Source organism: Vibrio sp. 11986-1-5 (genome assembly GCF_963878025.1).
GTDB lineage: Bacteria > Pseudomonadota > Gammaproteobacteria > Enterobacterales > Vibrionaceae > Vibrio > Vibrio injensis.
Genome location: NZ_CAWNVW010000022.1, coordinates 1 through 57,671, shown reverse-complemented (window position 1 = coordinate 57,671; position 57,671 = coordinate 1). Strand labels below are relative to the sequence as shown.

Sequence of the window (57,671 nt, the reverse complement as noted above, 5' to 3'; positions counted from 1 at the left end):
CAGCAAGACTATCCATTTTTTCATTTTATTTTTACTCCTAACAACCTGACCTAAAGATAAACTCGGAATAATTAACCGTGTCGATCTATTCACCCATAAGGTATAACGGCTTTCTTTGCTTTATATGTCAATATTCGGTAGAAAAAGTTCGAGCCTAAGTGCACGTATGACTAAAGCCGTGTGTTCTCGTCTGGCTACTGACCACAGCAGTGCTTGAATTTTTTACCACTCGAACATGGACAACTATCATTACGTCCCACTTGTTTATAAGGATTGATGTTTTGTGCTTTAGCGCCAAGCATCACTTCATCGGCAGCTAACGCCACCTCATGAACCATTAAATCCACTTGTTCAATCATATGCGCTAACGTGGGCAATGATTGATAACCCGCTGCTTGCATCTGCTGGTGAGTCCCCGCTTCATCAATCGCTAACATCAAGGTCGTCAATAGCGCTTGCAGCATACGTAATGCACCATCGGAATGATTCATCGTCTGCCATTGAGGTTCAATCATCGGCCATAAATTCATAAACCCTTGAGCAAAGTCGGCTAAGCCTTGTTCACGAGTCTTGGCGTGTTGCGATAAAAGGTTCAACAACGCATATTGATTCGCTTTTAACTGCTGATATTGTGCATTGATCTGGGCGGTAATCAAAGGTTCCAGCTCATCAACATGGTCTGGAAACAACTCACTTAACCACTGCTTAGGGTCTAGTGGCTGAGTAGCAAAATTCGCCGCTAATATAACGCCCTCGATAAACAAAGGAGATACTGAGCAGAAGGTTTTAGGAAGCATTATCAGTGGGTAGTTCATAAATTATCGGTATTGGTCAATAAAGATTAACGCAGTATAAACGTAAACCGTTGTCATTTGCAGCCATGATCCGAGGATCACTTGCTACAATCGACAATTAAGAGGACAAAAGAGGATGACTCATCGCCCGTCAACCACTACAATCTCGCGTCTTTATTATTGGCGGTACCAATCTTTATTATGCGTGTTGTTTTAGGCCCAATGGAGGGCGTTCTGGACCATTTGATGCGTCAAATGCTCACCGAAATCAATGATTACGATTTCTGCGTCACGGAGTTTGTTCGCGTAGTCAATTTATTATTACCGGATCATGTCTTCTATCGTCTTTGTCCTGAGCTTAAACACGCTTCACGCACTCAATCCGGCACCCCCATTAAAGTCCAACTTTTAGGCCAAGAGCCACAATGGATGGCAGAAAATGCCGTGCGCGCCGCTGAATTGGGCGCCTATGGCGTTGATCTCAATTTTGGTTGTCCAGCGAAAATGGTCAATAAAAGCAAAGGCGGTGCTGCACTGCTGCAACACCCTGAATTGATCTATCAAGTGATTAAAGCCTGCCGTGACGCGGTGCCCAAACACATTCCGGTTAGTGCCAAAATTCGCTTAGGATGGGAAGATCCTAATGACTGTTTTGACATTGTCGATGCGGTAACTCAGGCAGGGGCCGATGAGCTGACCGTGCATGCCCGTACCAAAGCGGGTGGCTACAAAGCCAGCGAAATTCAATGGGATTATATCGAGCAAATCCGCCAGAAAACGACTATCCCGCTCATCGCTAATGGTGAGATTTGGAATCATGCAGATGCACAAGCCTGCATGAATACCACAGGCGTTGATTCTTTGATGGTTTGTCGCGGCGCGCTAAATATACCGAATCTAGGCAACATGGTTAAATATAACCACCCACCAATGGTTTGGGCGGATGTCGTCGATTTATTATTAGCATACTCAGCGTATGAAGTACGCGGAGATAAGGGACGTTATTACCCCAACCGAGTTAAACAGTGGTTTTCCTACTTACGTCAAGCGTATCCAGAAGCGTCAGAGCTATTTAGAGAGATACGCACGCTGACTGACGTCAACGCCATCGTAAGCCACTTTCAACGCTATCGCGATCAACTGCGCTAATCGGCTCCCCAAAACAAAACACCGCGCGGCTCAATCAGCGGCGCGGTGTTATTCGTGTATATGGTCATATGACCGTCGATATCCTATTTAAAACCAGCGCTCTAACGCCCCTTTATCTAACTGACGAAAAGCGCGGTTAAGCACTAAAGCCAGTTCTTTATAACGGGGTTTCGCTTTGAGTGGCTCCAGCGCAAAACCCGTCTCAAGGATCTTTTGATGCAATTCACGATACCAACCAGCCAATGAAGGGGGTAATTGGGTATTCGCACGACTGCCCAACCACCAAATACCTTGTAAAGGCAAGCTGATCGCAAATAAAGCGATGACAATAGTTTGCGGCATAGCTTGGAGATTGTGAAAACTCATTTGAGTCAGAACACTAATCGCCGCAATGGCTGGCATCACTTTAATGCCAAAACGAGTCGCTTTGATAATACGTGCTTCGGGAAACAGTAAATTGAGCTCTTTACGCATTGGCCAGGTATCCATGTACTTTTGGCCATCTTTTAAACTATGGATGATTCCTGCTCTGTTGGCCATACCCTTTCTCCTTCACTGTTGATGAACCTTAGACTAAAAAATAGTTTAATGATTCAACAAATGGCGTAAAAAATTGACGAAAGCTAATATTGTTTCAAATTTTTTTTGTTATACTGAGCCATTATCGCTATCCTCTGCGGACTCTCAATCTTATTGTTGCTGTTATTTACAATTTAGGCAACCGTAAGACGAAATCAGCATGGAATGCGTCGACGATTATACTGATTCAGTCACGTCCCTATTATACGGATATTCACCGTGTTATTGATCAAGATTAGTTCTCACTTTTTACGGGTTCAGCTATTCTTGTGGTTAAATTTTATCCTAACTGATTATACAGGTAGTTATACATGTCCAAGCTAGTTTTAGTTTTAAACTGCGGTAGTTCTTCGCTAAAGTTTGCGGTTGTTGATGCAGAAAACGGTAATGAGCATCTCTCCGGTCTTGCAGAATGTCTGCACCTTCCTGAAGCGCGCATCAAGTGGAAACTTGATGGTAAACATGAAGCCCAATTAGGTCATGGCGCAGCTCACGAAGAAGCGCTCGCATTTATGGTTGATACCATTCTTGCTTCAAAACCTGAACTAGCTGAAAACCTTGCAGCTATTGGACACCGAGTGGTACACGGTGGTGAGCAATTCACTCAATCTGCTTTAATCGATGATTCGGTATTAAAAGGGATTGAAGATGCTGCAACTTTCGCTCCTTTGCATAACCCTGCACATATCATTGGTATCAATGCGGCTAAAAAAGCTTTTCCAGCGCTGAAAAATGTTGCTGTATTTGACACTGCATTCCACCAAACCATGCCTGAAGAAGCTTACCTATACGCACTACCTTACCATCTTTATAAAGAGCACGGTATCCGTCGCTATGGTATGCATGGAACTTCTCACCTATTTATTGCTCGTGAAGCCGCTGAGCGTTTAGGTAAACCTGAAAATGAACTAAACATCATTAACTGCCATCTAGGTAATGGTGCTTCAGTTTGTGCAATTAAAAACGGTCAATCGATTGATACTTCAATGGGCTTAACACCACTTGAAGGTCTAGTCATGGGTACTCGTTGTGGTGATATCGATCCTGCGATCATTTTCCATCTACACGACGCATTAGGTTACTCGGTTGAGCAAATCAACACGATGCTAACCAAAGAGTCTGGCCTACAAGGCTTAACTCAAGTAACTTCAGACTGCCGTTTTGTTGAAGATAACTACGGTGAAAAAGAAGAAGCGACTCGCGCAATGGACGTATTCTGCCATCGCCTAGCGAAATATGTTGCTGGTTACACTGCAAGCCTTGATGGCCGTTTAGACGCTATCGTCTTTACTGGTGGTATCGGTGAAAACTCGGGTCCAATCCGCGAAATGGTTCTAAATCGTTTAGCGATTTTTGGTATTGAAGTCGATAGCGCCGCTAACCTCAAAGCTCGCTTTGGCGGTGAAGGTGTGATCACCACAGCAAACAGCCGCATCCCTGCAATGGTTATCTCAACCAACGAAGAGCTGGTGATTGCTGAAGATACTGCGCGCTTAGCAGGCATCTAATTGTCCTTGTAGGCGACTCTTCCTTCCTTGCCGATAGTGTTACTTATCGGCAAGGTTTATCTAGCGTCTCAAGATGTAGCCTATTTTTTAGGGGCTCAAGACCTATTCTTACGGAATACGGCGTTGGGCTTTGTTCCTTTCAATCTAACTCATTTAGATTGTATCGATAGTGTTGAGGTACTTTACGTATGTCCCGTACTATTATGCTTGTCCCAATCAGTGCCGGTGTTGGTTTAACCAGCGTGAGCATGGGCCTTTTACGCGCCATGGAGCGTAAAGGTGTAAGCGTTTCTTTTTACAAACCAATTTCACAGCCACGTAGCGGTGGCGATCAGCCAGATTTAACATCAACCATTATTCGTCATAGTAGCGATATCAAAATTGCAGAACCAATGGCCATGTCAGCGGCAGAAGCGCTGATTGGCGGCGAAAAAATGGATGTACTACTGGAAACGGTTGTTGAGCGCTATAACCAAATTATTGTTGATGCCGAAGTCACGTTAATCGAAGGTTTAGTTCCGACACGTAAGCATCCTTTTGCCAACCAAGTTAATGCAGAGATTGCTAAAACGTTAGGCGCTGAAATTGTTTTCGTTGCCACGCCTGGGACTGATAATCCAACTCAGCTCAAAGAGCGTATTGAAGTCGCTTGCTCTAACTTTGGCGGCACTAAGAATAAAAACATCTCTGGTGTGATTATTAACAAACTCAATGCGCCAGTCGATGATGCGGGTCGTACTCGTCCCGATTTGTCAGAGATTTTTGACGATGCCGATGGTGCAAAACAGGCCAACCTTGAAGTGATGCAAATCTTCAACAGTAGCCCAATTCGTGTACTCGGCTGCGTGCCATGGAGCATTGACCTTATCGCGACTCGTGCGATTGATATGGCGAAGCACTTAAATGCTGAAATCATTAATGCCGGTGAGATCAACAGCCGTCGTATTAAGAGCATTACTTTCTGCGCTCGCTCTATTCCAAATATGATCGAGCATTTCAAGCCTGGTTCACTGTTAGTAACATCAGCAGACCGTCCAGATGTCATTGTTGCTGCTGCACTTGCTGCAATGAATGGGGTAGAAATTGGTGCGGTATTGCTAACCGGTGGTTATGATATTCCTCAAGAACTCGTATCACTCTGCAAGCCAGCTTTTGACACTGGCCTACCGATTTTCAAAGCGCAAGGCAATACTTGGCAAACCTCATTGAACCTACAAAGCTTTAGCCTTGAAGTTCCAGCGGATGATAAAGAACGCGTTGAGTTTGTCAGTGAACATGTTGCTAGCCACATTGATGGCCCATGGATTGATTCGCTTACTGAAGGTACACAAGCAACACGTCGCTTAAGTCCACCAGCGTTCCGTTACCAGCTAACTGAATTTGCTCGTCGTGCTAACAAACGTATTGTGCTACCCGAAGGTGATGAGCCACGTACCGTTAAAGCCGCTGCGATCTGTGCAGAACGCGGTATTGCAAAATGCGTACTGCTTGGCAACCCAGAAGAGATCAAACGCGTTGCTGCTCTACAAGGCGTTGAGCTTGGTGCTGGTGTGGAAATTATTGACGCCGAAGCCGTTCGTGAAAATTACGTTGCCCGTTTGGTTGAGCTGCGCGGCGCGAAAGGCATGACAGAAGTCGTCGCCCGTGAAAAACTGGAAGATTCGGTATTCCTCGGCACCATGATGCTTGAAGCGAATGAAGTCGATGGTCTTGTTTCTGGTGCGGTTCACACTACAGCCAATACTATTGTTCCACCATTCCAGATCATCAAAACAGCACCGAACGCTTCGATCGTCTCTTCCGTGTTTTTCATGCTGCTGCCTGACCAAGTTTTGGTTTACGGTGACTGTGCGATTAACCCAGATCCAACCGCTGAACAATTGGCGGAGATCGCGATTCAATCGGCAGACTCTGCGGCTGCATTCGGTATTGAGCCTCGCGTCGCGATGATCTCTTACTCAACAGGTACATCGGGTAAAGGCGCGGATGTGGATAAGGTGCGCGAAGCAACACGTATCGCACAAGAAAAACGTCCTGATTTAATCATTGACGGACCTCTGCAATACGACGCTGCCATCATGGAAAATGTCGCGGCTTCTAAAGCACCGAATTCTCCAGTTGCAGGTAAAGCAACGGTGTTTATCTTCCCAGATCTGAACACGGGTAACACCACTTATAAAGCAGTACAGCGTTCAGCGGATCTGGTTTCTATCGGTCCAATGCTGCAAGGCATGCGTAAGCCAGTGAACGACTTATCACGTGGTGCTTTAGTTGACGATATCGTCTACACCATCGCGTTGACCGCGATTCAAGCAGACCAAGAGCAAAAATAATTGAGATAATGATTGCTCAAGGTTAATGAAAACAAAAAGCCCTCGATGTAATTCGAGGGCTTTTTTAATCATGACGACCAAATGTCGATTAACTTAACTGTTCACGACCATGAGCACTATCAAGATCAAGTTCTGGACCTATTGGCACCACTTGCGTTGGGTTAATCATGCTATGGCTAAAATAATAATGCCGCTTAATATGATAAAAATCCGTCGTTTCACGCACTCCCGGATGCTGATACAACTCTTTAAGATAACCATTAAGATGAGGATAATCAGCAATCCGTCGCTTATTGCATTTAAAATGACCCACATACACTGCATCAAAACGAATCAAGGTCGTGAATAACCGCCAATCCGCTTCAGTTAGCACTTTTCCAGCTAAATAGCGATGCGTTGCCAAATGTTGTTCGACCTTATCTAAAGCAGCAAAGAGTGCTTCATACGCTTCTTCATATGCTTGCTGGGTAGTAGCAAAACCACAGCGATAAACGCCATTATTAATATTGGGATAAATAAAAGCATTCCAATCATCAATGACTTCTTGCAATGCCAATGGGTAATAGTCGGTATCATTGCCAGTTAATGAATTAAACGCCGAGTTAAACATTCGGATAATATCCGCAGATTCATTACTGACGATGGTTTGGGTTTGTTTATCCCATAATACTGGCACAGTAACTCGTCCGGTATAATCTGCTTTGGCTTGGGTATAGAGTTGATGCAAGAAACGATGGCCAAATAAAGGTTCGGGGATCCCAAACTGCCAACCATGGCTAAGCATATCAGGGCACACGACCGTTACGTCAATGTGGTCAGTCAGCTGTTTTAACTCTCGAAAGATCAACGTGCGGTGCGCCCATGGACAGGCTAAAGAAACATACAGATGATAACGACCTGAATCGGGAGTGAATCGAGCATTCGGTGTGTTTTCTATCCAATGGCGAAAGCCTGCGTCTTCACGCACAAATTGCCCATCACTCTGTTTCGTATCGTACCAAACGTCCTGCCATTGGCCTGCTACTAGTCTACCCATGCCTGACCTCTCTCTTTATGTATTTCGCCACTCAGTATTGATACGCTAGTATAAAATGAAGCCGTAAGAAGAGAACCGTAGGGAATTGGCCTAGATGTTCAAAATTTTTGATGGGGAAGCAAATAAAACCATTTGAATATCACCCCGAAAGACGATCTATCTTTCGGGGTGATGTGGTAGAGGTGGACCTTGAGGCTATATTTCGACGTGTAGGCACGACACTGCGTGAATATCATTACCTTTTATTTGCGGTTTGGTTTGCGCACATTCTGCCGTGGCTTGTGGGCAACGGGTGCGGAATACACAACCAGATGGAGGATTGATCGGCGAAGGCAGATCCCCTTCTAACATCTGAATGGTTTTGCTGCGCTCTTTCTTAGGATCAGGGATCGGTACTGCCGACATCAAGGCTTTAGTATAAGGATGGAGCGGATTGGAGAATAGAGCTTCCGAAGTACCCAGCTCAACCGCATTACCTAAATACATCACCAATACCCGATCGGAAATATGCTTTACTACCGACAAATCATGAGCAATGAACACCAGAGACAAGCCCAGCTCTTTTTGCAACTGCTGCAATAAGTTAACCACCTGAGCCTGAATCGACACATCCAGCGCTGAGACAGGTTCATCACAGATGATCATTTTCGGATTTAAGATCAACGCACGGGCAATACCAATACGCTGACATTGACCACCGGAAAACTCATGAGGATAACGATTAATCACGTTCGGCAGCAAACCGACTTTGGCCATCATCTCTTTAACGCGATCTTTCACTTCTTGCTTGGATAGCTCAGGGTAAAAGGTTTGTAGTGGCTCAGCGATAATATCCCCTACCGTCATCCGCGGGTTGAGTGATGCTAATGGATCTTGGAAAATCATCTGAATATCTTTACGAGTATTGCGTCGCTTAACGGCATTCAGACGGGTTAAGTCTTGCCCTAACCAAACCACTTGCCCTTCAGTCGCTTCGACTAGACCAATGATTGCCCGCGCAAAGGTCGATTTACCGCATCCTGACTCACCGACCACGCCTAGGGTTTCCCCTTCGTACAAACGCACATTCACGCCATCGACCGCTTTCAGTGTGAATGGTTTTGCCCATGGCCTCGGTGATTTAGCTGGAATGCTAAAATGTACTTTGAGATCTTGCACATCCAACAATAGGTTGTTTGCTACTTTCATTTATTCCATCCCTCCCAATCCGAAAAACAGGCGCGCTGACGATTATCGGCAAAAGTCAGCAGCGATGGTGCCTCACGTTTACAACGGTCGATCACCCGATGACACCGCTCTTGGTAAGGACAACCGGGTGGTAGACGTAATAAATTCGGTGGGTTACCCGGAATGGTCGGTAAAATATCCCCTTCTGTATCCAAACGAGGAATGGCTTTTAATAACCCTTCTGAATACGGATGACTTGGATTATAAAAAATATCGTCCACTTCAGCGTATTCCATGGTCCGTCCGGCGTACATGACCAGCACTTTGTCACATGAGCCAGCGACAACACCCAAGTCATGAGTAATCATAATGATCGCGGTATTAAACTCTTTTTTCAGCTCATTAAGTAAATCCATGATTTGTGCTTGGACAGTCACATCCAGTGCGGTCGTTGGCTCATCGGCAATCAGTAGTTTTGGACGGCACAACAGCGCCATCGCAATCATCACTCGCTGACGCATACCACCAGAAAACTCATGGGGATACATGGTAATCCGATTACGGGCTTCGGGGATTTTTACTGCATCGAGCATACGCACAGACTCTTCAAAGGCTTGAGCCTTACTCATGCCTTTATGCAGCATTAACACTTCCATCAACTGATCGCTGACTTTCATGTATGGGTTGAGCGACGTCATGGGATCTTGGAAAATCATCGCAATTTGTTCTGCGCGAACTTTGTTCAATTCACGCTCGGGCAAGTTTAAAATTTCTCGCCCTTCAAATTTAGCACTGCCACTGATCTTTCCATTTTTGGCCAGCAAGCCCATTAAAGCAAACACAGTTTGCGATTTGCCAGAACCAGACTCACCGACAATGCCTAAGGTCTCACCTTGTCGCAAAGAGAAAGTCAAATCATTGACCGCAGTGACCACGCCATCCCGAGTCGAGAACTCAACTCGCAGGTCTTGAACATCTAATAAGTTCATTATCTATTCCTTAGCTAAGTTGGGTTATCGGTCTTTAGGATCGAGCGCATCACGCAGCCCATCACCGACGTAGTTAAAACAAAACAGAGTGACGATCATAAAAGTAGCCGGGAAGATAAGTTGCCAGATCGCGACTTCCATCGTGTTAGCCCCTTCTTGCAATAATGCCCCCCAACTGGTCATCGGCTCTTGAACCCCTAAACCAAGGAAAGAAAGAAATGACTCGGTTAAAATCATACTCGGGATGAGTAGCGTAGAGTAAACCGCAACAATACCCAGTACATTCGGCACAATGTGACGAGTAATGATTCGCCATTGACTGACACCACAAACATGTGCGGCTTCAATAAACTCTTTACTACGCAAACTTAACGTTTGCCCGCGAACAATCCGTGCCATATCCAGCCAAGCAATCGCACCAATAGCAACAAAGATCAGCACAATGTTACGACCAAAAAAGGTGACGAGAACGATAACCAGAAACATAAAAGGAATCGCGTATAAAATTTCCAAAACACGCATCATCACTCGGTCGGTACGACCACCAATAAAACCAGAAGCCGCGCCATATAAAGTACCAATCAGTACCGCAACAAACGCGCCCATAATGCCGACCATTAAGGAGATCCGGCCACCAATTAAGGTCCGGACAAACAGATCTCGCCCTAAGGCATCAGTGCCAAACCAGTGAGTTGCCGAAGGGGCAGCATGCATGGCATACCAATCCGTTTCATCGTAACTAAAATTAGCCAGCATCGGCCCAAACACCACCAGTAAGGTGATGAAGCATAAAACGCACAGACTCGCCATTGCTGCTTTGTTGCGCATAAAACGCACACGAGCGTCTTGCCATAAACTACGACCTTCAATCTCAAGATTTTCGGTAAATTTCTCTATGGCTTGTAAATGTTCTTGTTTCTTTAACATGCTTTCGCCCTCAAACTAGTAGCGAATTTTCGGGTCGATATAAGCCAGAAGAATATCGACAATCGCGTTAAATAAGATAAATAAGAAACCAATCAAAATGGTGATTCCCATCACTAAGGAATAATCTCGGTTAAATGCCGCGTTAACAAACAAACGACCAATCCCGGGTAAACCAAAAATAGTTTCAATGACCACCGAACCGGTGATGATGCCAACGAAAGCAGGCCCCATATAAGAGACAACCGGCAGTAAAGCGGGTTTTAACGCATGTTTAAACACGATATAGCGATAACTTAATCCTTTAGCTCGAGCGGTACGAATAAAATTACTGTTTAGGGTTTCAATCATCGAACCACGGGTGATACGAGCAAAAGTCGCCACGTACAACAGCGACATACCAATCACTGGTAACGCCATATATTTAAAGGATCCATCGAGCCAGCCACCAGCCGGAAACCAACCTAATTTGATGGAAAAGACATAAATTAATACCGGCGCTAATACAAAGGAAGGCATGACGACCCCCAGCATCGCGGTCGACATAATCGTATAGTCTATCCAAGTATTGTGCTTTAACGCCGCAATCGTACCAATGGAGACACCGATAATAATGGTGAAGATAAACGCCGCGGCACCAATTTTTGCCGACACGGGCAGTGAACTCGCGACCAACTCATTCACGGTATAATCTTTATATTTAAACGAGGGACCTAAGTCACCACGCAAAATATTACCGAGATAAGTGATGTACTGCACCGAAACAGGCTTATCTAGACCATATTTAGCATTGATATTGGCCATAACTTCTGGTGGTAAGGGGCGCTCACTAGAAAACGGATTTCCCGGTGCAAAACGCATGAGAAAGAAAGACAGGGTGATCAATACCAACATGGTTGGTATCGCCTCAAATATCCTTTTTACGATGAATTTAAACATAAACTCACTCTTTCCAATCTGTGATAATAAAAAATACAAACGACACTGCATGCACTATTACGTACATGCAGAGTCGAACAACAGGTGGTTTAACCACTCAATTATTATTTCGCTATGAGGTAAAGATCTTTAGTGTAGATTTTTTCTTCAGCGTTATTACTCGGGAAGCCACCGACCTGCGGTGATAACAAACGAGATTTAACATATTGATAGATAGGGGCAATCGGCATATCACGTGCAAGCAGTTTTTCTGCCTGAGCATAAATCGCCTGACGCTCTTTTTCTGAGGTTGTCGCCATGGCTTTGGCCATTAACGCATCGTACTCTTCGTTATGGTATCTTGGGTCATTCGAGCTGTTGCTTGACTTCATCAAGGTCAAGAAAGATGACGCTTCGTTGTAGTCACCACACCAACCAGCACGAGTTACGTCAAAGTTACCTTCACGGCGTGAATCAAGATAGGTTTTCCACTCTTGGTTCTCTAAAGTGACATTAACGCCAAGACCTGAACGCCACATCGATTGAATTGCAGTGGCAACTTTACGGTGGTTTTCTGAAGTGTTGTACAGCAAGTTAAAGCGCAGTGGATTGCTGCGATTATAACCCGCTTCTTCTAGTAATTTTTTCGCTTCGGCCAAACGTTGCTGTTGAGTCATTTTGCCGTACGCTGGCATCTCTGGTTGGAATCCAGCGGTAATTTCTGGCGTTAAGAAATAAGCTGGCTTTTCACCTTGCCCCATAATCGCATTGGCGATGACATCACGATCAATAGCAAAAGAGAGTGCTTTACGAACTCGCACATCATCCAAAGGCGGTTTTTGGTTATTGAAACCATAGTAGTAAGTGCATAAGCTTCCCACGACTGAAACCGAGTCAGCGTGATCACGTTGTAGGCGGCGGAAATGTTCAATCGGCACTTCGTTGGTAATGTGAATCTCGCCAGATAAGAAGCGATTCATCTCTGCGACTTGGTTTTCAATCGGTAAAAACGTGACTTTGTTAATCACTGTTTTTGCATCATCCCAGTAATTGGGATTGCGTTTTAGCTCTAAACGCTCATTGACCACCCAGCGGTCCAACATATAAGCGCCATTGCTGACATAATTACCTGCGCGAGTCCACTCATCACCATGTTTCTCTACCGTCCCTTTGTGGACAGGTTTCATTGTGGTATGGCCAGTCATCATCACAAAATAAGGCAGTGGCGTATCCAATTCAACCACCAAAGTATGATCGTCTAATGCTTTAACGCCTAGTGTAGAGCTGGCTTTTTCTCCGGCAATGATCTCTTTCGCGTTTTTCATCTTGGTGTATTCCATATACCAAGAATAAGGCGACGCGGTAGCAGGGTCGACCGCTCGCTGCCAGCTGTAAACGAAATCTTGCGCAGTGACAGGGTCGCCATTCGACCATTTCGCATCTTTGCGTAGATAAAACGTATAAGTTTGGTTATCGGAGGTTTCCCAACGCTCGGCAACACCAGGAATAGTATTACCATCAGCATCTTGGTTAACTAAACCTTCGAGCAAGTCACGAATCACGTGCGATTCTGGTACGCCTTCGGTTTTATGCGGATCGAGAGAAGCAACTTCAGTGCCATTACCACGGATAAGCTCTTGAACAGGAGCAAGTTTAGTCCCTGCTGGAACATCAGCAGCGAGCGCAGAGAAAGAGGCCGTAGCGACAGTTAAACCTGCGCCAAGTAACAAGGCTTGTGTGATTTTATTTTTGTACATGCATAAACTCCAAGTTTTTATTTTGCATCCATGACTCTTTATTAAGCCTTCAGAACGGCCTGAATGAGGTGGCTTAGCGCAAAAACCAAGCAATATAACCTAGACCTAATAAAGAATTTCGCACATTAGCAATCATCGAAGTAATTTGCCAATAAAATGTAAAGCTAACCAATGATATCCTTAACCCACATCAATTATTAGGCAATTACTCCAATATAACGCCGTACCGCTGCGCGTTTGCGGTTACGCCCCAGTGACTAATAAACGACCACTTACTTAACCGGACGCTTTTTAATCGACAAGGGAAACAATCTTTAGATAAGTCGGGCATAAGCACTGCTTGAAACCCGATTAGCAGTATCTTTCGCCGTCAATTTAGCAAAAAATTAACATTTAAACAGTAGAACGTCTAACTTATTGTAATAATCCCCTGTTAAAGCCCTGCGTTCTGTGAAGAGGGTCACTACCTTGCACTAAGCTGATCATATTGCCCCATCACATTGCATTCACGGCAAGAATTATTACTACAAAATCGATTGGTTGGAACCACTGTGGCGATACTCAGATCACAAGCAGTTAACCCATCGTACGGGTTAGTATTTCAAGTATTTGGGGGCGAAAAATAAAAAATACCGCGCCAAGTAAGCACAGTCCTGCCCAGACAAAATCCAAGCGGAAAGGCTCTTTCATATAAATCAGCGCAAAAGGCACAAACACCGATAAGGTAATCACCTCTTGTAATATCTTCAGCTGGCCTAAATTCATCACCGTGTAACCAATACGATTGGCGGGTACTTGAAACATATATTCAAATAGGGCGATTCCCCAACTGATCAATGCAGCAATGATCCAAGGTTTATGGGCTAAATCTTTTAGGTGGGCATACCAAGCGAAGGTCATAAAAACATTACTGATCAATAACAGACCAATAGTGACCAGCATCGGTGGTAGAGCAAACATGATGAACTCTCCGGATCAAGTAGAAAAACCAGCGCAGTTTGCGCTGAGATTTTATTCTCGTCAATCTGTTCAAGCGTAATTTCGAACAAACTGGGAACGATACCGAAATGTAAACTAAAAATCTTAACTTTACCTCGTATATTTATAGATGATCACATTTCAAGAAGCGAAATATTCTACTATTCAGTTGCCTCTTTTTACTCCCTGGCCCATCAGCTAAACTGGAACAAACCATTATCTGGAGAAATAACAATGAATAAAATTTGGGTTACAGGGGATGCTGTCGTTGATTTAATTCCCGAAGGCGACAAGCATTACTTAAAATGCCCCGGAGGAGCCCCTGCCAATGTTGCCGTGGCTATTGCAAGATTAGGTGGCCAAAGCGCCTTTTTTGGTCGAGTCGGGAACGATCCCTTTGGTCGATTTATCCAACAAACGTTAACAACGGAACAAGTCGATTGCCAACATCTTATTCTCGATGAGCAGCAACGAACCTCAACCGTGGTGGTTGATCTGGACGACTCTGGTGAGCGTAGTTTCACTTTTATGGTCAAACCGAGTGCCGATCAGTTCCTACAGCCAACCGATATCCCAAACTTTAAACAAGGTGACTGGTTACACGCTTGCTCTATTGCTCTGGCTAACGAACCAAGTCGCAGTAGCACATTTGCAGCTATAGAACGAATTAAACAAGCTGGCGGTTATGTCAGTTTTGACCCTAATTTGCGCGAAGAAGTCTGGCAGAATCCGGATCAAATTATCGAGGTCGTGATGCAAGCGGTCAGTAAGGCTGACGTGGTGAAATTTTCTGAAGAAGAGCTGACTTTTTTAACTCAAACCAACACCATTGAACAAGGATTAACTGTCTTAGCTCCCCTATCCCTACCGTTAGTCGTTATCACTCAAGGAGCCAAAGGCGCTCTCGTGGTAAGAAACCAACAGCAAGAGCTCGTGACTGGTAAAGTCGTACAACCTATCGACACCACAGGAGCAGGCGATGCATTTGTCGGTGGTTTGTTATACCAATTCGCCACAAGCCATCACTGGCAAGAGAATATTACCCAAGCCATTCAATGGGCACATGGCTGCGGGGCATTAGCCACCACTCAAAAAGGAGCGATGACGGCTTTGCCTAACCAACAAGCGTTACTTGAGTTTATTAACTGCTAGTACCAGCTGACTTTTGCCGCCATCACCGAGCCTAAGATAACGGCTGTTGAATCAACAGCCGTTAAATTTAGTGGGCAAAAGGACTAATGGTTGCCTGAAGAGGAAAGTAATCCGCTTCAACCTCAGCACCGAATAAAGCGATTTGCGTAGCATCCGGCGCGGTAAACACACGGCTACTCATCACTTGCGCTCCTTGATTGATAAAGATTTCAATCGACGAATGATCAACCAGAATTTGTAGCTCAACCTGCTGAGTGGTCAGACTGATTTCTCGTATCGTATCCCCTTGACGAATCTCAGTGTGACTGCGATCTAAGCGTAAAGTGTGGCTCTGTTCATCTAGGGATAACACAACTTGCTGGTGACGATTTTTCATCAGATGTAGCTCACTCCCCCAAGGTAAAGTAACCTGTAACTCATAACTTTTACCGCCAATGTCGATACCCTGCTCGGTCAAATGTAGTGAGCGTTTTTCGCCACGTAACTGAGTGAGTTCACGAATCGGGCTCTGTATCACGCGACCATTTATCCACCGTAACTCACGTAACGCGGTTAATTGATGGATCCAACCATCAGCACAACTAGGATGATCGACCTCGTCCGGTAGCCCCATCCAACCACAAAGTACACGGCGTCCATCTGGCGTCAGTGCCGTTTGCGGCGCATAAAAATCAAAACCGCTATCCAGCTCCCAACCCTGTAAAAACTGTAACTGTCCTTGCTGATTGTCGGCAACGGTGAAAATTCGATTGTGGTGTTCAATGGTGTGATGAGGATTAGGCGAGCGGATGCCTTGTGGACCAAAAACAACCAAGCTTTGGCCATCCAGTTCAAACATATCTGGGCATTCCCACATATAACCATAAGGCGCTAATTCTTGACCATACAATCCATCAAATTGCCAATCGTGTAAGTTATCCGAATGATAAACGGCCAAACAACCCGATAATTGCTGAGTTTGCGCGCCGAGCAGCATCTGCCAGCGACCCTGTTTATACACCACTTTAGGATCGCGAATATGCTCAGTAACACCATCTGGTAGTGTGCGGATAACCGGGCCTAGTTTAGTGAAACCACCTTCAGAGTCAGCTTTGGCAATACACTGCATGGTCTGCCGCTGTCTATCCTGTCCTAATCGAGTATTTCCGGTATAAAACAGCCACAAATTGTCACCATCACTGACTGCATGACCTGAAAATACACCGTGACTGTCAAACCAGTCAGATGGCGTTAAAGCAACCGAATGCCAACGCCAGTTGATAAGATCTTGGCTTTTAAGTAGCACCCAATACTTGTCTTTATGCAGACAAGCAAGCGGGTGCCACTGATAAAACAAATAATATTCACCCTGATGATAAACAAAGCCATTGGGATCATTAAGTAAACCTTGCGGGGGTGAAATGTGCCACTGCGGACGATAGTGACTTGCTGTCGCCAAGGAGCAAGCTTGAGCACGCTTAAGCTGGCGCTCTGCAATAGAGCGTCCAACAACCACGAACTCTTGCTCAGAAATAACCGCTGGATCCATTTGATTGGTAGTAGAAAGTTGCCACTCTCCTAATACTTCTTCTAGTACAACAGTGGTAGGCAGCGGCTGTTTGACGAGTTGTCGATTATCTACCGCAACCGTGACCCAACCTTGAGGAGCTAAAATACGGGTAATATTGGTGATTCCGCCAGCGAGTTCAATCAGAGTATCAAGATTCATTGCCTTTCCTAACCTTATTCGGGAACGTTCTCAAAATATAAGAGATAAAGGCTTAAAGCAAGTTTTTACCTTAGATCGCTGGCATTATAAATTATCAATGTGAGGTATATACCCAAACAACTTGGAGTTGCAGGTAGGCGGCAAGTGAGTGACAAATTTGTCTGGAACAAATTTGAACAGCCGTAGGCTGGCCTGTGGTGAGAGCCACGGATGGCTCTCATAATCCCCATGAGCATAGATAGACTATGTGATTAGGGCGAACGAACGTAGCCAACACCCCTGAAGCTTCAAGTCGGAAGGGTATAGCGCGATCGAATATAATCGCCATTTAACAAGTCTCACGCTCAACGTTTTGGAACGTCAGCACCACTTTACTCATTTCTAAACCTTGTCCAGCAATGCGATCAAGCAGCATCTTCGCGGCATTTTCTCCTGCTTTATCAAAAGCATAATTAAAGGTAGATAGACTTGGAGTACTGACATACGCCAATTCATCATTACCAACCCCCAGTATTTTCACCTGTTGGCCAACAATACGCCCATCATCTTGCAAAGCCTTAATGGCTCCAATCGCTAAACGATCAGTTGCACAAAATAGCCCATCAAGTTGTGGGAAATCTTTTAGTTGCTGCTGAGCTAACCGATAGCCAGACTCAATCGAAAAATCGCCTCGTGCATGAAACAATAACTGACGTTGATGAAGGGCTAATGACTGCTCAAGCCCTTGCGAACGAAGGACATCTACCGCCACATCATCACTTTGCACACCAATAAAGCCAATATGCTGACACCCAGCGGCAACTAATCGGTTACCAGCTTCAAAGCCAACACGTAAATCATCATGCACGACACTCGGAATATTGTATAAAGAGCCATCCTGACCCACTAAAACGACCGGAACCACCGATTGCTGAATAGCTTGAACTAAGCTTTGATCAAGGTGAGTCGCATAGAAGATGATTCCCTCTACCCGCTTCTGATTAAAAATTTGTATATATTCTAATTCTTTAGCATGAATTTGATGAGTGTTAGCCAGCAACACATGCTTGCCTGCTTGTTCAAAAATGGCGGTCAAACCATCAACACCTTGCGCGGTAGCATGAGAAGAAACTCGAGGCACAATCACGCCAATTAAATTGGTCTTTTGTGATTTAAGATCTTTAGCGACCTGATTGACCATATAACCACATTCAGCAACAGCTTTTAACACCTTGATTTTTGTAGATTCTTTTACACCGTACTCGTCATTCATCACTCTTGACACGGTCGATTTGGATACCCCAGCCAAACGAGCTACATCATGCAAACTTGCCATTTTTTCTTATTCCATCATTACATTGGGATTGATTGCAAAATCACTGCGCTATTATCGCTTTTATTACGTGATTCTGCCTTTGTTTTATTCATTATCACGGTAGATTTTGGCGATCCTATTCACAGATTTATTGATTTCCTTTTGACCTCTAGCCAATTGTTGATGATCATTACACTTGCAAACGTTCCCAATAAATAAAACATAACGATTGAAACTACGCACTACCCAAACAACTTGAAATTACAGACAAATAACATCGCCGTCGCTTCAAGTCGTAAGGGATACCTATTATTCACAATAACCGGGGTGAGTTATGAACTATCCAGTCATAGCAAAACAACTTATTGAGCTGTTGGGTGGCAAAGCCAACATTCAAGCACTCGCACACTGTGCCACTCGACTTCGCTTAGCGATCAATGATGAATCACTGATTGACGAAAAAGCCATTGAAGATCTCGATGGTGTAAAAGGTCGATTTAAAGTCGCAGGTCAGTACCAAATTATTTTCGGTTCAGGCATTGTTAACCAAGTTTATGCTGAAATGGCCAAGTTGACGGGCCTTGCTGAGATGTCCACCAATGATGTGGCTTCAGCTGGTGCACAAAAGCAGAATATTGTCCAACGTGCAGTGAAAGGCTTATCGGATATTTTCGTTCCCATCATCCCAGCGATTGTCGCGGGCGGTTTATTAATGGGTCTTTATAACCTATTAACGGCACAAGGTTTATTTATTGAAGGGCAATCATTGATTGATGCCAATCCTGGGCTTGCTGATTTAGCGAGTATGATCAATACCTTCGCCAACGCCCCTTTTGTTTATTTACCGGTTTTATTGGCTTTTTCTGCCTCACGTAAATTTGGCGGTAATCCTTTCCTTGGTGCAGCTTTAGGCATGCTCATGGTTCACCCTGATCTTCTCAATGGCTGGGGATTTGGTAGCGCTTCATTAACTGGTGATATTCCTACTTGGAATATTTTAGGCTTAGAAATCCAAAAAGTCGGCTATCAGGGCTCGGTATTGCCCGTCTTAGTCGCTACCTTTATTCTGGCTAAAGTAGAAAATGGGTTAAGAAAAATCATCCCTTCGGTACTTGATAACCTATTAACGCCAATGCTAGCCATTTTTATCACTGGTTTTCTGACCTTTACTGTCGTCGGTCCTTTAACTCGTGATGTCGGATTCCTGTTAGGCGATGGCTTAAACTGGATGTATGAATCAGCGGGCTTTATCGGTGGCGCATTATTTGGCTTCGTCTATGCACCATTTGTAATCACAGGCATGCACCATAGCTTTATTGCCATTGAAACTCAGTTGCTTGCTGATATCGCTATCACCGGTGGTACGTTTATTTTCCCTATCGCAGCCATGTCTAATGTGGCGCAAGGTGCTGCTGCTTTAGCCGTAGGATTAACCACCAAAGAGACTAAAATGAAAGGGATAGCGGTCCCCTCTGGCGTCACCGCGTTATTAGGTATTACTGAACCAGCGATGTTCGGGGTTAATTTAAAACTGCGTTATCCGTTTATCGCAGCGATTTGTGGAGCCGCTATCGCCAGTGCCTTTATTACTTTATTTACCGTAAAAGCACACGCTTTAGGCGCAGCGGGTTTACCGGGGATTATCTCCATCAGTCCTGATAAAATTGGCTACTACGTGGTCGGTATGGTCATCGCCTTTGTTGCGTCATTTGCTCTCACCTTGTTGCTCGGTATGCGTGAAAAAACAAAACTCTCCCCAAACAACTTGGAGTTGCAGGTAGGCGACAAGTGAGTTCATCCCCATGAGCATAGGCAAACTATGTGATTGGGGTGAACGAACGTAGTCAACACCGCTGCAGCTTCAAGTAGCAAGGGGATAGGTGCTCGCGCTAACGCGTAAGGTATCCCCCTTAACTGCAAAAAAGATTAAGACGCTTGAAATACCCAAGCGACAAATAGAGAACAGTTAATCTTACGCTTTGCCCACTCTTTGAGTGGGCATTTTTATTTATCCCGCAGGGACTGATTGGATTGATTGTTATTTTAATGCTTGCTATAACCAAACAACTTGAAGTTGCAGGTAGGCGGCAAGTGAGCGAATCCCCATGAGCATAGGCAAACTATGTGATTGGGGTGAACGAACGTAGCCAACACCGCTGCTGCTTCAAGTAGGAAGGGTATATAACACCCGTTAACACTTACACACTACTTAATGTGGCAGATAGACAGCAACATTAAGTAAGCAAATTTGCACCCATATAGTCGGGGAGCCTTAAGGCTGAGATCGCATCGCGAGACCCGTTGAACCTGATTCAGTTAGCACTGACGTAGGGAACTATTAACACCAATAACGATGTTACTTACAAAGACAACGGGGCGCACACTCGATTGCTCTTAGGTGACATTGACCATTTTGGTCCCATTGGTCAGTTCCTATGCGTCATCTGTAGGAGCCTGTCATGACCAACACTTTATCTGCTCTTTCACCCATCCCAATCGTATTAACCATTGCTGGCTCAGATAGCGGCGGCGGTGCAGGGATCCAAGCCGATATCAAGGCCATTTCCGCCACTGGTAGCTATGCTTGCAGCGCTATCACCGCCATCACCTCACAAAATACCCTTGGGGTAACAGCAATTTTACCGATTGCCATTGAACACATTGCCAATCAACTGGATGCGATTTTTAGTGACTTTACCGTGGCAGCGGTAAAAATTGGTATGCTGGCTGACAGCCAAATTATCCATATCGTCGCTGAAAAACTCCGTCACTATCAACCCAATATTATTGTGATTGATCCTGTGATGGTCGCCACAAGCGGTGATGCATTACTTGCCGATCAAGCCGTCAACGACTTAAAGCAGCAGTTATTACCACTAGCCACGGTTATCACGCCTAACTTACCTGAAGCTGCGGTATTAACTGGCTGTCCGATACCAAAACACGACCAGCAACTTGATGAGATCATCGCAGCATTACAGACTTTGCCAAGCCAAGCGGTACTGCTTAAAGGAGGCCACTTTACGGCATCAGCAAATAGTCACGATTGGCTGATCTGCGGCTCGCGGGTAACGTGTTTTTCAGGGCGAAGAATCCACACCAGCAATACTCATGGTACAGGTTGTACCCTTTCGGCGGCGCTTGCTTCTTACCTCGCGCAAGGCTTAAGCCTTGAGCAAGCCGTAACGCGAGCAAAACATTATATCTCGCAAGCCATCTTACATGCTGACCAGTTGCACGTAGGTAAAGGCCATGGGCCAGTACATCATTTCTATGCGCTTCACAGCAAAAATGGTATCGATAATAAAAAATTGGAACCGGTTACAGAAACCGGTTCCAATTAAGTAAAAAACGATCTAGACTAGCCAAAGATTAAGCCTATTTCTGGTAAAATTATTAAGGGGTAACCTATGACACAGTACAGTTTTCCGAAAGATTTTCTCTGGGGCGGCGCAGTAGCGGCTCACCAAGTAGAAGGTGGCTGGAACAAAGACGGTAAAGGCGTGAGTGTGGTTGATGTGCTTACTAAAGGGGCTCATGAAGTACCTCGAGTGATCACCGATAGCGTAGAATCCGATCAGTTTTATCCTAACCATGAAGCGATTGATTTTTATGGACGTTATAAAGAGGATATCGCGCTATTTGCTGAGATGGGCTTTAAATGCTTTCGCACATCGATTGCTTGGACACGAATTTTTCCGAACGGCGATGAAGCCACACCTAACGAAGCTGGGCTGCAATTTTATGATGATCTGTTTGATGAGCTATTGAAATACGGCATTGAACCCGTCATCACCCTCTCGCATTTCGAAATGCCGAATCACTTAGTGAAACAGTATGGCAGTTGGGCGAATCGCCAAGTGATCGACTTTTTTGTGAAATTTAGCCAGACCGTGATGGAACGCTATCAACACAAAGTTAAATACTGGATCACTTTTAATGAAATCAATAATCAGCGTAACTGGAAGCTGCCGATTTGGGGATATTGTAACTCAGGGATGATCTACACCGATTACCCAAACCCTGAACAGATGATGTATCAAGTGCTGCACCATCAATTTGTTGCCAGTGCACAAGTGGTCAAATTAGGCCATCAAATAAACCCTGATTTTAAAATCGGTAGCATGATCCACATCATGCCTCTCTACCCTGCCACTTGTCGTCCAGAAGACGTATTACTCGCACAAGAGCTCATGCGCGAAAAGTATCTATTTAGTGATGTTCAAGTGCGTGGCTACTACCCAAGTTATCTGATTAAAGAATGGCAACGTAAAAATATCCAAATCGATATTGCCCCTGGGGATGAGCAAATTTTACGTGAAGGCTGCGCTGATTACCTCGCGATCAGCTACTACATGACCAATATTGTCTCAACCCAGAAAGAGGAAGGACAAACCACCTCCTTATTTGAAAATAGCCGTCTCAATCCATATCTACCTGCTTCTGATTGGGGTTGGCAAATCGATCCCGACGGTTTACGTGTTGCCCTATCTGAACTGTATGAGCGTTACCAAAAGCCGATTTTTATTGTCGAAAATGGCCTTGGCGCGATTGATGAAGTACAAGCGGATGGTTCAATTAATGATGATTATCGAATTAACTATCTCAGCGAGCACATCAAAGCGGTGGCTACCGCCATTAACTACGATGGTGTTGACGTGATGGGCTACACGCCTTGGGGCTGTATTGATTGCGTGTCGTTTACCACTGGTGAATACAAGAAACGTTATGGTTTCATCTATGTCGATAAGCACGATGACGGTACGGGAACCATGGCGCGCTCGAAGAAGAAAAGCTTTTACTGGTATCAGCAAGTGATTGCCAGTAACGGACAAATTATTTAATTACATCTATACCCAAACAACTTGGAGTTGCAGGTAGGCGGCAAGTGAGTAAGTCCCCATGAGCATAAATAGACTATGTGATTGGGGCGAACGAACGTAGCCAACACCCCTGCAGCTTCAAGTCGGAAGGGTATACACTCACCAGCCCTTTGCACGCTCAAGTGACAAAGGGCTGGATCAGTTAGGAGTAATCGTTGTCATGGCCACCATTAATGATGTATGCAAAGCCGCCGGAGTTTCTAAAGCAACCGTATCACGAGTGCTGAACGGCAATGGCCAAGTAAAAGAATCTACCCGCCAAGCGGTTCTTGCTACCATGCAACAACTCGGTTATCAACCCAATACCTTGGCGCAAGCGCTGGCCACCAATACCTCTCATGCGATTGGTTTAAGCTTACCGCATTTTCAAAGCAGCTATTTTGGTAGCATTCTGCATCATGCCGAACAAGGGGCTCAGCAAGCGGGCAAAAAATTGCTGGTAGTGAATGGTAAAAATAGTGCTCAAGGTGAGCGAGAAGCGCTGCAAACATTGGCGAATCAACGCTGTGACACGATTATGATCTATAGCCGCCATTTAACGGAAAGCGAGCTAAGTCAGTGGCAACAAACGCATGCCATACCGCTCGTGGTATTAAATCGACACTTTTCTACTTCAACAATAGCAAGCTTTGGCTTAGATCAAACTCAATTAGCGACCCTTGCTATGCAGCACTTATTAACCCTTAACCATCGAGCGATTGCTTGTATTACTTCACCGCTCAACAGTGAAACAGGACAGCTCCGCTTCGCCGCTTATCAGCAGCAGCTCGCGCAATCTGATATTGACCCCAAGCCTGATTTGATCGCCGAAGGCGATAATAGCCTTAACTCGGGCTACCATGCTACCCAGCAGCTACTCACTCGAGGTGTCCACTTTAGTGCGATTTTTGCCTGTAATGATGATATGGCGATTGGCGCCATTCGCGCTTTACATGAGCACCGCCTGCACGTACCACGGGATATTGCCGTTGTTGGTATTGATAATGAACCTGCAGCGGCCTACGGCATTCCAAGTTTATCAACCGTAGCGCTGCCGATTGTCGAGTTAACTCAGGCTGCCACACAATGCGCGGTGATGCTTGCTAATAAGCAGCCAGTGACCTCATTGCATCATACTTATCTTGGCCAGTTAATCGTGCGTGAGTCGTCACTGTCCGCTTAATTTTCAGCGTAAAACGATCACATTGCGCCGATTAAATGATATAACCGAGACTGCCTTTTGCACTATTGTTGATAAAACGCAAAGCAACACCTTGCAGGTCAGTCAATGATGGTCTTTTCACACTTGATCCGCTCTCCTAGCGGTTAAGTTTTCTCTAAAGTAAGGAATATGTATGTCTGATATCGCAACCAGTATTGATGCCATTCAACCTATGGTGGAATCTTCTTCTGGCTCTATCTGGGGTTATGTGGTCGGTGGGCTAGTTCTTGTCGTGGCCGCTGGTTATTTTGGCTTTAAAAAGATCAATCAGCCTGCCTTTGTGATTAAACAAATTCGCAAACGCAACCGCAAAGAAATGCAAAAACAAGGGATAGAAAGCACCGAAGCGCTGGCCGATTTGGATCATTTGTTGGATGTCGTTCAGCAACACGCTATCGAGAATGGCATGAGTGGCACGGCTATGGTTCAACTGCTGGCACCACTCAACGATAAAGCCAAAATCAACTCTGCTGCTGGGTTTTATCAAGCGATGGCTTATATTGCCAAAAACATCAATCAGCCACAGCTAGTGAAAAGCTTACAAAACAAATCTAAACAAGTGAAATCCAGCTCGCCACTGATGGCCGGGCTACTGAAACGCGCTGGGGTTTAATTCTCGATTTCTGTGGCTTGCTATAATCACCAGCAGGCCATAGCAACAACCATTCCGTTCATTCGTATAGCTTAACCTAGCTCACACTTTTTCACTCTCCCTTCGATCTACGCCCTAAATTGCTGAGTAAGGGATGAGTTGCATTATCTAACCATTGTCTACCCTAAAGCGGTTTCTTATTGATAGCAGTTAGGTTTTAGACGATGCATCCAGAATATTCCTCTTCAAAAATAAACGTTTATCAAGTCTTTACTCGTCTATTTGGTAATACGCAAACCGCCAACATCCCCTGGGGCACAAAAGCGCAAAACGGAGTGGGTAAGTTTAATGATTTTACGCTTAAAGCCTTGCAAGAAATTGCTCAATTAGGGACAACGCATATTTGGTATACCGGTGTTCATCATCATGCTTTAGTGGCCGACTACCGCCAGTTTGGCATCAGTGATGATCACCCAAGCGTAGTCAAAGGACGCGCAGGTTCGCCTTACGCGGTGAAAGATTATTACTCAGTCAATCCCGATTTGGCCGATAACCCCGCGCAACGTAACCAAGAGTTTTTGGCCTTAATTAACCGCTCACATCAGGCTGGCTTAAAAGTCATTATTGATATTGTTCCGAACCATGTGGCGCGACACTATCAAGGATTAAACAATCCTCCCGGCGTCGAAGACTTCGGACAAAGTGATAATACTCAACTTGAGTATGCCAGAGACAATAATTTTTATTACCTACCCAATCAGGCGTTTCAAATGCCCGATCTGCCCGATCACTTAGCACCATTAGGGGGTGAAAATCATCCGCTCCTGGCTGAGCCTTATCAAGAGTTTCCAGCCAAATGGACCGGCAATGGCTCGCGGCAGGCCAAACCGGATGTGGACGATTGGTATGAAACGGTAAAGATTAATTACGGCGTTACCCCTAGTGGAGAGAAAGACTTCGCCGAACTGCCAGAATCTTATCGCTGGCTTTCTCATCAAGCGCATTTTACTTTTTGGCAGCAGCAGTCAGTGCCGAACTCGTGGCTTAAGTTTCGTGATATTGCGCTCTACTGGTTAGAACAAGGGGTTGATGGGTTTCGTTATGACATGGCGGAGATGGTACCGATTGAGTTTTGGAGTTTTATGAACTCAGCGATCAAGCACGTTAAACCTAATACCTTTTTAATGGCCGAAATCTATCAACCTGAGCTTTACCGTGATTATATTCAGTTAGGCAAAATGGATTATTTGTACGATAAAGTCGATTTATACGATGGGTTAAAAGCCATCATGCAGGGCAAAGCATCAACCGCGATCATTGGCAGTATTGAGCATCAAATGCGTGATATTGAACATCATATGTTGCATTTTTTAGAAAATCACGATGAACAACGCATTGCCTCGGCTGACTTTGCTGGTGATGCTGAACAAGGGCGACCAGCGATGCTGATCTCTACCTGTTTATCCAGTGCGCCGACCTTGATTTATTTTGGTCAAGAGGTGGGAGAACCAGGGGCGGAACATGCTGGATTTGGTCAGCCGTCACGCACCTCTATTTTTGACTATATTGGCGTACCTGAGCATCAAAAATGGCTGAATCACGGTCGATTTGATGGTGGGCAATTAAGTGATAAGCAGCGCCAGCTACGTCAATTTTACTGCCAGCTACTCAACTTAGCGAAAAGCAGTCCTGCGCTGATGGGCGATTATCACGATTTATACGCTGAAAATTGGCCACATTTTGCAGAGCAACAACATACGCTGTTTGCCTTTGCCCGCTCTTGCCCTGAGCAAAAATTGATTATTGCGGCTAACTTTAGCACCACGGCAAGTAAAACCGTGCCACTGCATTTACCCCAAGAGCTGATTAAACATTGGCAATTGAGCGAGGGAGAATATGCCTTAATCGATCATCTCAATCAGCAACCACTCACACTGGTGGTAACGAAGCAGCGCAGTTATGTCGAGATAAATTTTCAGCCGCTTTCCACGCATTTTATTGAAATTGACCCTGAACACTTAGCTTTGTAAGCCAGTTGCTGATCTGCTCCCTGCTGAGAAAAACAGCAGGGAAATTGTACGATGATGAAGGAGTATAATATGCGCGCCCCGTTTCTTTTTCACGGCCAAACTGAATCATGGGTTACTCGCCACCAAGATTCATTAACCTTAACCATAGCTATTGAACGCTCATTTCCATGCCGCCAAATTCTCGTGCGTCATGAGCCTGATAATGAAGAACATTTAGTCGAGATGGTCAATATAACCACTCATGAACGGCTCACTTATTGGCAAGCAACTATCCCGCTAAATCAAGATCGCGCGGTGACTCACTATGTTTTTAAGGTACTCTCTGAACAAGGTCAGTGGTGGCTAGATGCGAAATCTGTCTCCGCGCGAATCCCGAGCCGTGAGTACCACTTCAAGTACAATGCACAACATCAGCCGCCATCTTGGGTTAGTCGACAGGTTTTTTATCAGATTTTTCCGGATCGCTTTGCTAATGGCAAACCGGAAATCAGCGTCAAAAGCGGAGAATACTGTGTCAGTGGCGGCAGCAAACCGGTGATTGCTAAAGCATGGGGGGAGCCCGTTGATAATCATCAAGGCAATGGCGGCTGTGAATTTTATGGCGGCGACCTATATGGGGTAGAAGAAAAGCTTGATTACTTACAAGATCTTGGCGTTACTGCGCTGTACCTCAACCCGATCTTTCATGCCCCTAGTAATCATAAATACGATTGCATGGATTACTATCATGTCGACCCACATTTAGGTACCAATCAACACTTTGCGCAGCTGTGTGATAATCTTCATCAGCGAGGGATGAAAATTGTGCTCGACGCGGTTTTTAACCATACTTCTACCGAGCATCCGTGGTTTAATTTACAGGGTTGGCATCAAGAAGTAGGCGCTTATCAATCGGTCCAATCCGCTTATCGTGATTACTATTTTTTCCAAGGCGACACTCAAGAATATATCGGTTGGAAAGGAGTCGCTAGCTTACCGGTGTTGAACTTTCAGCATCCTGACGTCAGAGCGGCTATTTATCAATCTGATCAAGCGGTAATTAAACATTGGCTAAAGCCTCCGTATCAAATTGATGGCTGGCGCTTTGATGTTATCCATATGCTCGGTGAAGGTGAAGGTGCCAAAAATAATGCTCATTACGTGCAAGCCTTTCGTGATGCGGCAAAACAGATCAACCCGGATTGCTATGTATTGGGTGAACATTTTTTTGAAGCGACTCAATGGCTACAAGGCGATCAAGAAGATGGCGCGATGAATTATTATGGTTTTGCGCATCCTTTACGGGCCTTGCTCACGCATTTAGATATTGCTTTTCACCCTATCGATATCCAAGTAGCGCAGTTTCTCGATTGGCTAGCAGAAGCCAGAGCCAAAATCCCGTGGGCGAATCAGTTAGCGCAACTCAATCAATTAGATAGCCATGATACCGCACGATTTATGGAGCTGATCGATGGCGATCAACCGTTATTTCATATCGCCAGCACTCTACTTTTCACCTATGTGGGTACGCCTTGTATTTATTATGGGACGGAGGTTGGATTAAGAGGCAGCCATGACCCCGACAACCGTCGTGGTATGCCTTGGCAGCAAGTGACAACATCACCTTATTTTGCTTTCTTTCAACGACTGATTGCGCTACGAAAACAATATGTCGCTTTGCAGATAGGCGATTTTCAACTGCTGTATCAAGATGAGAGCAGTTTTGTCTTTGCACGCTGCTATGCGGAGCAAAGCGTTCTGGTTGCGATTAATCTTGGTCATGCCCGTGACGTATGTTTGCCCCTCTGGCAGTTGGGGTTAACCAGTGGGGAGTTTAGCAATGCGCTAAGCGCACAACATTATGAGTATCGACATGGAGAAATGCTCATCACGCTTGAGGCCAAAAGCGCGATGATTTTAAGCTAGCCAGTACCAAGCAAGCCAGTTGTTAATTCCGGCTTGCTTGGGTTCAGTTACTCCGCTTTACTAAGTACAATCTGGCACTCGGTTACCGTTTCTGCTTCACTTTGGCTGGGTAAAATGCCTAACGTATGTAAAAAGCCTTTCAACATAATGGCATAGATAAACATCATCGGCAGACCGGCAACCACACACAGTGATTTAATGGTCTCTATACCGCCGCCTGCTAAAAATACACTGAGACTGATCAAACCAATGGCCGCCGCCCAAAGTAGCTTCACTCGATTATCAGGATCGCCATTCAGTTCAAGTTGATTGGTGGTTAACATCGCCGTAGCGACACTGGCGCTCGACATGGTGGTCAACATTAAGAAAAATTGGATGATTAAAAACAAAGCGAGGATCCAGCCACCGCCGGGTAAAGTTTTGATCAAAGCGACCACAGCGTAGGTTAATCCCCCTTCCGCCATCCAAGCTTGAACGGGTAAGCCACCTAGCATTTGCGCCCATACCGCATAACCACCGAAAATAGAGATGAAGAATGCGCAGCCTAAAGCGCCCATCGAAAGGGTATAAAGGATCACCTCTTGAATAGTACGGCCACGTGAAATGCGGGTGATAAAGAGCCCCATCATGATCAAATACGCGTAATACCAAAACCAGTAGTATTGCGTCCAACCTTCAGCAAAGCCACTTTGCTGAACCGGATCGGTCCACAAAGACATTCTAAAAAAGCTATCTAGCATCACGCCTAATGAATCAGTAAAATTATTAATGATAAAAGCAGGCTGAGTGACCAGCAGAACAAACAGCGCAAACACAATCGCCAAGGTCACTGTCCAATTTGAAATTTGATTAATGCCTTGATTAAAGCCGACTAACATCACTGCGACTAATGAGCTAACAAACAACGCAATAATGATCCCTTGTAGAGCAAGACTGTTATTGATCGCCAATAAATCGGCAACCCCAGTACTCACCAGCGTCACGGTTAACGCCAATGAGCTAGCAAAAGCAGCCAGCGTGCCAAAAATCGACAACAGATCAATACTTTTGCTGACCAGCGGATGATTGCCGACCACGGATGAACATAGACTCGACACTTTTAAAGTGCGCCTTTTCTGCACATAAAAAGCATAGGCAAAAGGAATCGCGGGGAAACAGTAAATGGCCCAGCCAGTGATCCCCCAATGGAAAATCGAATAGGTCACAGCCCACGCGGCGGCTGGGTAACTATTCGCCTCAGCAAATAACGGCGGCGATTGTAGGTAATACATCGGCTCACCAATCGCCCAGTAAATCAATGATGCACCAACTCCAGCGGTGAATATCATCCCACCATAAGAAAAATTGCTGTATTCGGTTTGTTCATCACCCAGACGGATTTGACCATGTTTGGAAAAGGCGAGCCAAAGTAAAAAGCCGACTAACGCCAAACTGGCTAGTTGCACCAACCAGCCAAACCAGTGACTGACCCACGCCATCGCTTGTCCGGCCATGGCTTGTGAGTTGGCAGGATAAAGGGCTGAAACGGTCAGTAATACCAATACCAAAATAATCGCTGGGAAAGCCAAGCCATAGTTAAGATTTTTCAAGCGCCTGCCTCCAATCCTGTAAAGCACGAATATGGGTTGGGGTAATACCGCAGCAGCCACCAATCACGGTTGCGCCTAGTTCATACCACTGCTTGGCAAACTCAAGGTAATCTTGCGCGCTGAACTCACGCATCGCCTGAACGGTTTGATTAGCCGCATGTTGCGCTTTAATCGGCGCAAAGCTATTGGCATACACCCCGATCTCGATACCGGTTTTATCTCCATTCAACGCATTTTTCGCTTGCGAAATAGCATCCGCCATCACTTCAGGTACTGAACAGTTGAATAACATCCCTGCCCCTCCTGCCGCAGCAACTTGCTGAGCCGCATCCGATACCGACTCTCCAGAACGCAGCAGCGCCACATCGCCATCATCTTGCAAAGTAAACGAGTAATAACAAGGCTTACTTGATTGCCCTAATACCTGCTGAATCATGCTCAACTCTTCTAAGCTGGAAATGGTTTCGGCAATCCAGATATCCACGTAAGGATCTTGCGCCGCATACAGGGTTTGGGTGATCGCTTGCGCTGGTTGCGCTTGAAACAGATCGGGGCGATAGCTGCCCATTGCTGGCGGAATTGAGCCTGCTACCTGTACGGCATGTGACGCTTGCTGTGCAACCTCAGCAGCAATTTTCGCCGCTAAACGGGCCAATCTTGCGCCATCACTGCGATACAGTGCTTCGCCTAAATGAAAGGGCACACAGGCATAACTATTGACGGTAATGATCTCGGCACCGGCATCAATAAAACTCTGATGAGCTAAACGGACGTGATCTGGCGATTCAATCAGTGCTTGGGCGCTCCATAACGGCTGTGAAAACGGCGCGCCTATGCGTTTTAATTCCCGGCCCATACCGCCATCAAGAAGGGTAAATGTGCTCATATTCTTGTATCCATACTGCTTTATTGGTTCAAGCATTGAAGCATACTGTGAGCAAGATCATAGTGAATAAGCTTCACATGCTACATGAATATTTTTCAGGTTAGTGACTTGATTTCAATCGACATTTTAGAGTTAAAAGTCTAATGCTTGATCTTCGTTCAATATTTGCCTAGCCAATATGATTGACGGAATCAATCATTATGTTAAATTCACCGCGAATACCCCCGTTTTATTTGCTGCCATAAAGAGCTTCTTATGATAAAAAAAATAATCCTAATTGCCGGACTGGCCCTCGCCCTGCTAGGTTGTAAATCCGAAGATGATAGTGCTTTACGCGCTCAACAGCGCGCTGATGCTATAAGTAATGAAAAACGCGATATCGCCTACTATTTAAGTCAACATTATAATTTATATTCAAGCTCACTACAGAGCACACTGAATAACCATAATTTAAGTGTTTCGATTGCCGATTTAGTGAGTGACGATCAAAGTCCAACATTAAGTGCTCGTGTTAAACAAGCGGATGAAACGATTCGTACATTACAAGGTATCGAAGCGTTTACCGATGAGTTATTAGAGCTTCGCTTAGCCGACGGCACCATGCTCAAAGATCTGCAACAAGGCCAACTGCCATTATTCGCCTTTGAACCCAAAGGTAATGAGCAAACCTGGCAGTTTATTGAAGCGTTCGACATTTATGGCAATATCCACCAGTTGGACGTCTATCAATTACCAAGCTTTCCTGTATTTGTTGTCGATAATAACAGCGCAAAATCACTACAGGCAGGCTTACAAGCTATGCGTCAGGAACTGCAAAAATTGGGACAACAACCCATCAGTCAATCTGACGACCTCCTATCGACATCGCAAGCGCGTAACCTTAGTGTGGCGAATAAATCAGATGTGCAACCTCTCTCAACCACGGTATTGAAAAAAATCCGCCTTGAAGATGACAAAGAGCCTTGGATTTTGGGTAAAGCTGAAATTTATGCTTTGGTAACAGGGGTTGATCCTAGTCGTGATAAACCGACGATTGATGTGGTTGACATGCCTTATTTGGATTATGACAAGATAGATTACTATCCTAACCAAGTAATGATCCATTGGGCGCGCTATCGTTGGGGAGCGGTTGATATCGTATTAATGGAGCAAGACAGTGGTACCGATTATAAAGAACTGGCTAAGCTGTTGGTTGAAGCCGCAGAAAAAGTGCTACAGTCAATTCCTGATCTTGAAGCTCAAGGGTATTCAGTGATTGCCAATATCACAGGTAAAATTATCGATGCCATCCCCAGCGGATTGCTGACTAACGATGATGATTTTGTTGATGTTTTTTATACTATTCAGCAAGATAAGCCTTATATTGATCATCCAGGGGCAACCAATAACGCACTGGTCACGTTAGAGCCTTTAACCATTTATCCTACTCGTTAATTTCAGTATTTCTTTTCCCTAAAACCGAAAGCTTTGCTTTCGGTTTTTTTCTGCCGCTTGATAGATATTTATGCGATTTATAATGGATAAATAATCATTATAAATCGCCATGCTGTAAATCAAGCAGACTAAAAAACGTACAGTTTTTTTTACTTAATAGTCTATCAATATCATTAAATTAACCACTAGATAACAATTCAGTAAATAAAAACAAACACATTCACCCAGCTAATAATAGCTTTATTAATAAACTATAAAACTGGCGAATGGCTGCCGTTGTAATGATCCTTGATGAGTGGTATTTGCCACTAACATTTTACAAGGATAAAAAAATGTTTAAGAAAAATGTCAAACGTACAGTACTGGCTGGGTTATTGTTGCCAACTTCAATCTCACTGGCAATAGCATCTCAGCTTAAGGATCAAGAAGTACCGAGTTTTACCCCCTCTGTTGCTGTTGAAAATCATCAAACAGAACAACGCTATTTTGTTACCTACGTGCCTGGGGCAACCAGCGGACCAATGCGGATGAGTCAAAACGGCTTAACAGAAACAGATTTCTCTCTGCAAAAAGCCGCCGATATATTAAGTACTCAGCAAGTAACGGTCATCAATCACCTCGAGTCATTACATACTTCTGTGGTTGAAATGACGCCAACTCAAGCCAAACAACTGCTCGATAATCCTGATGTGGCGATGATCGAAGTCGACCCAATACGCTATTTATTCGATGCTGAGATTGAGCCTTACGCACAACAGACCCCATACGGAATCCGTATGGTACAAGCCGATCAACTCTCTGACGTTTATGCGGCTAATCGTAAAGTTTGCGTCATCGACTCGGGATATCTTCGCAACCATGTTGATCTACCGAGCGCTGGAGTCACAGGCAGCACTTTCTCTGGCCATGGTTCATGGTTCACTGATGGCAATGGCCATGGAACTCACGTTGCAGGGACAATTGTCGCACTGGATAATAATGTCGGAGTTGTTGGGGTGCTACCGTCTGGCTTAGTCGGCCTACACAACGTAAAAATCTTTAACGATTCCGGTGTCTGGACTCGCGCTTCGGATTTGATTCAAGCTATCCAATCTTGTCAAAGTGCAGGCAGTCATGTGGTAAATATGAGTTTAGGTGGTAGCCAAGGCAGCGTAACCGAACAAAACGCAATGCGTAACTTTTACCAACAAGGGATGCTCTTAGTTGCAGCAGCAGGTAACTCAGGAAACAGCGGCTTCTCATACCCGGCGTCTTATGATGCAGTGGTCTCAGTTGCGGCGGTTAACTCAAGTGGTAATGTGGCTAACTTCTCACAGTTCAATTCACAAGTTGAACTCTCGGCACCAGGAGTTGGGGTACTATCAACCGGTAATAATGGCGGCTACTTAAGCTATAGCGGAACCTCAATGGCTTCACCTCACGTTGCAGGTGTCGCAGCGCTGGTTTGGAGTCACTTTCCACAATGTCGACCAGAGCGAATCCGTCAGTCACTCAGTCAAACGGCTCTCGATCGTGGTGCCGCAGGTAGAGATAATTTTTACGGTTGGGGGATAGTTCAAGCGAGAGCTGCCTATAACTGGTTATCTCGCAATGGCTGTTAATTTCTAATATTGAGAATATGAACAGGGTACTGAGTACCCTGTTTGTTATTTTCCAGAGACAAATCTAACCGTCTAAATTAATTTGTTTAATCAATTCTTCTTGTACACGGTCTGCCTCAGATAAGGGAATTTGACAGGTTCCAGCGGCATGATGACCGCCGCCACCATATTTGAGCATTAACGCACCAACATTGGTTTTGGAACTACGATCAAAAATTGATTTACCAGTGGCAAAAACAATATTCTGCTGTTGAAAACCCCACATTTTGTGAATCGAGATATTACAGTGAGGAAAGAGCGCATAAATAATGAATCGATTACCAGCATAAATCACTTCTTCATTAGTTAAATCCAATAAAACAAGATTACGATAGACTTTTCCACAGCGCTGAATCTGTTCTTTAAATTTGATTTCATGCTCGCGATAAAGATCTACCCGCTCCTGTACATCAGGCAGTGCCAAAATTTGTTCAATGCTTTGGGTACGACAATTCTCAATCAAATTCATCATTAAGTTATAGTTGGATACTCGAAACTCTTTGAATCGGCCGAGCCCAGTGCGAGCATCCATCAAGAAATTTAATAAGTTCCAACCTTGGGAATCGAGCACTTCATCGCGAGTAAATTGGGCCGAATCTCCTTTATCAACCGCCGCCATCATCTCTATCCATCGCTCCGGAAATACCGATTCCCCCCCATAATGATCCCATACAACTCGCGCGGCAGACGGTGCATTCGGGTCGATAACATGATTGGGGCGAGAACCTTGATTACGAATGGTTTCTGATAAATGATGGTCAAATACCATATGTGCTTCTTTGACATAAGGTAAATTGGTAACAATATCGTGCTCGGTAATCTCTATCAATCCATCTTGCATATCTTTCGGGTGTACAAACTTAATTTCCTCGATCAAATCAAGCTGTTTGAGCAAGACGGCGCACACCAAACCATCAAAGTCACTTCTCGTGACTAAACGGAATTTTTGTTGTTCTGACATAGCTAATTCCTTTATCTATTTGTTGTTATTCAACGGTGAAGAGACCGGAAAAAATAAATACAGCACTCTTTAATATCATCGAGCTTAATAAAGCTCACTAATGCTTAAAAAGCAAATGGAACACTCTCTATCTGTTTATAAATCGACCCTCTTATGAGGGTCAAGATTATTAATAGGCGTATCTATCTAGTTATTAAGTTCGAATGTGTTTAATCGCCGCATTTAAATCATCGACATTACGCTGCAAATCGGTAACAACAGGACCTAGTTGGTTAATAGCAATATTCATATCCGAAGACAGCGATTTAATATTACTGAGATTACTCGATATCTCATCGCTCACTGTTAATTGCTCTTCCGTTGCTGAGGCGATAGAGGTATTAAGCTTATGGATTTCAATGGCTGAGTTTTGTATGGTGCCTAATGCTTCGTTAGCCGTTGCCATATTGCCACGTGTCGATTGCATTTTATCGGCACTGGAACGAATGGTTTTGGTTGACTGCTCTGCTTTTTCTTGCAGCGCAGAAATCATGGTTTCAATTTCTCCCGTTGACTGTTGAGTTCGTTGCGCAAGAGAGCGAACTTCATCGGCAACCACCGCAAATCCTCGCCCTTGTTCACCAGCTCGAGCCGCCTCAATCGCCGCATTTAATGCCAGTAAGTTGGTTTGCTCGGCGATAGCCTTAATCACATCAAGGACATTGCCGACATTATTCGATTCATTCGCTAATTGCTGAATAACCTCTGACGTTTTGGTAAATTCGCTTTCCAACTCACCAAACTCATGAGTCGTTTTATTAAACACCTGCTTACTGGTACTGGCTTCTTTTTCTGCGCTACCGGCGTACTGCTCGGCCATGGTGGTACTTTCGGCAACAGTAGAGAGCGCGGAGGTCATCTCTTCCATAGCAGTAGCCGCCATTTCAAGTTCTTGACTTTGTTGATTGGCTACTTTTGCATTTTGCTCAGTCACATCACGAATCGTATCTGAGATAGCAGAGATAGTATGATTAACTTGGTTAATTTTGGTAATGGTCGAAGAATAGCTAACCAAGACTTTGTTGATGGTTGAACCGATAATCCCTAATTCATTATTACTTTTATCGTCCACTCGCAGGGTTAAATCTGAATCGGTATCGACTTTTTGTAGTAGCGTTGCCATGCTGTCTATTGGTTTCACCACCTTACGATTGACAATGAAGTAACCAAGAATGGCAATCACAAAGACAATCACTAGTGAGATATTACCGATCAACACCGTACTTTTTACTTTCTGTGCGGCCTCATTCATCTGTTGACTGGTACGATTCTCCAGTTCAGTAAAAAACTTATCAATGGGAGCCATGATTTTAGCTTTCTCTTGATGGTATTGATTACTGTGCAATAACTCGATAGCCATATTACGATCCGGCGCTCTTCTCACCGTGTAATTGCCACTTGCATCAGCAAACAGTCCTTTTACCGCGTTCATGGCTTTGACTTCCATGTTGACTAAGGCATCAGAATTAGCTTGAGCTTCCCTCAGTAAGCGAAACTCTTGTTCAGTAAAGCCTAAGTCACTCATCATTTGATTAAGCGAGATTGTCTTACCATCAGGTTTTGGTTTTTGGCCATGTTGTAAAACAAGATCCCAATAAATGGTGTGGTAATTCTCTGGGCGGGGTTTCTTTCCGTTACGAATATCTAAAATATCCATATACATTTTTTCGTACTTTTCATCACCCGTGACGACATAAGTTCGTCCTAAACGGGTTAAGTCATCCGAGCTTTGGCGAAGTTCGTCTGCAGCTTGATAAGATTGATAGCGAACTTGCGCCATACGCTCAACTTGGTGCATGAGTCCATTGAGCTGCAATACGGTTAATACACTAATAATAATACCCGCACTAATCACAGCAAATACGAGCTTCATAGTATTGTCGATAGTCATAACACTGCCCCTTGGTTTTTATCAACGAAAATAAATTAAGCCGTATTGTTTTTATTATTACTATCAGCATAGAACAGTGTGATGAACCATGAAGGATTTTTTTGACTTGTGAGAAAGAAAGGCGTGCTCATTCTCACTTGTGCCCTCTTCAACAGAAAGACGTTAAAGGTAGAAATAACTAGTATGTTTGTGGGTAATGAATACACTATCCTTGAGACTGAACAGCGCATAGGAACCGCCACTATCATGAATACTTTTACCCATTACCAAAGTCCTTTTGGGATCATGACACTACAGGCTTCTCCACAAGGATTATTGGGCGCTTGGTTTGCCACCGAAACTACCATGCCAACAGAATTAGGTATCGAATCCGCACACTGCCCGCTACTTATCGACACCATACAACAGCTAGAAGAATATTTTACTGGCCAGCGCACCGCATTCTATTTGCCTCTCGCCGCCAAAGGAACGCCATTCCAGCAATCGGTTTGGCAAGCACTTGGGAAAATACCTTATGGCGAGACATGGAGCTATCAACAGTTGGCAGAAGCCATCGGTAACCCAAAAGCGGTCAGAGCAGTAGGATTGGCCAACGGAAAAAATCCACTTTCCATTATCGTCCCTTGCCACAGAGTCATTGGTAAAAATGGCAAACTAACGGGTTATGCGGGAGGCATAGAGCGCAAAGCGGGCTTGTTAAAATTAGAAAGGAATAGATTTAATTAATTATCAAATTTATTTACTTTGCTTCTATGCTCATTGACTTCACAGATGAGTTGCACCAGAAACAAAAAGCGCGAGTAATTTTCATTCTGCTCACGCTTTAAATCAAGAAGGTATTACGCTAATTAGCGCTGAATTTTACTCACCATCAATATCGCAATTAGTACAACTTTGTAGGGCGATTTCGTGTTCAAATACAATCGAGTCACTACCATCAGCCAATAGCTCTGCGATCTCATCCGCCACTTCTTGCTCATCTTCAGCTTCAACTTCAACTTGCTCAGCAAGCTCTTGTTCAGAATAACCGTAAAAATTAAGCAATAAGTAATCTCGCGCCTCGTCTTTCGTACACGTCACCTTAACCGAAAGATCCGGTTCGATGCTGTCTTGCGCCGTGATTGTCGCCACTTGTGCTAACACATCCTCTTTCATCGTCGTGGTTAACCAACCCAAATCAGTACTCACTGTAGTTTTTTTACAGTTAAAACAAGGGAGTGGATGAAAATAATATTGAAAATTAGTCATGAGTTATTTCTTCTTTGTTTGTTATCCAGCAAGATTATCCGCGTTTTGATAAAAAATACCATCCCAATAATGATTGAAAAAACGGTAAACTGACTGGCTACGCTAAAAAGTGGAGTACCAAGAGCTATGTCTGAAACAAAAACTATACCAATTTTATCCTATAGCCCACTTTCATCATGCATAATTAATGAATAGAAATAAAAAAGACCAGTATCGGTATTGATGGAATACTGGTCAAACACAGAAGTTAGTCAAAGAGTATCTTATCCAACTTTAGCCGGAATAGGCTGGTATTCACTATCAATCTCCGAAATAAGGATCTGAGTAACATTTCCTTGTTGTCGTGAATTCAAAGGCTCCTCATGAGCAATCGTCCTCATATTTAACCCCATGCTGCTATGAAAACTGCCGCTCGCCTGTGCAATAACTCCATTACCTTGTACTATATAACCTCGAGTATCGATAATATTATTGCGAATACAGTCATTAAAGACGCTTTGAATAGGAATAAACCACAGCCAATGATAATCACCATTATTATTTAGAGCAACTTTATCATTGAACCAAATAGCCACATACCCTTCTAGTTTTACATTACCAACCCAAGAACTAACCAGATCAGTAAAAGCGAGATCAATTTGCCCCCAGCCATGCGTATGCGGTGAAATAGGGACCTTAGTTGAAGCCCCATAATTAGAACTTTTTGTTGTTGTTTGTCCTTGCATAGAAGACAACGAGACTTCAGTACTGTAAGTAGATGAAGCGCCACCAATAAATGGAATACCCGCTTCAACCTTAACTGATACCCCCACTTTTACACTTTCCGTAATATTCCATGTAAACGTATCTTGCAGACCTTGTTGTAAATTGACTACGTGCTCTATTACCTGACTCGTTCCATTTTCAACATCATACTTACCCAAAAGAGCTGCACCTCCATCTTTTTGCACCGCACTCGAATAATCCAAATCTTGAGGCGGTGTCACATTGGTCTGATATTGCTTATAGTCCCTTGTATCTTTATTACGATCATACTGTGTGCTTTCGGTAAACCAACACGTTGTACCATACTGCGCAGATTGCCATTTACCCCAAGCATTCGTTATCGTATCAATATCGAGCATAATAGATCTTCCTAATTAAGAACGGTTTTGGTTACTATGGTTCGTATTAAATAAAGCCATAGTGATTTTTAGTTAGTCACACATACAACACATATGAAACCAGTTTACGTGCAACACGAAAAACTGTAGTGCACAAGTTAATATTGTGCAAGAAATGTTTATAAAATGGGAGGGGATGTGTACATAGTGAAATGGTTCGATTTATCGATAACTACTAAGATAAGAATCTAATAAACCAAGTGCAGTCTACCAATCCTTAGAAAAAGAGGAATCACAGATTTAGAATTGGCCGAAAACGGCGAACCGTATATTGCCTTTGCTAAACATTACTTAAAGTCAATACTCATGTCTTATTTGATCAATGTTGACGAATATACAATTTCAATTTTCTGTATTTCATCGCCAACTTTATTATATTACAAGATTATTATTGTGGAATGGTGCTACTACCCTGCTTCATAACGAGTAACAGCTTGCTTAAGTTTAGCCATATTCGATACGCACAGGTAAGGTTTGAGCGCCATGCATTTCTCTTCTGGCCAATTGTACACTTTCAACGCCAGCAGCTCGTTAATCACGTTCGCTTGAAAACGATATTTGACCAACTGAGCAGGAGAGCCAGCAACGATACTGTAAGGGGCAACATCTTTGGTTACAACGCTATTAGCCGCCACAATGGCACCTTCACCAATCTTAACGCCCGGCATAATCATCGCCCGCATGCCTAGCCCTATTCCATCACCCAAAGAGTGATAAAAATCACCGTTTGTAGTCATAGCAAAGTCAAAACAGCCATCGTACAAATTTTCAGCTGTGCCACAAGTTTTCAATTTTTCAGTCTACACTGTTTGAAATTGATCAATGATTAACAATCAAATCATTCACAATGACAATACCATTTATATGATGCGACTCAATTCAATAACAATAAGAGAAGTATCATATGAGAACATCGTACCTTATCGCTTACGCTGCGCTGATCAGCGCCGGTTTTACCACCAGCGCGCAAGCTGACGCCATCTTGCATGCTTTTAACTGGAAATATAGTGATGTGACAGCCAACGCAGAACACATTGCCGCAGCGGGTTATAAAAACGTGCTGGTTTCACCAGCAATGAAATCCAGTGGCTATGAATGGTGGGCTCGCTATCAACCTCAAGATCTGCGAGTGATTGACTCACCGATCGGTAACAAAACTGATTTTAAAGCCATGGTTAACGCTCTACGTAGCCATGGTGTTGGTGTTTATGCCGATGTGGTGCTCAATCACATGGCGAACGAAACTTGGAAGCGCAGCGACCTCAACTACCCCGGCAGTGAAATATTAACCGACTACGCCAATCAAGCGAGCTACTACCAACAGCAAACTCTGTTTGGTGATTTAACCCAAAATCTATTCTCAGCGTATGATTTTCATCCTGAAGGGTGTATTACCGATTGGAGCAACCCCGGCCATGTGCAATATTGGCGTTTATGCGGTGGCCCGGGAGATCGCGGCTTACCGGATTTAGCAGCCAACGATTGGGTCCTTGAACAGCAAAGAGCTTACTTGCGCGCACTAAAGCAAATTGGCATCAGCGGCTTCCGTATCGACGCAGTGAAACACATGAGTCAATACCACATCGATCAAGTGTTTACTCCTGATATTATTGCCGATATGCATGTTTTTGGCGAAGTGATCACCAGTGGTGGCCTAGGCGATGCAACTTATGATGCGTTTCTAGCCCCTTATTTAAATAACACTAATCATGCCGCTTATGACTTCCCGCTGTTTGCCTCCATTCGGGCCGCTTTTTCCTATCAGGGTTCCATGACCTTATTGCATGATCCACACGCTTATGGACAAGCATTGGATAATGCGCGGGCGATTACCTTTACTATCACCCATGACATTCCAACTAACGATGGCTTTCGTTATCAGATCCTCGATCCGCAAGATGAACAGCTCGCTTATGCCTATATCCTAGGCAAAGACGGTGGCACGCCGCTGATTTACAGCGATGCCCTCGCGGCGAACGAAGATAGAGATAATGGTCGCTGGGCGAACGTTTGGAATCAACCAACTATGCTGCAAATGTTACGTTTTCATAACGCAATGCAAGGCCAATCGATGACCATGATACATAGCGACCCATGCTTACTGGTATTCAAGCGTGGCAAACAAGGGGTGGTCGGCATTAATAAATGTGGTGAAGCAAAGCCCATCACCATCGATACCTATCAACATGAATTCAATTGGTATCGTCCTTATCAAGATGTATTAAGCGATGACGAGTTTATTGTGAATAGCCGTTACCACATGTTATCAATCCCGGCACGTTCCGCTCGGATGTGGATGCAGTAATTACCTGATTATCATGCTCTAAATACAAAAGGAGTGATTTGAAATCACTCCTTATCTTTCTTAGGCATCCACTGTTATAAAAATCAACCTTGACTCATCACAGCCCAATTTGTCTATTCACACCCGACTCTGTAGCGAAATCATCATCATGACTGACGAGAATAAATCCGCCACGATAATCATATAAAGCTTGCGCTAGGGTGATTTTAGAATCCAAATCGAGATGGTTATCTGGTTCATCAAGTAGCAGTAAGGGCTGCTGCGGTTGATGGCTGGCAATCAACATGGCTAATTTCATCTTCTCACCGCCGCTTAAACTCCCGCCAAGACGAAAGACACACTCACGACGAAAGCCAATACCCGCGAGCAATGTTCTGGCGTCCTTCGCTTTCATACCATCACACTGCTCTAGCAGGTTATCGAGCATTGACAATTGTGGCACAATCACCGCGAAATGTTGGTCAAGATAATACATTGGTGCGCTCCGTTGCAGCGAGCCTTGCTTAAGCGAAAGTTGACCGAGTAAGGTTTTCAACAAGGTTGATTTACCACTGCCATTAGCGCCGGTAAGGTGAATTTTTTCATCCGCTCTCACTTGCCAGCTGATGGGTTCATTGCGGCCGAAAACCAATACTGCATCGAACAAGGCAACGGCATACCGCACTCGATTAACGGTATCTGCCAAATAGAGTTTTTGCGGGCGAATGGACTCTTTCCTCGCCTTTAATACTTGTTGTTTAGTCTCTAAATGAATTTGACGCCGCTGCTCATTTTTAGTGCGATTGGCACTGCACGCGGTGGCTCTATCTTGCTGAAAATCCAATAAGCTTGTCGCCTGACTGCCCGTTTTACGTAATTTGTTCCCTTGCGCTGCTCTTTGCTGTGCTTTTTCACGATTTCGCTGCGCTTGTATCACTAATTGCCGTTGCTGCTTATCAAGATTGGAAAGCTGGCGATCTAGCGCCTGCAACTCGTGACGTTTTTGCTCGGCGTACACTTCATAATTCCCGCCAAAAACTTGTAGGCCAAGGCTAGATAACGCCCAAATCTCCTCCATCTCTCGCAACAGTAAACGATCATGGCTAATCAGCAAAATAGCCCCCCTGAAAGCCCTCATCGCCTCAAGCAACCACTGCTTGGCCGCCAAATCAAGATGGTTAGAAGGCTCATCAAGGATCAATAATTCAAGCGGACTACTCAATAGTTGCCAAAGCTGCAATCGCGCCAATTGTCCACCGCTCAGCTGTGCGCAAGCAAAGTGAGGATCAGCCGGTAACCCCATGGCGTTTAATTGCTGAGTCATTTGCTGCGGCAAATCCCACTGCTCGCCAATCACATCGAACCAATGCTCTGAGCAATCACCGGACTCAACGTGTTTTAGCGCCTCAAGGACATCGGCTTTACCTAAAAACTGAGCAATAGACAGGCCGCTAGCCAATAAGAGCGAAGGTTGCTGACGATAAATAGCCATCGACTTCGTTCGAGTTATCGTACCACTCGATGGTGGTAGGTCCCCGCTTAATATCGCCGCTAATATCGATTTACCTACACCATTACGGCCAACTAAACCGATACGCTGACTTTTGATAGCCAATGACAATGACTCGAACAGTCTATCGCCATTAGCAAATTGATAGCTGATATTATCAGCCTGTAAAACTGGCATGATTTGCCTCCTGTAAGTCAGGGACAATCGCCGCCGCTAAGCTGTAACGAAAATAAGATTCATAGCCAACACACCCTGATTGAAGAGCTATGCGGGTAATAATGAGGCAAAGAATGATCGGAAAGTGAGCTACGCCGACTAACCCTGTCGATCCAAAAATAAATGAAAAATGGATAACAGGCTCAGTTATTCATGTGGGCGTACTCTCCTAAAGAAATGAGGTAACCAGATTAGGGGATTTCAGCTAGAGAAGTCAAGAGGAGAAAAAAGGGGTTAGCTTAGCAAAGCTATCATCAATCTTGTGCTTGGTTTCACCGTGGTGAGCTTAGGCGTCGCTTCTTTGCGCTTTAAGAAATCACTCGATTAGACTAGATCGCACTAACTAACCAAAAGCCCAAAGAGACATCACAAAAATGCCACTCTGTTCAATATAAATGGCATTTTATTATCCCGGCAAGAGCTAACAATGAGTGGTTATTGGTACTTCTCACCTGCTGCAGCGACGAACGCCATTTCTACTAAGAGCTCAGGATTCGCCAATTCAACTTTGACGCAAGCACGGCTTGGTGCGCAGCCTTCAGGGAACCATGCATCCCATACTTCGTTTAGCGCATCGAAGTTAGCAAAATCCGTCACGTAAATCGTCACAGATAGAATGCGCGACTTATCACTGCCAACACTGGCTAACATTTGCTCAGCTTGGTCGAAAATCTGTTGTACTTGCCCTTTCATATCCGCAGTGGTATCGGCTTCTGCCACCTCAACAAAATTGGCAATGCCGTTGAATACCGTAACATCAGACCAACGTTTGCATGGATTAATACGATGAATTGTCATGTTATTTCTCTTAATTATTGTTTCTCAACCAAACACACAGGTGCACCAACATCACACGAGTATCCGGTTGGAGTGATAGCGCCAGTTTCCGGATTCCTATGAAAGCTAGCGACATTATTCGAATGTTGATTAGCAACGAGCATCCACTGCCCGTCACGGGATAAAACAAAATCTCTTGGAAACTTACCGCCACAATCGGACATCGCAATTTGAACTGGGATATTACTCGTTACATCAAATGTACTGATCACGTTTTGCCCACGGCATGAGACATAGACAAAACGCTCATCCGCAGAGAGACGAATCGCAGACGCCGCTTCTTTGTTTTCCTCATCGGCTAGCAGCTTAACCTGCTGAGTCAGATTCCATTGCTCGTCGTGCTTGCAAAGTACCACCAGCGTTTCGGACAATTCACACACCACGTACGCAATAGACTCTTCACGGTTGAAAACCAAATGACGAGGACCTGACCCAGCAGGCATAGCGACGCTTTGTGTGAGTGAAAAGTTGCATGCCTCACCATCATTTTCAAAGTCATAAAAATGGACACTATCTGTACCTAAATCGACCACAGCAAGTTGCTTGGTGTGATTAAGAAACGTTGCTTGATGCGCATGAGACGAGGCTTGACGAGCAATATTGGGGCCACTGCCTTCCACATATAATTCTGCAATAGATTTCAACGGCTTACCATACTCATCAATGTGATAAACACTTACATTGCCGGAACCGTAGTTGGCCACAGCAAGTAGCGGGGCTTTGATGTCGATATAGCAAGGATAGTCGCCTTCAATTGGCAATGCATAGCTGTCTGTATTTTCAGCAAAAATCAGCTCTGCACCTTCCAAACGTTCTACTTCATTAAAGGTGTATAAGCCATGTTCGGTAACCGTAAGATAAGACGGATTGCGTGTCGTTCTCATCGCGTCTGGCACGAGGTCGTGATTGATTGTCAGTAAGCCAGTAGTCGAATCGAGAGAGACACACGCGATACCATGACTTTGACTTGGTGAATCAGTATAGGTGCCCACATAAAAATGTAAGTGACCATTTAATGTCATGAGAAAACCTTTCGGAGATATAATAATGCTAAACCGATAAGATTCCGCCTGTGATACCAGACGGCAATCTCTTTTAGTTATCAATCGGTTAAAGTGTGAAGCAACTGCTCAGTTGGTATGACAATAGCGACAATAGTTTCATCAAAAATAATCGCATTTTCATTGATGATACGTTGATACGCTTCAACATCAGATTGGCCAATACCACTGCCCTGTTTAGCAAGTTTAATCAAGGTTAAACCTAAATCGGCAACTTTAATGGCAGCTTCTGCAACTGGCACTGTTTCTACCGACGCCACATTTGCCGCGAAAATAGGTTTGGCTTGCTGCGCCGCTAAACTAATGTTTTGATAATGCATCGCTAACGCATCCAACGCAGTTATATCACCTTGAGCATAAGCCACGACCAAATCTTGCATCTCGTACACTGCTAGGCTTTCTACTGGCAGTACGTCCGCAAAGCGGTTTAATCGTTCGTACTGGTTGTATAAATCGCCTTCGTTTGGTGTAGAGATCCACTTCTCCCAGTGACGAGCGTAGTATTGAGCTGGCTCAATGTACTTCGCTAACGTTTGTAGCGGTGTTTCGTCCGCACCATTGGCAAGACGTTTCAACATCATATTGGCATCGGCATGATGACGCAAGCCAAGGGAAATTTCAGACCATGTATCGATTACCTTCATGCGCCTGTACATACTGCGTTCATCGGTCAGGTCTTGACTCGACCATAGACGCTCAGCAATGGCGTAGCTTCTCGGCCATAAACGTTGCTCGATGGTCATTGAATCGAGGTTCTCTCCCCAAATGGTGATTTCTCCCCCCAAGATTAGCTGCTGTTCTTTCTCGGTCAGTTCTGCCGGATAACCGCCATTAGGCTCGGGAATTACACTGCCTTCCATGTCACTGCTCGCCACTAATTCTCCAGTCGTAGGCCAACGAACATTGCCAATCAACTGGTAACTACTATCTTTCAACTTGCCATCCGCAAAGTCATAATTGAACTCGGTATAAGACATAAAGTTATCGAAGTGGCCTCTAAATTTCACACCCGGTACGTACTCAATGATGAACACCTCTTCGCGAGACTTACCGTTGTAATCAGTAAACGCACGGTAGCTGCCGTCTGTCGCTTTAATAATGGTTAGATTACCTGTACGCGGACCACCTTTGTTGCGCGGTTTCACCCAATCATAAGTCGCGAATTTCTCATCTTGATATAGTTGGTCATCTACCGTAATTCCTTTCGGTATTGGGTGATTGCGGTAGTGATAGCTGGTTGGTTGCGGCTGGTCTAGGTAATAACCTGTTGAGAGAATACCTTGGTAGCCCTCTTTTGCTGCTCGACCAATACTGTCGTGCCCTTGCCAGCTTTGAATCACAATCGAAGTGGGAAGATCTTTGTGCCAGATTTCATCCCAACCTGTCATCTTCTTGCCACGTGCTTCCAGCATTTGTTCAACCTTAGTGTTCAAATACGATTGCAGACCACGCTCACCATCTAAGTTATTGTCTTTGATAAATTGCTGAATCTTAGGGTTGTCTTTCCACTGTTGGTAATTAGGCTCATCACCGCCGATATGGAAATACTCATCTGGAAAGAGCTCGACCACTTCGTCAAACACGCTCGCCAGCATCTTGTAAAGTTCGGGATTGGTAGGGTCCATTAACGGTTCAAACACACCCCAGCCACGTTGGTGCGGATAAGATTGCTCGCCCATACCAGACATCAATTCAGGGTATGCGTGCGCCACTGCCGAAGCATGTCCTGGCAAAGAGATTTCGGGGATAACTCGAATGCCAAGGTTACGCGCATAATTCACCACATAGCGGATTTCATCTTTGGTATAGTAATCACCATCTGCAGTGTCTTGCCACAGTTTTTGGTAATTATCGAGTTGGATACGGATCGCTTGATCATCCCACATATGCCAATGGAAGACATTCATTTTTGCTGATGCCATCGCATCGAGTTGGCGAAGGATCACATCGAGTTCAATAAAGTGACGGGAAGTGTCGTAAGAAACACCACGCCAAGGAAAACGCGGCTCATCTTGAATCGACACTACAGGAACAAAGTACCCTGTCGCATCCGTAGTCACTAACTGCAAAAAGGTTTCTAAACCATGGAAAGCACCGTAAGGGCGTTCGGAGCGAATGATGATCTGACCATTGCGCGATTCCAGTTGATACGATTCATCACTGTTAATGTCTTGCACCTCTGACTTCGGCGCATTGCGAATATCAATCACCAAGGTTGCGTCTTTTTCCGACTCGGCATGCCAGTTCAACATTGGTAAGCCAGTTTGGCGATATAAACGCTCCATGGTGCGCTTTATGTTGAACTGCACCCGCGGTGAATCGTAGCCTTTGATGTAAATACTGAAGGATTTATCCAGTGAGATTTTCCCCTGCCCCAGCTCTACATTTTGTGGGTAAGGCATTAGGTTAAGATCGGTGTTGGGAGTCATCGCCATCGCTGCCGTTGGAATTGTGATTAAGCCTAAAATGAGTAGTACTAATGTTCCTTTATTCATCCGCGCCATCCTATCGTTGTTATTCAACCCGAGTCACTCTGTTTCAAAGAAGCATGTGACTCGGTCAAAACACTTTGTTTGAGTTATGCGACCAGCTCCACCGCTTCACGAACCAGCTTACCAACCTCGTCCCACTGTTCGTTTTCAATTAAGCTCGGTGCAACCATCCAAGTACCACCGCAACAAACCACACGGTCGATGGCTAAGTAATCATTGACATTATTTTTGCCAATACCGCCCGTCGGCATCAAACTCACATCGACATAAGGTGCCAGTAGCGATTTCACCATCGCAATACCGCCGCTCGCTTCCGCAGGAAAGAATTTGAGGAAGGTCAAACCTAGCTCAAGTGCTTGTTCAACCTGACTTGGACTGTTCACGCCCGGTATGATTGGCATGTTGATTTCTTGACAGCGACGTACCGTATTTGGATTCAACCCCGGCGCGACAATAAACTCTGCACCCGCGTCTTTCGCTTGGGTAATTTGCTCTGGCGTCAGTACCGTACCAGCACCGATGCACATTTGCGGATAAGCGTCACGCATGGCTTTAATCGCATCGGCTGCCGCTTCTGTTCGAAACGTCACTTCTGCGACTGGCAGACCGTTTTCTACTAGTACTTTTGCCAATGGGATCGCGTGCTCAACCTTGTTGATTTGAATAACTGGAATAACTTTGAATTGCTGAAGTTGTTTAATCATTGCCTGGGACATAATACGTTCTCGGAAGTTATCGAATGAGATGAGTCATGGCGTCGTTTGGAATGATCGCGCCAGGATATTGAATAACGGTTGCGGCTAGTGCGTGACCGAGTTGAGCAGACTGCTCACAGCTTTGTCCGGTCAGTCGCCCAGCTAGATAACCAGCGGCAAAGGAATCGCCAGCGGCACAGGTGTCGATCACTTTCTCAACCTTCTCGGCAACTACGTAAGCGCTTTGCTTTTCTACGTTTTGATGCCTGAGGTTTTGTTTGTCATCACCTTGCGACCAAACCAGTTTGCATGGTTCGCAACCACGTTTGATCACGATTTCTGGGCAGCCAAAACGAAGGCAGCGCTGCTCGGCACTTTCTTCTTCCCCCCATACTAAGAGATCATCGTCTTCTGTGATAAGTGCAATGTCGACTAAAGGCAGAATTTCGCTGTACCAATGTTTCGCCTCTTCTGCAGACCAAAGTTGAGGACGGAAATTATTATCAAAGATAATTTTGCCTCCACCTTGTGAGAACAGACTTAACGCCTTTTTAAGCCTTACCTTGCTATCGTGATTTAAAATCGCAATGCTGATGCCACTTAGGTAGAGGTAATCCAGTTCTTGGTTCGTAATCGCAGACTCTAATTTATTGAGCGAAGAGGTAGAGAAGTAGCTTTTAACAGCTGCGCTGTCACGCCAATAAAGAAAGCTGCGCTCGCCTTCTTGATCTGTCTGCACCATATACAACCCCGGCAACTGAGCTGGGAAGATCTCGACAAGATCAGTTGCAATGCCTTCTTGTTGCCAGTTTTCCAGAAGCTCTTGAGAAAGCACGTCTTCCCCAAGACCGGTCGCGTAAGACACTCGGACTGGTTGCTGACTAGTCAGGCGAGAGAGGTAAAGCGCAGTATTGAGCGTGTCGCCCCCAAAGCCTTTGCGAATTGGGGCGCCGCTCAGTTCAATCATGCATTCGCCAAAGAAAGCAATTTTAATATGGGATGAATCCGTCATCGTTCACCTAATTTGGATAGATTTAGCATGGTGGCTCGGGGGGAGCCACCCGTTTGCTAGGCGCTTATGAACGAGTTTCCGATCGAGCCGGAAACTCTCTTCTGTTAAGCATTTTGATTTGCCGCAGTTGTGCAGTTTTGTAGAGAAGCATCTTGTTCCAGAAGACCTTTATCAGACAATTCCATTTCCATCAGAGCACGCTCATCATCAAGGATTGCTTTCGCTATTTCTGGTGAAACTTGGTTAGCTGGAGTCACTAGGCTTACTACCACACCTGCGGTTAGGGCAAATAAGCAAGATGGAATCACTGGGTTGCCCCAAAAAGTGGTCAGGTCTGGGCTCATCATTACTGCAAATGAAGCGATCGATGCGCCTGCCAATGTTGCCAATGCACCTTGCCAGTTGTAACGCTTCCAGAAGCGACCCAACATACCGCAGACAAACATACCAGACATGACTGTCGAGATCATCTTAGTGATGTAGCTGATGATGTCGTTCGAGGTTAGTGCGAACAGCAATGCACAACCGATCACTACAATCAAAGCCAAGCGAGAGTAATTCAACATGGATTCTTTGTTTGGAACGCGACCTGTGAACATGACGTAAACATCACGCAGTAAGATAGATACGCCCGCAATCGCATCTGAACTTGCACTCGACATGGTTGCCGATAAGCCCGCAATCAGAACAATAAGACCGACGCCTGCTGGCAATATCGTTGCTGCGATATACGGAAAAGCAAAGTTAGCGTTGTTCAGTTCAGGGTTCATCGCATGCGCCGCCATGCCAATGACTGCTGGGATGATTGAGAAGAACAAGTACAGTACACCAGATGCCACGAATGAACGACGGATGGTTGATACATCTTTACCTGAGTAAATACGTTGGCGGAATGAAGGCGTTGCAAGTACACCCACACCAATCACGACAGCAAGAGAAACCGCAGGAATTAAACCAAGCTTATCAATCGCAAGGAAGCTAACTGCTTCTGGGTCCATAGCAGAATAAAGGTTGTCTAAACCACCTATGTGCTGCACAGACAGTACCGCCATTAGAATGAAGCCGACAAACAAGATGATGGCTTGAATGGTATCCGTCCAAACTACGGCAGTGTAACCGCCAATCACAACATAAATGGTAAACGCTGCTGCGATAATCATCTTCGCAGTGCTGAGCTCAATATCGGCAATCCACGCTAAATACATACCACCCCCAAGGATGTGTGCGCCCAGCCAGCCAATACAAGCGATAAAGATAAGCAGACCAACCACGTTCTTTACGATGCGGTTTGCACCCACGTAGTAGGCAAGCTCTTCACTCATCGTCATGAAGTTAAGTTTACGAACCGGTGCAAACCACAGCGCCAATAGTAAAATACCAATTGCACCGCCAATGCCGTAAAGCGCACCAGCCCAACCGTTTGAGTAACCAAAGCCGACCGCGCCCATACTTGAGCCCGTGCCAACCATGGTTGCTATCGTGGTACCTAATACGAGAAACAGAGGTAAGCTTCGACCACCGAGTAGAAAGTCTTCACCTGATTTTTGGTTACGAGAAACAAACCACCCTAACCAAATTAAAAATAAGACATACGCACCGAAGCCGGTAAGAAATAGTGTACTGTTCATTGAACACCTCTTATATAAAATCCATCTTTCAGATTGATATAATTCCAGCAGCAAGTATTAGATTTTATTCCATATATTATCTAATTTTATTTTTATAGCTTTCGCTAAATATATTACGCACTACTGCTTTATGAAATTATATTTATGTAGGGAGTGAGAGTGCCAAAAGGGTAATAACAGGAAAGTAATTATTTCCGGCACTCTATTTTATTTAATTAGGTAAAGTGTGATTTCTATCGGCGATCTTCGCGATAGCAAGTCACATCGACCTCAACTTTCACGTCCACCACGAGATCACACACCATGCAAATACGTGCAGGTGGGTGATCACCGAAGAACTCTCTGAATACTTTGTTAAACGATTGGAAATAACGAGAATCTGTGAGTACCACTTTTACGTGTACCACGTCAGCTAGCTTGTAGCCTGCTTCTTCCATAATATCGACGCAGTTTTGAATCGCTAAGCGAGACTGGTCAACGATGCCGCCTTCTACCACTTCGCCGTTAATCATTGGTGTTTGACCTGATACATATAAGAAGCCACCCGCTTCTGTTGCACGTGCAAATGGTAAATGTTGACCGCCAGTACCTATGCCACCTTCTACACCATAACGTTTAATTGACATAATATTCTCCAGTGATAATGCTTAATTTATAAAATTAATTAATTTTATAAATTATTGATGGGTGTTATTTCTATAAATAAATACACCATTTCTATTGTCGGTGACTTTATCTTTTAAATAAGATAGCTCACCATTTACAAATACAGATTCAATACCTTGCGCGACGGAAATTGGATTTTCGTACGTTGCAGTATCTTTAATTGTATTTGGGTTAAATAAAACCAAATCTGCGTAAGCGCCTGCTCTTATTTCTCCACGATCTTTTAATTGGTAACGTGTGGCAGACATACCCGTCATCTTATGAATCGCTTCTGCCAATGGGAAAAGCTGCTCATCACGACAGTAATGCCCCAAGACTTTCGGGAATGTGCCCCACAAACGTGGATGTGGATGCGGGTCGTTTGGTAATCCATCTGAGCCCACCATGGTCAACTTATACTTAAGTACGCGTTTAACGTCGCTTTCAACCATGCAGTGATAAACCGCGCCCGCAGGTTGCAACGCTTTTGCCGCTTCCATAAGAGGCAGGTGCATCTCGTCAGCAATGTCTTTCAGCATCTTGCCAGCGTGCTCTGGTTTGCTTTCAGACCAGGTAATGAAGATATCAATTTCATCCGTAACCTGTTTTAAATCCAGTGTCGAAGAGCTAGCGGAATATGGGTAGCAATCGCAAGACACGTCTTGATGCTCAGAAACCTTGTCCATCAAATCCAGTACTTCTACCGTACGTCCCCAGTTGCCTGCACCTGCACATTTAAGATGAGAAATCACCACTGGCACTTTGGCGTACTGCCCTGTTTCAAAGGCTTCTTCCATTGCGCTGATGATTTCTTCAAACTCGGTGCGCATGTGTGTGGTGTAGATACCACCGTGATGACCGAGAATTTCCGCTAGACGCATGACTTCGTCCGCGTTCGCCTGCTTGGCACTCGCATAAGCAAGACCCGAGCTTAAACCCAATGCGCCTTCTTCCATCGCTTGCGTCAATGTTTGGCGCATTTGGTCGATTTCTTCATCGGTTGCCGTGCGCAGTAAATCGTCCATCACATTGTTACGTAATGTCGTGTGACCGACTAACGCCGCGACATTAACCGCAGGGCTAGCCGCTTGTACCGCCTTCGCATATTCCGCAAAAGTTGGGTATTTGAAATCTTCCTGCTTGCCCAATAAATTCATTGGGTCTGGCGGAGTACCACTGAGTACTGTAGGGCTTGCGCTAATTCCGCAATTGCCTACGATTACCGTCGTCACGCCTTGGCTAATCTTTGCTAAGCAATCAGGGGAACGAATCACATTGATGTCATCGTGCGTGTGCACATCAATAAATCCCGGAGCCAACGCAAGACCTTGGCCGTTGATCACCTTCTTTGCAGAAAGCTCGTCTAGCTGACCCACTTGCTCAATACGATCTTGACGAATTGCAACATCAGCCATGAATGGTGCTGCACCTGTACCGTCAAATACCTCTACGCTTTTGATAATGGTGTCGAACAGCATACTTCACTCTCTTCGTCCGTAGTTAACATGATTCCATCTTAATAATTCTTGAAATTTAAACAGTGAAGAAACACACAAAACACTAAAACTTGTTTGATACTTTTTAACATGTTGTTTATGGTGGTTAGCAACAAACACTTAATATCAATCAGTTAAACCGTGTTAGAAGTAGGTGCGCCATGAAAGACAATCGCCAAAAGTGTGATAAAAACTATCATAATGAGTTTGTTACCACGCCAGGTTACGGAGAAAAGGCTCAACCTGTTGCGGGCAATTCGGCAGGATTACACAGTTTGATCCATGAAGAGATCACCCTGCCCGCTGCAGTAATCAAATCTTCTTCATTAAAGAACAACCTCGATTGGATGCAGCGTTTCGCCAATCAACACAAAGTGAAGCTGTCACCGCACGGTAAAACCACCATGACGCCTGCTTTCTTTCAGCAGCAATTAGAAAACGGCGCTTGGGGCATTACCGTAGCAACGCCGGCTCAGGCAGAGATTGCGGCTCTCGGCGGAGCGAAAAATATCATCATGGCGAACCAACTAGTGGGGCGCGCGAATATGACCATCATCGCCAACTTGATTAAATCCCATGGGATCAACTTCTATTGCTGTGTGGATTCAAGCCGAAACATCAAAGCGCTAGAACGTGCGTTCTCTGAACATCAATTGCCGCTTAATGTACTGATTGAGTTTGGTGTCGAAGGCGGTCGCTGTGGATGCCGACACCAGCAAGATGTGGTTGAGCTCGCTACTCTCATCCACCAGCAACCTCACCTTACGCTTAAAGGTATCGAGGTCTACGAAGGCGTCATTCATGGTGACAATGCTGAACAGGACATTCGTGACTTCCTCAACACCACATTAGAAATCGCAGCTCAGCTACAAAGCAAAAAGTTGATTGAGTCCAAACCTCTGGTTACTGGTGCAGGCTCCGCTTGGTATGACGTGGTTTCCGAATGCTTCGCCAACCTAGAAGATTTTGACGCCATCATTCGCCCAGGTTGCTACGCGATTCATGACACAGGCATTTACCTAGACGCACAAAATAAAGTCATGCAGCGAGCTGAAAACAACCAAGGGGCTGCGTGTGATTTAGGCGGTGATTTGGAATCGGCTCTAGAGCTTTGGGCTTATGTCATTTCTCGCCCTGAGCCAACTAAGCTAGTTGCTGGCTTCGGTAAACGTGATGTTGCATTTGATGCCGGATTACCAACCCCTGAACGCGCATACCGCGATGGTGAGCCAATCTCGATTGAAAGTGCGGTAACTACCGCAGTGATGGATCAGCACGCCTTCATCGAAGTAGACGCAAATAGCGACCTTCAAGTGGGTGATATAATTGCCTTCTCTACCTCTCATCCATGTTTAACATTTGATAAGTGGCGTGCCGTGGCAGTTTGTGATGATGAGTATCAAGTCACTCATTGGGTGAAAACATGTTTCTGATGATGAGCTTAGTGAAGCTTTTCGCTATACTTCATGCCAAACCTGTAGAGGCGGCACAATCGCCTCCATGTAAAAGATAGGAACACAGCTTGAGTTTAGAAATCGATATTATTTCGCAAATCACTGAGCGTTTCAGTGCGCTGCGCGATGCCGAAAAGAAGGTCGCTAAGTTGATCCTAGACGACATTCAAACTGCCGCCAATGCCAGCATTACTGAACTGGCAGAAAGCGCAGAAGTGAGTGAAGCCACCATCACCCGTTTTGCCAAAGCTATTGGCTGTAAAAACGTGCGAGATATGAAGATCAAATTGGCACAAACTTTAACGGTTGGACAACGATTCATCCTTGAGCCTCCCGATCAAAGTGGCTACCAAGGTATCTATGAGTCGATCAAGCAATCACTTGACGTAAACCACCGTTTGATCGTTGAAGAAGATATCGACACTGCCGTGAACTGGCTACACAACGCAAGACAAGTGATCTGTATTGGTATGGGTGGCGGCTCGACCATTGCGGCACAGGAGATGCAGCATCGTTTGTTCCGTTTGGGTTATCCTGTTGTGGCCTATAATGATGGTTTGTTATCGCGCATGATTGCGGCGACTGCAGACACAAACGATGTGTTAGTGATGATCTCAGCCACAGGCTATACCCCTGCGATCATTGAAACCGCGCAATTAGCAAAGCAGTACGGCGTAAAAGTCATTGTGATTACTCCGAAAGACACGCCTTTGACCGAGCAAGCCGATTTGGTTCTGCCTATCGAGCACCAAGAGACAGATTTCATCTACAAGCCATCCGCTTGTCGTTACGCGATGTTGGCTTTGGTTGACGTGCTTTCGATGTCATTAGCCGTTAATCATAAGCGACGCTCTCGCGATAAACTGCGCCGACTCAAGGTTGCCCTCGACTCTTATCGTGGCGGTTTAGAAAGACAGCCTCTCGGAGATTAAACCGAGGTAACTCCTTCCGATGACAGTCGATTCCGAAAACGACAAAGCCCGATGTTCAACATCGGGCTTTTGTTTATTCGTTAATCGGTAAAGGGACGATTGGAAGATATCCGTTACTCACCATGCTAGACCGTATTCAGTAGTATTCACCCATCTTCGTGCTGTCTGAAATAATAACGCCTTCAAAGCCCATATTTTGACGCAGCAGTTGCTGTAAAATCGTCGCCGATAAGGATCGCATCCAACTGTGGCTACGCCGACTAACCCTGTCGATCCAAAAGTAAATGAAAAAATGGATAACAGGCTCAGTTATTCATGTGGGCGTACTCTCCTAAAGAAATGAGGCAATCGGATTAGGGGATTTCAGCTAGAGAAGTCAAGAGGAGAAAATCAGAGTTACTCCTCCTGATTTTGTTATTGATGTGAACGTAAGAACGTCGCACAGATTGTCGCTATACTGCATATCACTAATACCAAACCTAAATGCTGAACGATACCAGCTAAAGCTAATCCACCACCAATCAATAAGTAATACATCAGTCCCAATAATGCGCCAGCACTACCCATTTGTTGTTTATAATCAACCAAAGCTAAACTCAGTACATTGGGAATCGCAATACCAAAAGACATCACCACCAACATCATAGGTAGAACAAACCCGATTGAATTTAGCATACTAAAAACACCGCTAGCTCCTATCGCTAATAACAGCGCCGCTAACCACAATAAAGTCCTTTGCGACACTTTTTTGGCAAGGAGGGATTTGTTTGCATAACTGCCAAGCAACGTACCAAATCCCAAGACAATCCCACTGTAGCCGAATTGTTCAGAATTCAAACCTAAGTCAGAGAAAATAAATGCGCCGAGTTGGTAATAAGAAAATAAAGCAATGTTATAAAGCGCAACTAATATTACTGACAGCCATATGTGTCGGTCTTTAAACATGCTAATACTTAAATAGCCAAGTTGTAGTGGTTGCTTTTTAGTTTGAGTTTCAGGAAGCTTGAACAAATTATAGAAAAACAACAGCAAAGCGATAATAAATAGTGCGAAAAACACATAATGATGACCACCCATTGCTGTAAGTTGACCACCTAACAGCATGCCTAAGACTGGGCTGATCGAAATACCCATTCCCATTAAACTAAAGACCTTGCCTAGTTCTTCACCACTAAATGCATCACGAAGCATTGTCTGTGTAACCACTGAGCCAACCGCTATTCCAAATGCGCTGAGTGCTCGTGCAATCATAAGCACGGTAAAACTTTCCGCTTGAATCGCGACCAAAGCTGCACAGCTGTATGTAAATAACCCAGCCATCATCGTTGGGCGTCTACCAAATTTGTCCGCCAAAATACCCCAAACTAAAACACCCATGGCAAAAGCTAAGAAGTAAACGGATAGTGTTTGTGCAGCTTGGGAATAGCTAACAGAGAAGTATTGAGCTATGGACCCTAAAGCTGGGCTATAAATAGTTTCAACAATTTGTGGCAACATCAACATCACAATCATTAGCCATAAAGACGGTTTCGTACTGAGGGATCCCCTCATAATTTCCCCAAAGCGCAACCGTACCTGAATAGATTTTGAGCAAGTATGGTTGCAGCTACGAGCAAGTCTTTCCTCGTTATTGCGTAGCCAGAATGCCGCAGAACTTCCAT

General features: G+C 44.8%; 45 protein-coding genes, 2 pseudogenes and 1 riboswitch (1 of these 48 running past the window's edge). Of the genes and pseudogenes, 17 read left to right on the top strand and 30 right to left on the bottom strand.

The genetic code is table 11. The annotated features are described in order from the left end of the window. Together lolA and AACS00_RS06140 are read right to left on the bottom strand one after the other, a co-directional pair. On the bottom strand, positions 1–24 hold the beginning of the coding sequence (lolA, locus tag AACS00_RS06145) for an outer membrane lipoprotein chaperone LolA (RefSeq protein WP_110166823.1). 570 nt of this gene lie to the left of the window's left edge; only the first 24 of its 594 coding nucleotides appear in the window; its start codon is at positions 22–24; its stop codon lies beyond the left edge, outside the window. A gap of 170 nt (positions 25–194) precedes the next feature. Continuing rightward, entirely contained in the window at positions 195–815 is a 621-nt protein-coding gene (locus AACS00_RS06140) for an SEC-C metal-binding domain-containing protein (protein ID WP_110166822.1), read from the bottom strand. A 180-nt stretch (positions 816–995) separates the two neighbouring features. Here AACS00_RS06140 and dusC point away from each other — a divergent pair, with 180 nt between their 5' ends. Continuing rightward, positions 996–1,943: a tRNA dihydrouridine(16) synthase DusC gene (gene dusC, locus AACS00_RS06135; protein ID WP_110166821.1), complete on the top strand. Its 948-nt coding sequence runs from the start codon at positions 996–998 to the stop codon at positions 1,941–1,943. Between the two features lie 87 nt (positions 1,944–2,030). On the opposite strand, the gene yfbV is transcribed toward dusC, so the two are convergent. Continuing rightward, positions 2,031–2,483, bottom strand: a complete 453-nt coding sequence (yfbV, locus tag AACS00_RS06130; RefSeq protein ID WP_072669295.1) for a terminus macrodomain insulation protein YfbV — start codon at positions 2,481–2,483, stop codon at positions 2,031–2,033. A gap of 350 nt (positions 2,484–2,833) precedes the next feature. Here yfbV and AACS00_RS06125 point away from each other — a divergent pair, with 350 nt between their 5' ends. Continuing rightward, the gene (locus tag AACS00_RS06125; RefSeq protein WP_110166820.1) at positions 2,834–4,030 is read left to right on the top strand and encodes an acetate kinase; all 1,197 of its coding nucleotides are present in this window, start codon (positions 2,834–2,836) and stop codon (positions 4,028–4,030) included. A gap of 188 nt (positions 4,031–4,218) precedes the next feature. Next, positions 4,219–6,363, top strand: coding sequence for a phosphate acetyltransferase (pta, locus tag AACS00_RS06120; RefSeq protein WP_072669297.1), 2,145 nt, complete (start codon positions 4,219–4,221; stop codon positions 6,361–6,363). Positions 6,364–6,451: 88 nt separating this feature from the next. On the opposite strand, the gene AACS00_RS06115 is transcribed toward pta, so the two are convergent. The 7 genes from AACS00_RS06115 to AACS00_RS06085 form a co-directional block, all read right to left on the bottom strand. Continuing rightward, positions 6,452–7,399 carry a glutathione S-transferase family protein gene (locus tag AACS00_RS06115; RefSeq protein WP_072669298.1) on the bottom strand — a complete coding sequence of 316 codons (948 nt, stop codon included), beginning with the start codon at positions 7,397–7,399 and terminating at the stop codon, positions 6,452–6,454. A 195-nt stretch (positions 7,400–7,594) separates the two neighbouring features. Continuing rightward, positions 7,595–8,587: a murein tripeptide/oligopeptide ABC transporter ATP binding protein OppF gene (gene oppF / locus AACS00_RS06110; RefSeq protein ID WP_110166819.1), complete on the bottom strand. Its 993-nt coding sequence runs from the start codon at positions 8,585–8,587 to the stop codon at positions 7,595–7,597. After that, positions 8,584–9,555, bottom strand: a complete 972-nt coding sequence (locus AACS00_RS06105) for an ABC transporter ATP-binding protein (protein WP_181397485.1) — start codon at positions 9,553–9,555, stop codon at positions 8,584–8,586. The genes oppF and AACS00_RS06105 overlap by 4 nt, the downstream gene beginning before the upstream one ends. A gap of 24 nt (positions 9,556–9,579) precedes the next feature. Further along, positions 9,580–10,482, bottom strand: a complete 903-nt coding sequence (oppC, locus tag AACS00_RS06100) for an oligopeptide ABC transporter permease OppC (RefSeq protein ID WP_072669301.1) — start codon at positions 10,480–10,482, stop codon at positions 9,580–9,582. A gap of 15 nt (positions 10,483–10,497) precedes the next feature. Continuing rightward, positions 10,498–11,418 carry an oligopeptide ABC transporter permease OppB gene (gene oppB / locus AACS00_RS06095; protein ID WP_072669302.1) on the bottom strand — a complete coding sequence of 307 codons (921 nt, stop codon included), beginning with the start codon at positions 11,416–11,418 and terminating at the stop codon, positions 10,498–10,500. Positions 11,419–11,522: 104 nt separating this feature from the next. After that, on the bottom strand, positions 11,523–13,154 hold the full coding sequence (locus AACS00_RS06090) for an ABC transporter substrate-binding protein (protein WP_072669303.1): 1,632 nt from the start codon (positions 13,152–13,154) through the stop codon (positions 11,523–11,525). 576 nt (positions 13,155–13,730) lie between these two features. Further along, positions 13,731–14,114 carry a DMT family protein gene (locus AACS00_RS06085; RefSeq protein ID WP_072669304.1) on the bottom strand — a complete coding sequence of 128 codons (384 nt, stop codon included), beginning with the start codon at positions 14,112–14,114 and terminating at the stop codon, positions 13,731–13,733. Between the two features lie 252 nt (positions 14,115–14,366). Here AACS00_RS06085 and AACS00_RS06080 point away from each other — a divergent pair, with 252 nt between their 5' ends. Beyond that, entirely contained in the window at positions 14,367–15,284 is a 918-nt protein-coding gene (locus tag AACS00_RS06080; RefSeq protein WP_110166817.1) for an aminoimidazole riboside kinase, read from the top strand. 67 nt (positions 15,285–15,351) lie between these two features. Here the strand turns inward: AACS00_RS06080 and AACS00_RS06075 are convergent, their stop codons facing one another. Beyond that, positions 15,352–16,992: a glycoside hydrolase family 32 protein gene (locus tag AACS00_RS06075; protein ID WP_110166816.1), complete on the bottom strand. Its 1,641-nt coding sequence runs from the start codon at positions 16,990–16,992 to the stop codon at positions 15,352–15,354. 328 nt (positions 16,993–17,320) lie between these two features. Beyond that, entirely contained in the window at positions 17,321–18,307 is a 987-nt protein-coding gene (locus AACS00_RS06070; protein WP_110166815.1) for a LacI family DNA-binding transcriptional regulator, read from the bottom strand. A 313-nt stretch (positions 18,308–18,620) separates the two neighbouring features. Here AACS00_RS06070 and AACS00_RS06065 point away from each other — a divergent pair, with 313 nt between their 5' ends. The 7 genes from AACS00_RS06065 to malZ all read left to right on the top strand — a co-directional run bounded on the left by AACS00_RS06065 (position 18,621) and on the right by malZ (position 28,897). After that, positions 18,621–20,078: a sucrose-specific PTS transporter subunit IIBC gene (locus AACS00_RS06065; protein ID WP_110166813.1), complete on the top strand. Its 1,458-nt coding sequence runs from the start codon at positions 18,621–18,623 to the stop codon at positions 20,076–20,078. 461 nt (positions 20,079–20,539) lie between these two features. Continuing rightward, positions 20,540–20,637, top strand: a riboswitch (TPP riboswitch). Between the two features lie 108 nt (positions 20,638–20,745). Continuing rightward, complete coding sequence (gene thiD / locus AACS00_RS06060) at positions 20,746–21,630, top strand: bifunctional hydroxymethylpyrimidine kinase/phosphomethylpyrimidine kinase (RefSeq protein ID WP_110166812.1); 885 nt, start codon at positions 20,746–20,748, stop codon at positions 21,628–21,630. A gap of 66 nt (positions 21,631–21,696) precedes the next feature. Next, positions 21,697–23,130 (top strand): 6-phospho-beta-glucosidase, encoded by a 1,434-nt coding sequence (locus tag AACS00_RS06055; protein WP_072669310.1) that lies wholly within the window; start codon positions 21,697–21,699, stop codon positions 23,128–23,130. Positions 23,131–23,329: 199 nt separating this feature from the next. Further along, positions 23,330–24,331, top strand: a complete 1,002-nt coding sequence (locus tag AACS00_RS06050) for a LacI family DNA-binding transcriptional regulator (protein WP_110166811.1) — start codon at positions 23,330–23,332, stop codon at positions 24,329–24,331. 172 nt (positions 24,332–24,503) lie between these two features. After that, the gene (locus AACS00_RS06045; RefSeq protein ID WP_072669312.1) at positions 24,504–24,983 is read left to right on the top strand and encodes a hypothetical protein; all 480 of its coding nucleotides are present in this window, start codon (positions 24,504–24,506) and stop codon (positions 24,981–24,983) included. Positions 24,984–25,186: 203 nt separating this feature from the next. Then, positions 25,187–26,992 carry an alpha-amylase family protein gene (locus tag AACS00_RS06040; protein WP_110166810.1) on the top strand — a complete coding sequence of 602 codons (1,806 nt, stop codon included), beginning with the start codon at positions 25,187–25,189 and terminating at the stop codon, positions 26,990–26,992. A 69-nt stretch (positions 26,993–27,061) separates the two neighbouring features. Then, positions 27,062–28,897 (top strand): maltodextrin glucosidase, encoded by a 1,836-nt coding sequence (gene malZ, locus AACS00_RS06035; RefSeq protein WP_110166809.1) that lies wholly within the window; start codon positions 27,062–27,064, stop codon positions 28,895–28,897. 47 nt (positions 28,898–28,944) lie between these two features. Here malZ and AACS00_RS06030 read toward each other — a convergent pair whose 3' ends face one another. Then, a complete protein-coding gene (locus AACS00_RS06030; RefSeq protein WP_110166808.1) occupies positions 28,945–30,486 on the bottom strand; it encodes a BCCT family transporter in 1,542 nt (513 codons plus the stop codon). Then, positions 30,473–31,372 (bottom strand): homocysteine S-methyltransferase family protein, encoded by a 900-nt coding sequence (locus AACS00_RS06025; RefSeq protein WP_110166807.1) that lies wholly within the window; start codon positions 31,370–31,372, stop codon positions 30,473–30,475. The genes AACS00_RS06030 and AACS00_RS06025 overlap by 14 nt, the downstream gene beginning before the upstream one ends. A gap of 255 nt (positions 31,373–31,627) precedes the next feature. Here AACS00_RS06025 and AACS00_RS06020 point away from each other — a divergent pair, with 255 nt between their 5' ends. Both AACS00_RS06020 and AACS00_RS06015 read left to right on the top strand, forming a co-directional pair. Then, positions 31,628–32,806 (top strand): DUF3103 domain-containing protein, encoded by a 1,179-nt coding sequence (locus AACS00_RS06020; protein WP_170904862.1) that lies wholly within the window; start codon positions 31,628–31,630, stop codon positions 32,804–32,806. Between the two features lie 332 nt (positions 32,807–33,138). After that, complete coding sequence (locus AACS00_RS06015) at positions 33,139–34,407, top strand: S8 family peptidase (RefSeq protein WP_072669318.1); 1,269 nt, start codon at positions 33,139–33,141, stop codon at positions 34,405–34,407. Between the two features lie 64 nt (positions 34,408–34,471). On the opposite strand, the gene AACS00_RS06010 is transcribed toward AACS00_RS06015, so the two are convergent. Beyond that, positions 34,472–35,407 (bottom strand): exopolyphosphatase, encoded by a 936-nt coding sequence (locus tag AACS00_RS06010; protein WP_110166806.1) that lies wholly within the window; start codon positions 35,405–35,407, stop codon positions 34,472–34,474. A 193-nt stretch (positions 35,408–35,600) separates the two neighbouring features. Continuing rightward, complete coding sequence (locus tag AACS00_RS06005; protein ID WP_110166805.1) at positions 35,601–37,337, bottom strand: methyl-accepting chemotaxis protein; 1,737 nt, start codon at positions 37,335–37,337, stop codon at positions 35,601–35,603. A 246-nt stretch (positions 37,338–37,583) separates the two neighbouring features. Here AACS00_RS06005 and AACS00_RS06000 point away from each other — a divergent pair, with 246 nt between their 5' ends. Next, positions 37,584–38,063: a methylated-DNA--[protein]-cysteine S-methyltransferase gene (locus AACS00_RS06000; RefSeq protein WP_110167037.1), complete on the top strand. Its 480-nt coding sequence runs from the start codon at positions 37,584–37,586 to the stop codon at positions 38,061–38,063. 135 nt (positions 38,064–38,198) lie between these two features. On the opposite strand, the gene AACS00_RS05995 is transcribed toward AACS00_RS06000, so the two are convergent. The 3 genes and pseudogenes from AACS00_RS05995 to AACS00_RS05985 all read right to left on the bottom strand — a co-directional run. Then, positions 38,199–38,585 carry a hypothetical protein gene (locus tag AACS00_RS05995; RefSeq protein ID WP_110166804.1) on the bottom strand — a complete coding sequence of 129 codons (387 nt, stop codon included), beginning with the start codon at positions 38,583–38,585 and terminating at the stop codon, positions 38,199–38,201. Between the two features lie 263 nt (positions 38,586–38,848). Then, positions 38,849–39,709: a cytotoxin gene (locus AACS00_RS05990; protein WP_110166803.1), complete on the bottom strand. Its 861-nt coding sequence runs from the start codon at positions 39,707–39,709 to the stop codon at positions 38,849–38,851. A gap of 446 nt (positions 39,710–40,155) precedes the next feature. Continuing rightward, a pseudogene (locus tag AACS00_RS05985) lies at positions 40,156–40,455 on the bottom strand (CatB-related O-acetyltransferase); the annotation flags it as partial. A gap of 197 nt (positions 40,456–40,652) precedes the next feature. Here AACS00_RS05985 and AACS00_RS05980 point away from each other — a divergent pair. Beyond that, on the top strand, positions 40,653–42,053 hold the full coding sequence (locus tag AACS00_RS05980; protein WP_110166802.1) for an alpha-amylase family protein: 1,401 nt from the start codon (positions 40,653–40,655) through the stop codon (positions 42,051–42,053). Positions 42,054–42,150: 97 nt separating this feature from the next. Here the strand turns inward: AACS00_RS05980 and AACS00_RS05975 are convergent, their stop codons facing one another. The 9 genes from AACS00_RS05975 to AACS00_RS05935 form a co-directional block, all read right to left on the bottom strand. Next, entirely contained in the window at positions 42,151–43,719 is a 1,569-nt protein-coding gene (locus tag AACS00_RS05975; RefSeq protein WP_110166801.1) for an ATP-binding cassette domain-containing protein, read from the bottom strand. 474 nt (positions 43,720–44,193) lie between these two features. After that, positions 44,194–44,556 carry a RidA family protein gene (locus tag AACS00_RS05970; protein ID WP_110166800.1) on the bottom strand — a complete coding sequence of 121 codons (363 nt, stop codon included), beginning with the start codon at positions 44,554–44,556 and terminating at the stop codon, positions 44,194–44,196. Between the two features lie 14 nt (positions 44,557–44,570). Beyond that, positions 44,571–45,617: a lactonase family protein gene (locus AACS00_RS05965; protein WP_110166799.1), complete on the bottom strand. Its 1,047-nt coding sequence runs from the start codon at positions 45,615–45,617 to the stop codon at positions 44,571–44,573. An 80-nt stretch (positions 45,618–45,697) separates the two neighbouring features. Next, the gene (locus AACS00_RS05960; RefSeq protein WP_110166798.1) at positions 45,698–48,151 is read right to left on the bottom strand and encodes a beta-N-acetylhexosaminidase; all 2,454 of its coding nucleotides are present in this window, start codon (positions 48,149–48,151) and stop codon (positions 45,698–45,700) included. Between the two features lie 83 nt (positions 48,152–48,234). Further along, positions 48,235–48,864: a bifunctional 4-hydroxy-2-oxoglutarate aldolase/2-dehydro-3-deoxy-phosphogluconate aldolase gene (locus AACS00_RS05955; protein ID WP_004395528.1), complete on the bottom strand. Its 630-nt coding sequence runs from the start codon at positions 48,862–48,864 to the stop codon at positions 48,235–48,237. 16 nt (positions 48,865–48,880) lie between these two features. Continuing rightward, on the bottom strand, positions 48,881–49,855 hold the full coding sequence (locus tag AACS00_RS05950) for a sugar kinase (RefSeq protein WP_110166797.1): 975 nt from the start codon (positions 49,853–49,855) through the stop codon (positions 48,881–48,883). Positions 49,856–49,959: 104 nt separating this feature from the next. Next, the gene (locus AACS00_RS05945) at positions 49,960–51,483 is read right to left on the bottom strand and encodes a sodium:solute symporter family protein (protein ID WP_110166796.1); all 1,524 of its coding nucleotides are present in this window, start codon (positions 51,481–51,483) and stop codon (positions 49,960–49,962) included. 233 nt (positions 51,484–51,716) lie between these two features. Next, a complete protein-coding gene (locus AACS00_RS05940; protein ID WP_072669333.1) occupies positions 51,717–52,109 on the bottom strand; it encodes a RidA family protein in 393 nt (130 codons plus the stop codon). Positions 52,110–52,160: 51 nt separating this feature from the next. Then, entirely contained in the window at positions 52,161–53,606 is a 1,446-nt protein-coding gene (locus AACS00_RS05935; protein ID WP_110166795.1) for an N-acyl-D-amino-acid deacylase family protein, read from the bottom strand. A gap of 179 nt (positions 53,607–53,785) precedes the next feature. On the opposite strand from AACS00_RS05935, the gene AACS00_RS05930 reads away from it, so the two are divergent. Together AACS00_RS05930 and AACS00_RS05925 are read left to right on the top strand one after the other, a co-directional pair. Next, on the top strand, positions 53,786–55,057 hold the full coding sequence (locus tag AACS00_RS05930) for an amino acid deaminase (RefSeq protein WP_110166794.1): 1,272 nt from the start codon (positions 53,786–53,788) through the stop codon (positions 55,055–55,057). 89 nt (positions 55,058–55,146) lie between these two features. Then, a complete protein-coding gene (locus AACS00_RS05925) occupies positions 55,147–56,010 on the top strand; it encodes a MurR/RpiR family transcriptional regulator (protein WP_004395533.1) in 864 nt (287 codons plus the stop codon). Positions 56,011–56,158: 148 nt separating this feature from the next. Here the strand turns inward: AACS00_RS05925 and AACS00_RS05920 are convergent. Both AACS00_RS05920 and AACS00_RS05915 read right to left on the bottom strand, forming a co-directional pair. After that, a pseudogene (locus AACS00_RS05920) lies at positions 56,159–56,245 on the bottom strand (glycoside hydrolase family 3 N-terminal domain-containing protein); the annotation flags it as partial. A 179-nt stretch (positions 56,246–56,424) separates the two neighbouring features. Further along, on the bottom strand, positions 56,425–57,561 hold the full coding sequence (locus tag AACS00_RS05915) for a multidrug effflux MFS transporter (RefSeq protein ID WP_110166792.1): 1,137 nt from the start codon (positions 57,559–57,561) through the stop codon (positions 56,425–56,427). Between the last annotated feature and the right edge of the window lie 110 nt (positions 57,562–57,671).

Excerpts from the sequence above, each read along its gene's own strand:
- oppF (WP_110166819.1), bottom strand. The coding sequence starts at position 8,587 with ATGAAAGTAGCAAACAACCTATTGTTGGATGTGCAAGATCTCAAAGTA.
- AACS00_RS06115 (WP_072669298.1), bottom strand. The coding sequence starts at position 7,399 with ATGGGTAGACTAGTAGCAGGCCAATGGCAGGACGTTTGGTACGATACG.
- thiD (WP_110166812.1), top strand. The coding sequence starts at position 20,746 with ATGACCAACACTTTATCTGCTCTTTCACCCATCCCAATCGTATTAACC.
- pta (WP_072669297.1), top strand. The coding sequence starts at position 4,219 with ATGTCCCGTACTATTATGCTTGTCCCAATCAGTGCCGGTGTTGGTTTA.
- AACS00_RS05960 (WP_110166798.1), bottom strand. The coding sequence starts at position 48,151 with ATGAATAAAGGAACATTAGTACTACTCATTTTAGGCTTAATCACAATT.
- AACS00_RS05965 (WP_110166799.1), bottom strand. The coding sequence starts at position 45,617 with ATGACATTAAATGGTCACTTACATTTTTATGTGGGCACCTATACTGAT.
- malZ (WP_110166809.1), top strand. The coding sequence starts at position 27,062 with ATGCGCGCCCCGTTTCTTTTTCACGGCCAAACTGAATCATGGGTTACT.
- AACS00_RS05955 (WP_004395528.1), bottom strand. The coding sequence starts at position 48,864 with ATGTCCCAGGCAATGATTAAACAACTTCAGCAATTCAAAGTTATTCCA.
- AACS00_RS05935 (WP_110166795.1), bottom strand. The coding sequence starts at position 53,606 with ATGCTGTTCGACACCATTATCAAAAGCGTAGAGGTATTTGACGGTACA.
- AACS00_RS06015 (WP_072669318.1), top strand. The coding sequence starts at position 33,139 with ATGTTTAAGAAAAATGTCAAACGTACAGTACTGGCTGGGTTATTGTTG.
- AACS00_RS06055 (WP_072669310.1), top strand. The coding sequence starts at position 21,697 with ATGACACAGTACAGTTTTCCGAAAGATTTTCTCTGGGGCGGCGCAGTA.
- AACS00_RS06010 (WP_110166806.1), bottom strand. The coding sequence starts at position 35,407 with ATGTCAGAACAACAAAAATTCCGTTTAGTCACGAGAAGTGACTTTGAT.
- AACS00_RS06000 (WP_110167037.1), top strand. The coding sequence starts at position 37,584 with ATGAATACTTTTACCCATTACCAAAGTCCTTTTGGGATCATGACACTA.
- AACS00_RS05930 (WP_110166794.1), top strand. The coding sequence starts at position 53,786 with ATGAAAGACAATCGCCAAAAGTGTGATAAAAACTATCATAATGAGTTT.
- AACS00_RS06140 (WP_110166822.1), bottom strand. The coding sequence starts at position 815 with ATGAACTACCCACTGATAATGCTTCCTAAAACCTTCTGCTCAGTATCT.
- oppB (WP_072669302.1), bottom strand. The coding sequence starts at position 11,418 with ATGTTTAAATTCATCGTAAAAAGGATATTTGAGGCGATACCAACCATG.
- AACS00_RS06080 (WP_110166817.1), top strand. The coding sequence starts at position 14,367 with ATGAATAAAATTTGGGTTACAGGGGATGCTGTCGTTGATTTAATTCCC.
- AACS00_RS05950 (WP_110166797.1), bottom strand. The coding sequence starts at position 49,855 with ATGACGGATTCATCCCATATTAAAATTGCTTTCTTTGGCGAATGCATG.
- AACS00_RS06045 (WP_072669312.1), top strand. The coding sequence starts at position 24,504 with ATGTCTGATATCGCAACCAGTATTGATGCCATTCAACCTATGGTGGAA.
- AACS00_RS06005 (WP_110166805.1), bottom strand. The coding sequence starts at position 37,337 with ATGACTATCGACAATACTATGAAGCTCGTATTTGCTGTGATTAGTGCG.
- AACS00_RS05980 (WP_110166802.1), top strand. The coding sequence starts at position 40,653 with ATGAGAACATCGTACCTTATCGCTTACGCTGCGCTGATCAGCGCCGGT.
- AACS00_RS06070 (WP_110166815.1), bottom strand. The coding sequence starts at position 18,307 with ATGGCAAGTTTGCATGATGTAGCTCGTTTGGCTGGGGTATCCAAATCG.
- AACS00_RS05945 (WP_110166796.1), bottom strand. The coding sequence starts at position 51,483 with ATGAACAGTACACTATTTCTTACCGGCTTCGGTGCGTATGTCTTATTT.
- dusC (WP_110166821.1), top strand. The coding sequence starts at position 996 with ATGCGTGTTGTTTTAGGCCCAATGGAGGGCGTTCTGGACCATTTGATG.
- AACS00_RS05915 (WP_110166792.1), bottom strand. The coding sequence starts at position 57,561 with ATGAGGGGATCCCTCAGTACGAAACCGTCTTTATGGCTAATGATTGTG.
- AACS00_RS06020 (WP_170904862.1), top strand. The coding sequence starts at position 31,628 with ATGATAAAAAAAATAATCCTAATTGCCGGACTGGCCCTCGCCCTGCTA.
- yfbV (WP_072669295.1), bottom strand. The coding sequence starts at position 2,483 with ATGGCCAACAGAGCAGGAATCATCCATAGTTTAAAAGATGGCCAAAAG.
- AACS00_RS06085 (WP_072669304.1), bottom strand. The coding sequence starts at position 14,114 with ATGTTTGCTCTACCACCGATGCTGGTCACTATTGGTCTGTTATTGATC.
- AACS00_RS06040 (WP_110166810.1), top strand. The coding sequence starts at position 25,187 with ATGCATCCAGAATATTCCTCTTCAAAAATAAACGTTTATCAAGTCTTT.
- AACS00_RS05975 (WP_110166801.1), bottom strand. The coding sequence starts at position 43,719 with ATGCCAGTTTTACAGGCTGATAATATCAGCTATCAATTTGCTAATGGC.
- AACS00_RS06065 (WP_110166813.1), top strand. The coding sequence starts at position 18,621 with ATGAACTATCCAGTCATAGCAAAACAACTTATTGAGCTGTTGGGTGGC.
- AACS00_RS05990 (WP_110166803.1), bottom strand. The coding sequence starts at position 39,709 with ATGCTCGATATTGATACGATAACGAATGCTTGGGGTAAATGGCAATCT.
- AACS00_RS06025 (WP_110166807.1), bottom strand. The coding sequence starts at position 31,372 with ATGAGCACATTTACCCTTCTTGATGGCGGTATGGGCCGGGAATTAAAA.
- AACS00_RS06105 (WP_181397485.1), bottom strand. The coding sequence starts at position 9,555 with ATGAACTTATTAGATGTTCAAGACCTGCGAGTTGAGTTCTCGACTCGG.
- AACS00_RS06075 (WP_110166816.1), bottom strand. The coding sequence starts at position 16,992 with ATGAATCTTGATACTCTGATTGAACTCGCTGGCGGAATCACCAATATT.
- oppC (WP_072669301.1), bottom strand. The coding sequence starts at position 10,482 with ATGTTAAAGAAACAAGAACATTTACAAGCCATAGAGAAATTTACCGAA.
- AACS00_RS06050 (WP_110166811.1), top strand. The coding sequence starts at position 23,330 with ATGGCCACCATTAATGATGTATGCAAAGCCGCCGGAGTTTCTAAAGCA.
- AACS00_RS05940 (WP_072669333.1), bottom strand. The coding sequence starts at position 52,109 with ATGTCAATTAAACGTTATGGTGTAGAAGGTGGCATAGGTACTGGCGGT.
- AACS00_RS06125 (WP_110166820.1), top strand. The coding sequence starts at position 2,834 with ATGTCCAAGCTAGTTTTAGTTTTAAACTGCGGTAGTTCTTCGCTAAAG.
- AACS00_RS05995 (WP_110166804.1), bottom strand. The coding sequence starts at position 38,585 with ATGACTAATTTTCAATATTATTTTCATCCACTCCCTTGTTTTAACTGT.
- AACS00_RS06090 (WP_072669303.1), bottom strand. The coding sequence starts at position 13,154 with ATGTACAAAAATAAAATCACACAAGCCTTGTTACTTGGCGCAGGTTTA.
- AACS00_RS05970 (WP_110166800.1), bottom strand. The coding sequence starts at position 44,556 with ATGACAATTCATCGTATTAATCCATGCAAACGTTGGTCTGATGTTACG.